Source organism: Amycolatopsis sp. NPDC051372, assembly GCF_040682095.1.
Taxonomy (GTDB): domain Bacteria; phylum Actinomycetota; class Actinomycetes; order Mycobacteriales; family Pseudonocardiaceae; genus Amycolatopsis.
Window position 1 is genome coordinate 281,871 of the sequence record NZ_JBFBAF010000003.1, and the last position, 55,158, is coordinate 337,028.

General features: G+C 70.6%; 59 protein-coding genes and 1 pseudogene (2 of these 60 running past the window's edge). 34 read left to right on the forward strand and 26 right to left on the reverse strand.

Annotation, left to right across the window (positions count from 1 at the left end; all coding sequences use genetic code 11):
• The 4 genes in view from AB0M56_RS06995 to AB0M56_RS07010 are tightly spaced (each overlapping or abutting the next) and all read left to right on the forward strand, a layout consistent with a single transcriptional unit that may run on beyond the window.
• A protein-coding gene (locus tag AB0M56_RS06995) for a xanthine dehydrogenase family protein molybdopterin-binding subunit (protein ID WP_364171848.1) crosses the window boundary here: on the forward strand, positions 1-499 show its final stretch. 1,820 nt of this gene lie to the left of the window's left edge; 499 of the gene's 2,319 nt are visible here — the last part of the coding sequence; the start codon falls outside the window, past its left edge; it ends in the stop codon at positions 497-499.
• Positions 496-975, forward strand: coding sequence for a (2Fe-2S)-binding protein (locus AB0M56_RS07000; protein ID WP_364044427.1), 480 nt, complete (start codon positions 496-498; stop codon positions 973-975). The genes AB0M56_RS06995 and AB0M56_RS07000 overlap by 4 nt, the downstream gene beginning before the upstream one ends.
• Positions 972-1,757 (forward strand): alpha/beta fold hydrolase, encoded by a 786-nt coding sequence (locus AB0M56_RS07005; RefSeq protein ID WP_364171850.1) that lies wholly within the window; start codon positions 972-974, stop codon positions 1,755-1,757. Before AB0M56_RS07000 ends, AB0M56_RS07005 begins: the two co-directional genes overlap by 4 nt.
• Complete coding sequence (locus AB0M56_RS07010) at positions 1,754-3,217, forward strand: UbiD family decarboxylase (RefSeq protein ID WP_364171852.1); 1,464 nt, start codon at positions 1,754-1,756, stop codon at positions 3,215-3,217. The genes AB0M56_RS07005 and AB0M56_RS07010 overlap by 4 nt, the downstream gene beginning before the upstream one ends.
• Here AB0M56_RS07010 and AB0M56_RS07015 read toward each other — a convergent pair.
• From AB0M56_RS07015 to AB0M56_RS07030, 4 genes are all read right to left on the reverse strand, one after another.
• Positions 3,196-3,948: a maleylpyruvate isomerase N-terminal domain-containing protein gene (locus AB0M56_RS07015; protein ID WP_364171854.1), complete on the reverse strand. Its 753-nt coding sequence runs from the start codon at positions 3,946-3,948 to the stop codon at positions 3,196-3,198. The genes AB0M56_RS07010 and AB0M56_RS07015 overlap by 22 nt on opposite strands.
• Positions 3,949-4,044: 96 nt before the next feature.
• The gene (locus tag AB0M56_RS07020; RefSeq protein ID WP_364171856.1) at positions 4,045-4,797 is read right to left on the reverse strand and encodes an alpha/beta fold hydrolase; all 753 of its coding nucleotides are present in this window, start codon (positions 4,795-4,797) and stop codon (positions 4,045-4,047) included.
• Positions 4,798-4,903: 106 nt separating this feature from the next.
• Positions 4,904-5,620, reverse strand: coding sequence for a hypothetical protein (locus tag AB0M56_RS07025; protein WP_364171858.1), 717 nt, complete (start codon positions 5,618-5,620; stop codon positions 4,904-4,906).
• A 64-nt stretch (positions 5,621-5,684) separates the two neighbouring features.
• Positions 5,685-6,722: an acyl-CoA dehydrogenase family protein gene (locus tag AB0M56_RS07030; protein WP_364171860.1), complete on the reverse strand. Its 1,038-nt coding sequence runs from the start codon at positions 6,720-6,722 to the stop codon at positions 5,685-5,687.
• Between the two features lie 104 nt (positions 6,723-6,826).
• Here AB0M56_RS07030 and AB0M56_RS07035 point away from each other — a divergent pair, with 104 nt between their 5' ends.
• From AB0M56_RS07035 to AB0M56_RS07065, 7 genes are all read left to right on the forward strand, one after another.
• Positions 6,827-9,610: an AMP-binding protein gene (locus AB0M56_RS07035; protein WP_364171862.1), complete on the forward strand. Its 2,784-nt coding sequence runs from the start codon at positions 6,827-6,829 to the stop codon at positions 9,608-9,610.
• A gap of 345 nt (positions 9,611-9,955) precedes the next feature.
• Positions 9,956-10,102 (forward strand): hypothetical protein, encoded by a 147-nt coding sequence (locus tag AB0M56_RS07040; RefSeq protein ID WP_364171863.1) that lies wholly within the window; start codon positions 9,956-9,958, stop codon positions 10,100-10,102.
• Between the two features lie 218 nt (positions 10,103-10,320).
• Positions 10,321-11,148 (forward strand): SDR family NAD(P)-dependent oxidoreductase, encoded by an 828-nt coding sequence (locus AB0M56_RS07045; RefSeq protein ID WP_364171864.1) that lies wholly within the window; start codon positions 10,321-10,323, stop codon positions 11,146-11,148.
• Positions 11,141-11,704 (forward strand): TetR family transcriptional regulator, encoded by a 564-nt coding sequence (locus AB0M56_RS07050; RefSeq protein ID WP_364171865.1) that lies wholly within the window; start codon positions 11,141-11,143, stop codon positions 11,702-11,704. Before AB0M56_RS07045 ends, AB0M56_RS07050 begins: the two co-directional genes overlap by 8 nt.
• Positions 11,705-11,740: 36 nt before the next feature.
• A complete protein-coding gene (locus AB0M56_RS07055; RefSeq protein WP_364171867.1) occupies positions 11,741-12,277 on the forward strand; it encodes a DinB family protein in 537 nt (178 codons plus the stop codon).
• 63 nt (positions 12,278-12,340) lie between these two features.
• The gene (gene pcaB, locus AB0M56_RS07060; protein WP_364171869.1) at positions 12,341-13,714 is read left to right on the forward strand and encodes a 3-carboxy-cis,cis-muconate cycloisomerase; all 1,374 of its coding nucleotides are present in this window, start codon (positions 12,341-12,343) and stop codon (positions 13,712-13,714) included.
• Between the two features lie 127 nt (positions 13,715-13,841).
• Positions 13,842-14,804 (forward strand): SCO0930 family lipoprotein, encoded by a 963-nt coding sequence (locus AB0M56_RS07065; protein ID WP_364171871.1) that lies wholly within the window; start codon positions 13,842-13,844, stop codon positions 14,802-14,804.
• A gap of 129 nt (positions 14,805-14,933) precedes the next feature.
• Here AB0M56_RS07065 and AB0M56_RS07070 read toward each other — a convergent pair whose 3' ends face one another.
• Positions 14,934-15,521, reverse strand: coding sequence for a DUF4383 domain-containing protein (locus AB0M56_RS07070; protein WP_364171873.1), 588 nt, complete (start codon positions 15,519-15,521; stop codon positions 14,934-14,936).
• Positions 15,522-15,706: 185 nt separating this feature from the next.
• Between AB0M56_RS07070 and AB0M56_RS07075 the strand changes: the two genes are divergently transcribed.
• Positions 15,707-16,633: a hypothetical protein gene (locus AB0M56_RS07075; protein ID WP_364171874.1), complete on the forward strand. Its 927-nt coding sequence runs from the start codon at positions 15,707-15,709 to the stop codon at positions 16,631-16,633.
• Between the two features lie 3 nt (positions 16,634-16,636).
• Here AB0M56_RS07075 and AB0M56_RS07080 read toward each other — a convergent pair whose 3' ends face one another.
• The gene (locus AB0M56_RS07080) at positions 16,637-17,848 is read right to left on the reverse strand and encodes an alpha/beta hydrolase-fold protein (protein WP_364171876.1); all 1,212 of its coding nucleotides are present in this window, start codon (positions 17,846-17,848) and stop codon (positions 16,637-16,639) included.
• Positions 17,849-17,999: 151 nt separating this feature from the next.
• Positions 18,000-18,965 carry an alpha/beta hydrolase gene (locus AB0M56_RS07085; protein ID WP_364171878.1) on the reverse strand — a complete coding sequence of 322 codons (966 nt, stop codon included), beginning with the start codon at positions 18,963-18,965 and terminating at the stop codon, positions 18,000-18,002.
• A 165-nt stretch (positions 18,966-19,130) separates the two neighbouring features.
• Here AB0M56_RS07085 and AB0M56_RS07090 point away from each other — a divergent pair, with 165 nt between their 5' ends.
• From AB0M56_RS07090 to AB0M56_RS07100, 3 genes are all read left to right on the forward strand, one after another.
• A complete protein-coding gene (locus tag AB0M56_RS07090; RefSeq protein ID WP_364171880.1) occupies positions 19,131-19,604 on the forward strand; it encodes a MarR family transcriptional regulator in 474 nt (157 codons plus the stop codon).
• A 56-nt stretch (positions 19,605-19,660) separates the two neighbouring features.
• On the forward strand, positions 19,661-20,509 hold the full coding sequence (locus AB0M56_RS07095; protein WP_364171882.1) for an SAM-dependent methyltransferase: 849 nt from the start codon (positions 19,661-19,663) through the stop codon (positions 20,507-20,509).
• Between the two features lie 123 nt (positions 20,510-20,632).
• Complete coding sequence (locus AB0M56_RS07100) at positions 20,633-21,103, forward strand: hypothetical protein (RefSeq protein ID WP_364171884.1); 471 nt, start codon at positions 20,633-20,635, stop codon at positions 21,101-21,103.
• Between the two features lie 144 nt (positions 21,104-21,247).
• Here the strand turns inward: AB0M56_RS07100 and AB0M56_RS07105 are convergent, their stop codons facing one another.
• On the reverse strand, positions 21,248-22,186 hold the full coding sequence (locus tag AB0M56_RS07105; RefSeq protein WP_364171885.1) for a patatin family protein: 939 nt from the start codon (positions 22,184-22,186) through the stop codon (positions 21,248-21,250).
• A gap of 105 nt (positions 22,187-22,291) precedes the next feature.
• On the opposite strand from AB0M56_RS07105, the gene AB0M56_RS07110 reads away from it, so the two are divergent.
• The 4 genes from AB0M56_RS07110 (at position 22,292) to AB0M56_RS07125 (ending at position 26,146) form a co-directional block, all read left to right on the forward strand.
• Entirely contained in the window at positions 22,292-22,834 is a 543-nt protein-coding gene (locus AB0M56_RS07110; protein ID WP_364171887.1) for a PadR family transcriptional regulator, read from the forward strand.
• On the forward strand, positions 22,831-24,828 hold the full coding sequence (locus AB0M56_RS07115; RefSeq protein WP_364171889.1) for an NADPH-dependent 2,4-dienoyl-CoA reductase: 1,998 nt from the start codon (positions 22,831-22,833) through the stop codon (positions 24,826-24,828). The genes AB0M56_RS07110 and AB0M56_RS07115 overlap by 4 nt, the downstream gene beginning before the upstream one ends.
• A 22-nt stretch (positions 24,829-24,850) precedes the next feature.
• Positions 24,851-25,828, forward strand: a complete 978-nt coding sequence (locus AB0M56_RS07120; RefSeq protein WP_364171891.1) for a prephenate dehydrogenase — start codon at positions 24,851-24,853, stop codon at positions 25,826-25,828.
• 84 nt (positions 25,829-25,912) lie between these two features.
• On the forward strand, positions 25,913-26,146 hold the full coding sequence (locus AB0M56_RS07125) for an antitoxin (protein ID WP_364171893.1): 234 nt from the start codon (positions 25,913-25,915) through the stop codon (positions 26,144-26,146).
• A 7-nt stretch (positions 26,147-26,153) separates the two neighbouring features.
• On the opposite strand, the gene AB0M56_RS07130 is transcribed toward AB0M56_RS07125, so the two are convergent.
• A complete protein-coding gene (locus tag AB0M56_RS07130) occupies positions 26,154-28,115 on the reverse strand; it encodes an FUSC family protein (protein ID WP_364171895.1) in 1,962 nt (653 codons plus the stop codon).
• Positions 28,116-28,187: 72 nt separating this feature from the next.
• Between AB0M56_RS07130 and AB0M56_RS07135 the strand changes: the two genes are divergently transcribed.
• The gene (locus AB0M56_RS07135; RefSeq protein WP_220245755.1) at positions 28,188-28,640 is read left to right on the forward strand and encodes an SRPBCC family protein; all 453 of its coding nucleotides are present in this window, start codon (positions 28,188-28,190) and stop codon (positions 28,638-28,640) included.
• A 98-nt stretch (positions 28,641-28,738) separates the two neighbouring features.
• The gene (locus tag AB0M56_RS07140; protein WP_364172015.1) at positions 28,739-29,464 is read left to right on the forward strand and encodes a polysaccharide deacetylase family protein; all 726 of its coding nucleotides are present in this window, start codon (positions 28,739-28,741) and stop codon (positions 29,462-29,464) included.
• 4 nt (positions 29,465-29,468) lie between these two features.
• On the opposite strand, the gene AB0M56_RS07145 is transcribed toward AB0M56_RS07140, so the two are convergent.
• The 6 genes and pseudogenes from AB0M56_RS07145 to AB0M56_RS07170 form a co-directional block, all read right to left on the reverse strand.
• Positions 29,469-32,009, reverse strand: coding sequence for a CHAT domain-containing protein (locus AB0M56_RS07145; RefSeq protein WP_364171897.1), 2,541 nt, complete (start codon positions 32,007-32,009; stop codon positions 29,469-29,471).
• A gap of 102 nt (positions 32,010-32,111) precedes the next feature.
• Complete coding sequence (locus AB0M56_RS07150; RefSeq protein ID WP_364171899.1) at positions 32,112-32,594, reverse strand: carboxypeptidase regulatory-like domain-containing protein; 483 nt, start codon at positions 32,592-32,594, stop codon at positions 32,112-32,114.
• Entirely contained in the window at positions 32,591-33,196 is a 606-nt protein-coding gene (locus AB0M56_RS07155) for a sigma-70 family RNA polymerase sigma factor (protein WP_364171901.1), read from the reverse strand. The genes AB0M56_RS07150 and AB0M56_RS07155 overlap by 4 nt, the downstream gene beginning before the upstream one ends.
• A 961-nt stretch (positions 33,197-34,157) precedes the next feature.
• Positions 34,158-34,295 (reverse strand): hypothetical protein, encoded by a 138-nt coding sequence (locus tag AB0M56_RS07160; protein ID WP_364171903.1) that lies wholly within the window; start codon positions 34,293-34,295, stop codon positions 34,158-34,160.
• A gap of 101 nt (positions 34,296-34,396) precedes the next feature.
• Positions 34,397-35,165 (reverse strand): annotated as a pseudogene (locus AB0M56_RS07165) (SGNH/GDSL hydrolase family protein).
• Between the two features lie 87 nt (positions 35,166-35,252).
• The gene (locus AB0M56_RS07170; RefSeq protein ID WP_364171905.1) at positions 35,253-35,876 is read right to left on the reverse strand and encodes an NAD(P)H-binding protein; all 624 of its coding nucleotides are present in this window, start codon (positions 35,874-35,876) and stop codon (positions 35,253-35,255) included.
• 93 nt (positions 35,877-35,969) lie between these two features.
• Here AB0M56_RS07170 and AB0M56_RS07175 point away from each other — a divergent pair, with 93 nt between their 5' ends.
• Positions 35,970-36,542: a helix-turn-helix domain-containing protein gene (locus tag AB0M56_RS07175; RefSeq protein ID WP_364171907.1), complete on the forward strand. Its 573-nt coding sequence runs from the start codon at positions 35,970-35,972 to the stop codon at positions 36,540-36,542.
• 4 nt (positions 36,543-36,546) lie between these two features.
• Here the strand turns inward: AB0M56_RS07175 and AB0M56_RS07180 are convergent, their stop codons facing one another.
• Positions 36,547-37,035 carry a MarR family transcriptional regulator gene (locus AB0M56_RS07180; protein ID WP_364171909.1) on the reverse strand — a complete coding sequence of 163 codons (489 nt, stop codon included), beginning with the start codon at positions 37,033-37,035 and terminating at the stop codon, positions 36,547-36,549.
• Positions 37,036-37,129: 94 nt separating this feature from the next.
• Here AB0M56_RS07180 and AB0M56_RS07185 point away from each other — a divergent pair, with 94 nt between their 5' ends.
• Positions 37,130-38,023, forward strand: coding sequence for an ABC transporter ATP-binding protein (locus AB0M56_RS07185; protein WP_364171911.1), 894 nt, complete (start codon positions 37,130-37,132; stop codon positions 38,021-38,023).
• Positions 38,020-39,648, forward strand: coding sequence for an ABC transporter permease (locus AB0M56_RS07190; RefSeq protein WP_364171913.1), 1,629 nt, complete (start codon positions 38,020-38,022; stop codon positions 39,646-39,648). The genes AB0M56_RS07185 and AB0M56_RS07190 overlap by 4 nt, the downstream gene beginning before the upstream one ends.
• Here the strand turns inward: AB0M56_RS07190 and AB0M56_RS07195 are convergent.
• The 3 genes from AB0M56_RS07195 to AB0M56_RS07205 all read right to left on the reverse strand — a co-directional run bounded on the left by AB0M56_RS07195 (position 39,645) and on the right by AB0M56_RS07205 (position 42,345).
• Positions 39,645-40,082, reverse strand: a complete 438-nt coding sequence (locus tag AB0M56_RS07195) for a hypothetical protein (protein WP_364171914.1) — start codon at positions 40,080-40,082, stop codon at positions 39,645-39,647. The genes AB0M56_RS07190 and AB0M56_RS07195 overlap by 4 nt on opposite strands.
• Positions 40,083-40,118: 36 nt before the next feature.
• Positions 40,119-40,502, reverse strand: a complete 384-nt coding sequence (locus AB0M56_RS07200; RefSeq protein ID WP_364171916.1) for a hypothetical protein — start codon at positions 40,500-40,502, stop codon at positions 40,119-40,121.
• A 1,282-nt stretch (positions 40,503-41,784) separates the two neighbouring features.
• A complete protein-coding gene (locus AB0M56_RS07205) occupies positions 41,785-42,345 on the reverse strand; it encodes a TetR/AcrR family transcriptional regulator (RefSeq protein ID WP_364171918.1) in 561 nt (186 codons plus the stop codon).
• Between the two features lie 104 nt (positions 42,346-42,449).
• Here AB0M56_RS07205 and AB0M56_RS07210 point away from each other — a divergent pair, with 104 nt between their 5' ends.
• The gene (locus AB0M56_RS07210; RefSeq protein ID WP_364171920.1) at positions 42,450-43,229 is read left to right on the forward strand and encodes a nuclear transport factor 2 family protein; all 780 of its coding nucleotides are present in this window, start codon (positions 42,450-42,452) and stop codon (positions 43,227-43,229) included.
• A gap of 319 nt (positions 43,230-43,548) precedes the next feature.
• Here the strand turns inward: AB0M56_RS07210 and AB0M56_RS07215 are convergent, their stop codons facing one another.
• From AB0M56_RS07215 to AB0M56_RS07225, 3 genes are all read right to left on the reverse strand, one after another.
• Positions 43,549-44,334 (reverse strand): metal-dependent hydrolase, encoded by a 786-nt coding sequence (locus AB0M56_RS07215; RefSeq protein ID WP_364172017.1) that lies wholly within the window; start codon positions 44,332-44,334, stop codon positions 43,549-43,551.
• A gap of 59 nt (positions 44,335-44,393) precedes the next feature.
• The gene (locus AB0M56_RS07220; RefSeq protein WP_220245742.1) at positions 44,394-44,747 is read right to left on the reverse strand and encodes an STAS domain-containing protein; all 354 of its coding nucleotides are present in this window, start codon (positions 44,745-44,747) and stop codon (positions 44,394-44,396) included.
• A gap of 257 nt (positions 44,748-45,004) precedes the next feature.
• Positions 45,005-45,313, reverse strand: a complete 309-nt coding sequence (locus AB0M56_RS07225) for a WhiB family transcriptional regulator (protein WP_220245741.1) — start codon at positions 45,311-45,313, stop codon at positions 45,005-45,007.
• A 151-nt stretch (positions 45,314-45,464) separates the two neighbouring features.
• Here AB0M56_RS07225 and AB0M56_RS07230 point away from each other — a divergent pair, with 151 nt between their 5' ends.
• The 4 genes from AB0M56_RS07230 (at position 45,465) to AB0M56_RS07245 (ending at position 48,161) form a co-directional block, all read left to right on the forward strand.
• A complete protein-coding gene (locus AB0M56_RS07230) occupies positions 45,465-45,881 on the forward strand; it encodes an anti-sigma factor (protein ID WP_360602158.1) in 417 nt (138 codons plus the stop codon).
• A complete protein-coding gene (locus AB0M56_RS07235) occupies positions 45,878-46,651 on the forward strand; it encodes a SigB/SigF/SigG family RNA polymerase sigma factor (RefSeq protein WP_364171923.1) in 774 nt (257 codons plus the stop codon). The genes AB0M56_RS07230 and AB0M56_RS07235 overlap by 4 nt, the downstream gene beginning before the upstream one ends.
• A gap of 67 nt (positions 46,652-46,718) precedes the next feature.
• Positions 46,719-47,141: an ATP-binding protein gene (locus AB0M56_RS07240; RefSeq protein ID WP_364171924.1), complete on the forward strand. Its 423-nt coding sequence runs from the start codon at positions 46,719-46,721 to the stop codon at positions 47,139-47,141.
• 39 nt (positions 47,142-47,180) lie between these two features.
• On the forward strand, positions 47,181-48,161 hold the full coding sequence (locus tag AB0M56_RS07245; protein WP_364171926.1) for an aldo/keto reductase: 981 nt from the start codon (positions 47,181-47,183) through the stop codon (positions 48,159-48,161).
• Positions 48,162-48,703: 542 nt separating this feature from the next.
• Here AB0M56_RS07245 and AB0M56_RS07250 read toward each other — a convergent pair.
• The 4 genes from AB0M56_RS07250 to AB0M56_RS07265 all read right to left on the reverse strand — a co-directional run bounded on the left by AB0M56_RS07250 (position 48,704) and on the right by AB0M56_RS07265 (position 51,566).
• Positions 48,704-49,450 (reverse strand): 3D domain-containing protein, encoded by a 747-nt coding sequence (locus AB0M56_RS07250; protein ID WP_364171927.1) that lies wholly within the window; start codon positions 49,448-49,450, stop codon positions 48,704-48,706.
• 114 nt (positions 49,451-49,564) lie between these two features.
• Positions 49,565-50,227 carry an alpha/beta hydrolase gene (locus AB0M56_RS07255; protein WP_364171929.1) on the reverse strand — a complete coding sequence of 221 codons (663 nt, stop codon included), beginning with the start codon at positions 50,225-50,227 and terminating at the stop codon, positions 49,565-49,567.
• Between the two features lie 38 nt (positions 50,228-50,265).
• Positions 50,266-50,715 (reverse strand): hypothetical protein, encoded by a 450-nt coding sequence (locus AB0M56_RS07260; protein WP_364171931.1) that lies wholly within the window; start codon positions 50,713-50,715, stop codon positions 50,266-50,268.
• Between the two features lie 194 nt (positions 50,716-50,909).
• Entirely contained in the window at positions 50,910-51,566 is a 657-nt protein-coding gene (locus tag AB0M56_RS07265; RefSeq protein WP_364171933.1) for an HNH endonuclease family protein, read from the reverse strand.
• Positions 51,567-51,737: 171 nt separating this feature from the next.
• Between AB0M56_RS07265 and AB0M56_RS07270 the strand changes: the two genes are divergently transcribed.
• The 5 genes from AB0M56_RS07270 to AB0M56_RS07290 all read left to right on the forward strand — a co-directional run.
• On the forward strand, positions 51,738-52,790 hold the full coding sequence (locus tag AB0M56_RS07270) for a tetratricopeptide repeat protein (protein WP_364171935.1): 1,053 nt from the start codon (positions 51,738-51,740) through the stop codon (positions 52,788-52,790).
• Between the two features lie 354 nt (positions 52,791-53,144).
• On the forward strand, positions 53,145-53,759 hold the full coding sequence (locus tag AB0M56_RS07275) for an SIS domain-containing protein (RefSeq protein WP_364171937.1): 615 nt from the start codon (positions 53,145-53,147) through the stop codon (positions 53,757-53,759).
• A 47-nt stretch (positions 53,760-53,806) separates the two neighbouring features.
• Complete coding sequence (locus AB0M56_RS07280; RefSeq protein WP_220247300.1) at positions 53,807-53,995, forward strand: HypC/HybG/HupF family hydrogenase formation chaperone; 189 nt, start codon at positions 53,807-53,809, stop codon at positions 53,993-53,995.
• A gap of 19 nt (positions 53,996-54,014) precedes the next feature.
• Complete coding sequence (locus tag AB0M56_RS07285) at positions 54,015-54,707, forward strand: SIS domain-containing protein (RefSeq protein ID WP_364171939.1); 693 nt, start codon at positions 54,015-54,017, stop codon at positions 54,705-54,707.
• Positions 54,704-55,158: the beginning of a hydrogenase expression protein HypE gene (locus AB0M56_RS07290; RefSeq protein WP_364171941.1), read on the forward strand. It continues 595 nt past the right edge of the window; only the first 455 of its 1,050 coding nucleotides appear in the window; its start codon is at positions 54,704-54,706; the stop codon falls past the right edge of the window. Before AB0M56_RS07285 ends, AB0M56_RS07290 begins: the two co-directional genes overlap by 4 nt.

Below are 55,158 nucleotides of genomic sequence, written 5' to 3' on the forward strand. Positions count from 1 at the left end.
GTCGTGGCAGCCGTACGACCACGAGAACGGCCTGTCGCCGCAGGTCACCGAGCACTGGTTCGCCGGTGCGGCCGCGGTACAGCTCACCGTGGACACGGCGACCGGGCGGATCCACATCGAGCACCTGGCCGTGGCCGGTGACGTGGGCCGTGCGATCAACCCCACGATGGTGGAGCAGCAGCTTTCCGGCGCGGCGATCATGGGCATCGGGCACGCGCTGTTCGACCAGATGGTGTTCGACGAAGGCCAGATCGTGAACGGCACGCTGCTGGACTACCAGCTGCCGTCCATCAAGGACATGCCGGACAAGCTCACGCCGATCATCATCGAGAGTCCACACCGGACGGGTCCGTTCGGCGCCAAGGGCGTCGGCGAGACCACCATCATCCCGCTCGCGCCGGCCATCGCCAACGCCGTGCGCGACGCCACCGGCGTGCGCATCACCACACTTCCCCTGACGCCCGAACGCGTCCTGACCGCGCTGGAGGAGCAGGCATGAGGGAGATCGAACTGAAGGTCAACGGCTTGCGCCGCAAGCTGGGCGTGGCCGACGACGAGCTGCTGCTCGACGTGCTGCGCCGCGAGTTCGGCACCACGAGCGTGCGCGAAGGCTGCGGTGTCGGTGCGTGTGGTGCGTGCACGGCGCTGGTCGGCGGCAAGAGCGTCTCGACGTGCCTCTCGCGGGCCGCGCGCTTCGACGGCGCCGAGATCACCACCGCCGACGGCCTGCCGGCCGACGACGAGGTGGTGGACGAGTTCGTCGCCAACCGCGCGATGCAGTGCGGCTACTGCATTCCCGGGTTCGTGATGATGGCCCACGAGCTGCTGGGCGAGAACCCGCAGCCGACCGACGAAGAGGTCGTGGAGCACCTGGAGGGCAACATCTGCCGCTGCGGCACGTACTCCGAGATCCACGCCGCGATCAAGGCCGCGGCCACGCGCCGGGCCGCCAGGAACGAAAGGGCCACCGCGTGAACGTCGAAACCCCGCAGGGCACGCTGCACGTCCACCGGACGGGAACGTCCGGCCGGCCGCTGCTGCTCCTGCACCCGCTCGCGCTGTCCGGAGCGGTCTGGGACCCGGTGGCGCGGTTCTTCTCGGCTGAGGCGCAGGTGCTGGCCCTGGACGCGCGCGGCCACGGCGAATCCACTTGGGACGGTGCCGACTTCACGGTCGACGACATGGCGGCGGACGCGGCGGCAGTGATCGCCGCCGCGGACGCCGGTCCCGCCGACGTCGTCGGCCTGTCCATGGGCGCCAGCACCGCGCTGGCCCTCGCGGCGACGCGGCCCGAGCTCGTGCACCGGCTGGTCCTGGCCGACGGCACGGCGTACTACGGCGACGACGCCGTGCCGGTCTGGGCGGAGCGAGCCGAGCGGGCGACGACGGTGCCCCGGGACAAGCAGCTCGACTTCCAGCGCGACCGGTGGTTCGCCGAGCCGTTCCTCACCGGCCACCCGGACGAGGTCGAGCGCGTCTGCGAGATCTTCCTCAAGACCGACTCCGCAGCTCACGGCGCTGCCTGTCGCGCACTCGGCGGCCTGGACGCGCGGGCCCGCCTCGGCGACGTGAAGGCCCCGACGCTCGTGGTCGTCGGCGAGGAGGACTACGCGACGCCGCCCGCGATGTCCGAGGCAGTGGCCGCGGGCATCGCCAACGCCGAGCTGCGCATCCTGGAGAAGACCCGCCACCTCAGCCTCCTGGAGCGACCGGACCTGTGGCCCTCGCTGGCCTCGTTCTTCGGCGGCACGCAGTGACGGACGAACCCCTGCTCAGCCTCCGCACGCACCTCGACGCGATCGCGGGCTACGGCGAACTGCGCGACGTGAAGGGCGCCGACTGGGACCTCGAACTGGGCGGCATCGCCGAGCTGAGCTACCGGATGGACCCACCGCCCGCGTTGCTGTTCGACGACATCAAGGGCTACGCGAGCGGCCTGCGCGTCTTGACGGGCAGCACGGGGTCACCACGCCGGCTGGGCCGCACGCTGCGCCTCGGCGAGGACCTCGACTCCGTCGGCGTGGTGGACGCCCTGCGCGGCAAGCCTTCCCAGTGGTCGGCCGCCGCGCGGGACTTCCCCGTGCTGCCGGTGTCGGACGCGCCCCTGCTGGCCAACTCCGTTGCCGGCTCCGAGGTCAACCTCCTCGACTTCCCGGTGCCGCGCTGGCACGCCGACGACGGTGGGCGGTTCATCGGCACCGGCTGCTTCGTGGTCACGTCCAACCCGGAAACCGGCGTCCACAACGGCGGCTGCTACCGCATGGAGGTCCAGGACGACGGCCGCGGCGTCACCGTCGCGATGGTGCCGGGCAAGCACGGCGACCAGAACGTGCGGGCCTGGTTCGAGAAGGAGGGCCGGGCGCCGGTCACGGTGTCGTTCGGCCACGACCCGCTGCTGCTCGTGCTCGGCGGCACCGAGGTGCCGGGCGGGGTCTCGGAGCTGGAGTACGCGGGCGCGGTGCTGGGTTCGCGGGTGCCGGTCGTGCTGGGCCCCGACACCGGCCTCCCCATCCCCGCCGGCAGCGAGATCGCCATCGAGGGCTGGCTGCGGCCGGACCACCAGCGGGACGAGGGCCCGTTCGGCGAGTGGACCGGGTACTACTCCGGCAAGCGCCGGCCGAACCTGGCCATCGACATCACGCGCATGTACTACCGCGACAACCCGATCCTGCTCGGCGCACCGCCCGGGAAACCGCCGCACGATTACTCGTACATGCGGACCGTGATGAAGTCGGCGATGATCCACGACGAGCTCGCCGCCACCGGCGTGCCGGGTGTGGTGAAGGCGTGGGCGCACGAATCGGGTGGCGGGCGGCTGTTCATCGCCGTTTCGCTGCAGCAGCGCTACCCCGGCCACGCGCGGCAGGTCGCGTACCTCGCCGCCCAGTGCCCCGCCGCGGCGTACATGAACCGCTACGTGGTCGTCGTGGACGACGACGTCGACCCCGCCGACCCCGATGAGGTCATCTGGGCCATGTCCACCCGCAGCGACCCGTCCCGCGACATCGAGGTCATGCAGCAGACGTGGGGCAGCAAGCTGGACCCGCTGTACGTGGACGGTTCTCCCGCCTACAACAGCCGCGCCATCATCGACGCCTGCCGGCCCTTCGAACGCCTGGCCACCTTCCCCAAGGTGGCCTCCAGCGACCCGGCGTTCCTGACCTCGCTGGCCGACAAGTGGCGTGACGTGCTCAGTCAGAAGCCAGAAAACAACTGACGGAGGTCATCGAGAGTCGTGTCGCCGGCGGTCTGGAGGTCGTCCTCCGGGCGGTTGCGTCCGTAGAAAAGCCGGAGGACGGCTTCTCGGCCGCCGGTGAGCTGCGCTTCACCGCGGTTTTCGGCCTTGGTTCCGGTGAAGTGCAGTTCGCTCTCGGTGATCTCCAGGCGGCCGTCCGCCACGGTGACCGTGCGCGGTGCGAGCCGCTTTCGGGCGTCGGCGTCGTGGAACCGGCTGACGATGAGGTCGATCCGCTGCCACAGCAGCTCGCTCTCGCGCACCGTCGCCTCTCGGTCGAGGACCACCTCGATGTCCCAGCCGTGAAGCGCCTGCTCCGACAACCGGTATCCCGCGTACTCGCTCAGGCTCAGCGGACCGGCGAAGTACGGGATGGTGATGCTCTCGCCGACCGTGGCCAGCAGGTCGCGGTGGGTCCGGTCGGCTTCGAACCACGATTCCCGCTGCTCAGGACCCGCCATCGCGTCCCACTTCGCCCACACCGGCTTCGCGTCGTCCCCGGTCGGCGGCGTCAGATCCCCCTCCGCACCTCGGCGAACGAGCGTCGTGCAGATCTCCGCTGCGCTCCCCAGGTGCGACAGCACCTGCCCGACGCTCCACCCGCCAGGCCTGCCGAACGCGGGCAGCGCGAGCTTCTCCTCAGGCAGTTCCTGAACGATCTTCCCCAACCCCACGGACGTCGAATCGAGGGCGGCAAGCCAGTTGTTGGTCATACCCGTAGCCAACCGCCGCGGGGCCGCCGATGGTCCGACCGCACCCCACGCGTCGCTGATAGCGGATATAAGCCGAGCTTGGGCCCTTCACCGCGGTCAGGCCAGGTAGCGCTTGGCCCAGGTGGCGAGGATGTCCGCGGCAAAGGCGGCATCCGCGCGGCCGGTGAGCAGGTGGTCGGCACCGTCGAGCGCGACGAACGACTTCGGGTGCCGCGCGGTGTCGAAGATGACGCGGGCGTTCTCCACGCCCACCTCGGCATCCACCGGCGAATGCAGCACCAGCAACGCCGCCTTCAACCCCCGGATCCGCTCCGCTTGCGGCTGCGCGGCGATGTCGTCCAGGAACTGCTTGCGGATGCGGAACGGCCGCCCCGCCAGCACCACTTCGGCCTCGCCCTGCCGCTCGATCTGCTCGCGACAGTCACCCAGCAGCTTCGCCACGTGCTGCGGGTCGGCGGGCGCGGCGATCGTCGCCACGGCCCGCACCTCCGGCACGGCGTGCCGCGCGGCCAGCACGGCAGCGCCACCGAGCGAGTGCCCGATCAGCAGCTTCGGCGCGGCGTACTCCTCTCGCAGGTGGTTCGCGGCCGCGACGAGGTCGGCGACGTTCGAGCTGAAGTCCGTGTTGGCGAATTCGCCCTCCGACCCGCCGAGCCCGGTGAAGTCGAACCGCAGCACGGCCACGCCGAACGCCGTGAGCCCCCGCGCGACCCGCGTCGCCGCGACCACGTCCTTGTTGCACGTGAAGCAGTGAGCGAAGAGCGCGTACGCCTTGGGCTCGCCCTCCGGCAGCTCCAGCCGCGCTGCCAGCGGCGTGCCCTGAGACCCGGGAAACTCAAACCTCGTCACGCGCACTCCTTCGGCAAGACTCCTGAAGCCGATCAGACCACGCACGGCGCCACCGGGTCGACGGCGGCCGGCCGGGAGTGTCCCCTCGTACCGGGAGAATTGACCGTCAGCCGCACTTCACGGAGGCGTCCAGCAACGCGACGTACGTGACCTTCGGGCCTTCGGCCGTGAAGTCGTACGTCCACGTCGGGTGTCCCGGCACGGCCACCGCGAAGTGCCCGGCCGGCGTCGGCTTGAGGCCCTTGGCGTCGTAGAGCCGGTGCAGATCGGCCAGCGGCGTGCCCGCGCCAGCCCCCTCCGGCGTCTTGACCTGCGGCGGAGCGACGACCGAGCGCAGCTTCTCACCGGAGAAGACGGCGCCGCCGCTCGCCGCGAGCTCGGCCGCGCGCTCCTCACGCAGCTCGGTGACGGCGACGGTGGCCGCCGCGGCTTGCGCGCTCAGCTTGGCCGCCGCGGCCGACTGAGCGGCTGACTTCGCGTAGTCAGCCGCCGAACCGCGCAGCCCCGGATCCAGCACGTGCGCGTCGGCGTCCTGGGCCTTGTGGTTCAGGTCGTCGGCCTTGGCGACGGCCCGCTGCTCGGCCTCGAGCGCACCCGGCTCGGGCGCCGGCCCGCCCGCGAACGAGTACGACTCGCAGCCGTCGAAACCCGACATCGGCTGGGCCGCGAGCGTGGTGCCCGTGGCCGCCTTGGTGACACCCGGCGCGAGGCCGCGCAAGCCGTCGGGTCCCAGCGCCTCAGGCCCGGGCGCGCTCGCCTGCGGCCCGGAGCTGCAGGCCGCCAGCGCCACGAGCAACGCAGCACCGATCATGACAATCCGCATGAATATTTCCCCCTCTTTCCGGATCGGAAAACTACCCGAACCGGATCAAGGAGGCACGCGTGTTTCAGGCGAACACGTGCTCCGCCACCGCGTCGAGCTGGCGCGCCGCCGAGCCGAGCAGCTGGCGGCGAGCGCGGGCGTGCTTGAGGTGGACGTGCGCCGGGTGTTCCCAGGTGAAGCCGATGCCACCGTGGGCCTGCAGCGCATCACGGGTCGCGGCATCGGCGGCGTCGCTCGCGGCGACCACGGCGGTGCGCGCCGCCGGCAGGGCCTCGACACCGGCGTCCACGGTGGAAGCGGCCCACTCGACCAGCAACCGCGCCGCGTCGAGCTGCACGAACCGGTCGGCGAGCAGGTGCTTGAGCGCCTGGAACGACCCGATCGCCCGCCCGAACTGCCGCCGTTGCTTCGCGTACTCCACCGCTCCGTCGAGCGCCCGCTGCCCCGTTCCGACCAGCTCCGCCGCGAGCACCGTCAGTACCCGAGCCGACACCTCAGCCGAAGGCAGCTCGACAACCGGTACCGAAGAAAACGAAACCACCGCGGCCGGCTCGATCACGTCGAACGCTCCCACCGACTCCCGCCGCACCCCGGCCGCCGTCAGGTCGATCCGCACGAACCGACCCTCGACCGCCGCCACGAGCACGTCCGCGTCGAGCCCGAACGGCACCACGCGCAGCACGCCGTCCACAGTGGACCCGATCAGCCGCAACGGCGAACGATGCCCGGGAAACACCGGGAACGTCTCCCAGGCCGCCACCGCCACGGCCGAACCATCCACAAGGTTGTCCACATTGTGCACAGAGCTCAGCGCGGCCACCGCGGAAACCGCCGCGGCGAACGGGATCCGTGGCAACGCGGCCCCGACTTCTTCGGCCACCACACACAGTTCCCGCAAATCACCACCGGACCCGCCGCGTTCCTCGGGCACGCCCAACCCGAGCAGCCCGGCGTCGGCGAAGGTCTTCCACAGGGCTCCGTCGAGGCCCGCGCCCGCGGCTTCCCACGCGGGCGGCAGCGGCGCCGTGCGCGCGGCGTCGGCCAGCATCCGCCGCACCGACCCGGCGAGCTCGCGGTGTTCGTCCGTCGTCGCGTAACCCATCACGCCTCCTCGAAGATCCAGGCCCGCACCGAAGCATTGACTACCGGGTCTATCTACGCAACTGTTGAGGTCAGGACAGAGTTGTCACCCAGGCAGGAGGGCGCGTGGGAAGTTTCCGCGAGCAGGTCCGCGAGTTCGTCGCCGCCCTCGTGCCGCCCGGCTGGCGCGGCATCGGCGGCCTCGAAGGCGACGCCTACGCCGAGTTCCGCACCCGGGCCCGCGCGGCGCTGGCGGAGCGGGGCTGGGTCGCGCCCGCGTGGCCCGTCGAGTACGGCGGCGCCGGCCTCAGCCCGGCCGAACTCGTGGTGCTGGTGGAAGAACTGTCCACAGCCGGGATCCCGTTCGGCTCCGACAACGACGCGTTCGGCATTGGCATGCTCGGCAACACCATGCTCCGCCGGGCCAAACCCGAGCTGCGCATGAGATTCCTGCCGCGCATCGTCTCCGGTGAGTACGTGTTCGCCCAGGGCTTCTCCGAGCCGGGCGCCGGGTCCGACCTCGCGTCGCTCGCCGTGCGCGCCGATCCCGACGGCGACCGGTGGCGGCTCAACGGCCAGAAACTCTGGTCCTCGGGCGCGCACCTGGCCAACTGGATGTTCGTGCTCGCCCGCACCAACCGCGAAGCCGCGCCGCACAAGGGGATCAGCATGCTGCTGGTCCCGCTTGATCAGCCCGGCGTGGAAATCCGGCCGATCCGCAACATCACCGGCGGCACCGACTTCAACGAGGTCTTTTTCACCGACGCCACCACCGACCGCGAACTCGTGGTGGGTGACGTCGACGGCGGCTGGGCCGTCGCGATGACCTTGCTCGGCTTCGAGCGCGGCGAAACCGCGCTGCACGCCCCGATCCGCTTCCGCGCCGAGCTCGACCGGCTGGTCGGCCTGGTCCGCGAGCGTGGCCTGGACACCGATCCGGACATCCGCCGCCGCGTCGCGTGGTGCCACGTGCAGGTGGAGCAGCTGCGCTGCCACGGCCTCCGCACGGCCGCGCAACTGATCGACGGCGAGGAGCCCGGGCCGCGCGCAGCGGCCTTCAAGCTGCTGTGGAGCGAGTACCATCGGGTCGCCACGGAGCTCGCGCTCGACGTGCTGGGTTTCGACGCGCTCACGCCGTCGGGGCGGCCGTCGCCGAACTGGTACCACACCGACGATCCCGGCGCGCCGAACTCGACCGCGTCGTGGACCAGCGTCTACCTCAACTCTCGCGCCGGCACGATCTACGCCGGCTCGTCGCAGATCCAGCGGGCATCGTCGGCGACCTGCTGCTCGGGCTGCCCAAGGAACCCAAGCCCGCGCGCTGAACCCGCGGTCTGCCCAGGAGGAGCGATGGCCATTCGCAGCACCTACCCCGACGTCGTCATCCCCGACGGATCTCTGCCCGGCCTGCTGCTGGGCTCGCTCACTGCCGAGGAGGCCGCGCACCTCGCGGTCATCGACGCCGGCTCGGGCAGGCGCCTGACCTACGGCGAGCTCGCCACGGCCGTCGAGCGCCTGGCCGCCGCGCTGGCCGTACGCGGCATCGGCCGGGGCGACGTCGCTGTGCTCGCCGCGCCGAACTGCGCCGAGTACCCAGTCGTGTTCCACGGCGTGCTGCGCTCGGGCGCTGCGGTGTCGCCCGCCAACCCGCTCAACACCCCCGCCGAGCTGGCGCACCAGCTGCGTGACGCGGGCGCGCGGATCCTGTTCACCACCTCCGCAGGGCTCGGCACCGCGCGCGCCGCCGTGAAAGAGGAAGGCGTACGCGGCGAAGAGATCGTGGTGCTCGACGCGGCCGACGGCGTGACGTCGCTCGACGACCTGCTCGCCGGCACCGCCGCCGCGCCGCCGGAACCCAAGGCCGAGGACCTCGCCGTGCTGCCGTACTCCTCGGGCACCACCGGCTTGCCGAAGGGCGTGCTGCTGACACACCGGAACGTCGTCGCGAACCTCAGCCAGATGCGACCGCTGACGGAGCTGCGCCGGGGCAAGCGTGCGATCGCCGTGCTGCCGCTGTTCCACATCTACGGCATGAACGGGATCATGAACATCAGCCTGCTCAACCGGGCGACCGTGGTGACCATGCCGAGGTTCGACCTCAAGGGCTTCCTCGCCGCCGTGGCCGAGCACCGCGTGGACCACCTGTTCATCGCGCCGCCGATCGCGCTGGCGCTGGCGAAGGTCCCGTTCGTCACCGACTACGACCTCGGCTGCGTCGACGTGGTGATGAGCGCCGCCGCGCCGCTCGACGCCGGCATCGCCCAGGAGCTCGCCGCGCGGCTGAACGTCACGGTCCTGCAGGGCTACGGCCTCACCGAGACCAGCCCGTGCACGCACGGCATCCCGGCCGACCGGCCCGACGTCGACCGCGGGTCGATCGGGGTGCTGATGCCGAGCGTCGAGGCTCGCGTGGTCGACCCCGTGACCGGCGAAGACGCCGAGCGCGGCGAGCTGTGGGTGCGCGGCCCGAACGTGATGCGCGGCTACCTCAACAACGCCGCCGCCACCGCCGCGACCATCGACAGCGACGGCTACCTGCACACCGGCGACATCGTGACCGTCGACGACCGCGGCGTGTTCCACGTGGTCGACCGGCTCAAGGAACTGATCAAGTACAAGGGTTTCCAGGTCCCGCCGGCCGAGCTGGAGGCGCTGCTGCTGACGCACCCGGGCATCGCCGACGCGGCCGTGATCGGCGTGCCCGACGACGAGGCGGGCGAGGTGCCCAAGGCGTTCGTCGTGCGCCGGTCACCCGAGCTGGACGAGGCCGCGGTGCAGGCGTTCGTGGCCGAGCGGGTGACGCCGTACAAAAAGGTGCGGCAGGTGGAGTTCGTGGACGCGATCCCGAAGTCCGCCGCGGGCAAGATCCTTCGGAAGGTGCTGCGGCAGCGGGGGCTCGCTCACGGCTGAGCCGCAGTCGGTCGCCGAACTCCACGATCTCGACGGCGGAGTCGTGGAACAGCCGCGCCCGCGCGTGCCACGCGTCGGTGGACTCGGCCCAGGCCCGGCGCGTGTCGTGGAGCTGTTCCATGAACCCCTGGTCGAGGCGCGTGAATCCCCTGCGGTTGCGGCGTAAGGCCCGCATGGCCTCGAGTTCGTAGCGGTACACGTCGGTGTACAGATCGTCGATGCCCTGCATGGTTCCCTTGATCCGCACGAGGTCGTCGAACGCGAAAACGGGCACGGGCACGCCCCACAGCTCGTTGGCCCCGCGAAGCAGCGGTGGCCAGCGGCGCGCGCTGCGAGACCGCGCCGATGCCGACGGTGCAGAGGACGAGCACGACGATCGGCACCCACAGCGGGAACGGTGTCTTCGGGCTGCCGATGCCGAAGACCAGCGTGATCATCGCGACGGTGGCGATGGGCCACAGTGGACGATCTCGGTGGCGGATCCGGCGGTAGCGGAGGTCTTGTTCGATCGCGAGGCGCTGCCTCGCGTCATCGTCGGGGAAGTCGAGCTCGATCGCGGTCTTCGGCGAACGGGAAGAACCGTCCTTCGCGGGGCGCGCCGTCGCTCACGGTTCGCAGCCTAGGTCGATCCTGCCGGGACCGGCCCCCTAGCGATGTGGAGGATCCTCCGCTATCGTAGTAAGTATTCAGTTACTTACTTGAGGCTGGCCATGTCACGCACACTGCTCATCACTGGAACCTCCCGTGGCCTCGGTCGCGCGCTCGCGGTCGCGGCGCTCGAGGCCGGCCACCGGGTCGTGGCCACGGCACGCCGCTGCGACGCGGTCGCGGACCTCGTGTCGGCGTACCCCGAATCGGCGCGGGCCATGGCCCTGGACGTGCGGGATCCGGAGGCCGCCGCGGACGCCGTGCAGGCCGCGGTGGACGAGTTCGGCCGGCTCGACGGCGTGATCAACAACGCCGGCTACGCCAACGTCTCCAGCCTCGAGGACACCCCGCTCGCCGACTTCCGCGACCAGGTCGAGACGAACCTCTGGGGCGCGGTCCACGTCAGCCGCGCGGCGCTGCCGGTGTTCCGGAAACAGGGCGCGGGGCACGTCGTGCAGATCTCGTCGGTGAGCGGGCGGCTGGCACCGGCGGCGGGGCTCGGGCCCTACGTCACGGCGAAGTTCGCTCTGGAGGGGTTCTCCGAGGCGCTGGCCCTGGAGACGGCCGGGTTCGGCGTGCGCGTGACGGTGGTCGAGGCGGGGTCGATGGCGACGTCGCTGTACTCGTCGATGGACGCGCCCGAGCCGAGCCCCGCGTACGCGTCCGTGCTGGCGCCGATGCGCACGGCCCACGCCACCGGGCAGGCCCCGGGCGTCGACCCGGTGCGGGCGGCGGCGATGATCCTGAGCGTGTTCGAGCTGACCGACCCGCCGTTGTGGCTGCCGCTTTCAGGCGAGGCCGTGGACTTCATCCGGCCCGCGGAGCAGCGCAAACTCGCGGAGCTGGACCGTTGGGAGGAGCTGAGCCGCTCGGTGGACGCCCATGACTGAGGTTCCGGCCCGAGACGCCGCCGCCACTCGCCGCCGCATCCTCGACGCGGCCATCGAGGAGTTCTCCGACGCCGGGCTCGCGGGCGGGCGCGTCGGCCGCATCGCCGAACGGGCGCGCGCGAACCAGCGCATGATCTACGCGTACTTCGGCAGCAAGGACGGGCTGTTCGAGGCCGTGCTGACGGAGAAGGTGCTGCAGGCGCAGGCCGCGGTGACGTTCGACGCCGAGGACCTGCCGGGGTACGCGTGCCAGGTGTTCGACTTCTACCGCGCCCACCCGCGGATGGTGCGGCTGAACCTGTGGCAGGCGCTCGAACGGCCGGACCTGCTGCCGTCGCTGGCCCCCGTCTCGCGCGCGATGGCCGACAAGGTGGCGGGCATCGCGGCGGCGCAGGCCTCGGGGGCGGTGTCGTCGGCGTTGCCGGCCGCTGCGCTGCTCGATCTGATCCTCGCGTTGACATACGGCAACATCGCGCAGGCCGGGAACGCCGCGTTGTGGACGGATTCGCAGCGGACGGCCTTGGCCACGGCGGTTTCGCGGCTGGTTGCGCGGTGAGCCGGAATTGTCGGTGCCGGGTGAGACCGTGGGCGGATGGAGATTCCTCAGCACTTCTCGCCCGTGGCCGAAAGCACGCGAGAGGCCATCCCCAGGCTCGCCAGTGAGCGCGACACGCTGGTCGCGTTCCTCGACTGGCACCGCGAGACGTTCGCGGTGAAGTGCGCGGGCCTCGGGCAGGACGCCCTATCGACCAAGGCCGTGTCCCCGTCGGGCCTTTCCCTGCACGGCATCCTGCGCCACCTCGCGGGTGTCGAACGCTGGTGGTTCCAACAACAATTCGCCGGCGCCGACGTGCCCCTCCTCCACTACTCCGACGACGACCCCAACCAAGACTTCGACTCTCTCGACGGCGACGTCACCGAGGCAATGGCCTTGTGGCGCACGGAGTGCGCGCGCTCGCGGGAGATCGTCGCGGCGGCTTCCTCGCTGGAGGACCGGGGAACGTCGCTGGTGACCGGTGAGCCGTTCACGTTGCGGTGGTTGCTGGTGCACCAGATCGCGGAGTACGCGCGGCACAACGGCCACGCCGATCTGCTGCGCGAATCCCTCGACGGCACGGTGGGCCACTGACCCGATGCGAGGCTCCGCACAGAAGCGCGGTGGCGGCGAGTCCTGCGTGCGATGCTGGGCGGCATGAGCGTCGATCCTGATTCCGGGTTGTTGTCGCCTGTGCGGGCGGGGACGCCGGTCGAGGCGGTGACCGGGGACAACGCGGTGGTGGGGGCGATGCTGGCGGCCGAGGCGGCGCTGGCGAGGGCGCAGGCGCGGCTGGGGACCGTGCCGGCCGGGGCCGCGGAGGCGATCACCGCGAAGGCCGCCGAGGTGGCGCGGGAGATCGACGTGGTGGCGCTGGCGAAGACGGCGCGTGCGACGGCGAACCCCGTTGTCGGGCTGGTCAAGGAGCTGACGACAGCGGTGGGCGCCGAGCACGCCGACTACGTGCACCGCGGGTCGACGAGTCAGGACATCGTCGACACGGCGTTGATGATCGTCGCGAGGAACACGCTGGAGCTGCTGCGAGACGACCTGGCGACAACCGCGTCGGCGCTTGCGGACCTGGCTCGCGCGCACCGCGACACCGTGATGCCCGGCCGGACGCTGACGGCCCACGCCGTACCGACGACGTTCGGGCTCAAGGCCGCGGGCTGGCGGCAGTACGTGCTCGACGCGGCCGAGCGGGTGCGCCGCCTCGAGCTGCCCGTGTCGCTGGGCGGCGCGGCCGGGACGCTGGCGGCGTACGTCGAGTACGGCGACGGCACCGAGGACTACGCGGAGCGGCTCGTCGAGGCGTTCGCCGAGGAAACCGGCCTGGCCACCACGCCGTTGCCCTGGCACGCGAACCGCACGCCCGTCGCGGATCTCGTGGCCGCGCTGGCCCAAACGGCCACGGCGCTGGGCAAGTTCGCGGTCGACGTCCAGGTGCTCACGCGCACCGAGATCGGCGAGGTCGCGGAGCCCACGGGCGGTGGCTCGTCGGCGATGCCGCACAAGCGCAACCCCGTGCTGTCGGCCCTGATCCGCTCGGCGGCGCTGCAGGTGCCAGTGCTGGCAGCGGGCGTGACGCAGTCCGGGCTAGCCGAGGACGAGCGGTCCGCCGGCGGGTGGCAGGCCGAGTGGCAGCTGCTGCGCGAGTGCCTGCGTCTCACGGGCGGGGCGGCGCACACGGCCGTCGAGCTGGCGCGCGGCCTGGCCGTGGACGCGGAGCGGATGCGGGAGAACGTCGGTCTCACGCACGGGCTGATCGTGTCGGAACGGCTGTCGGCCGCGCTGGCGCCGTTGCTCGGCAAGGCGCGGGCGAAGGACGTGCTCGGCGAAGCGTCGAAGCGGGCGGTAAGCGAGAATCGGCCGCTGCGGGACGTCCTCGCCGAGATCTCCCAGGTCACCGACGTCCTGGACCCGGCGAAGCTCGACGACCTCCTCGACCCCGCCCAGTACACCGGCGCGGCCGGGAAGCTGGTCGACCGCGCCCTCGACGGTGACGGTGACGGTGACGGTGACGGAAAGTAGTCGCGACTTCTGCTGAACCGCTCCGCCCGCCCGCCCGTGTAGGAGGGTGGGAAGCGTTCCTCACGGAACGTGGGGGGTACCGGCAGCTGCGCCTGGCGCGGCGACCACGTACCCAAGGAGAAGTTTCATGCTTCGCAGGTTCCGCACGGGCGTCATCGTCGTCTCGGCGGCCGCAGGGCTCACGCTGCTGAGCGCCTGCTCGGGCACGACCGCTCTACCCACGCCGGTGCCTGGCGGCGGGACCGGGGGCGGTCAAGTCGGCAACGCCGCGGCCGCGACCGAGACGGCCGTCAAACTCGCGGCCACCGACGTCGGTGAGCTGGGCAAAGTCCTCACCGACGGCGACGGCCAGACCCTCTACCGCTTTGACAAGGACACCGCCAAACCGCCGAAGTCCGCGTGCGTCGACGACTGCGCCAAGGCGTGGCCGCCGCTGCTGTCGAAGGGCGACGTGCAGGTCGACGGCGTGGACAAGAGCCTCGTCGGCAGCGTGACCCGCGACGACGGCACCGAGCAGGTGACCGTGAACGGCTGGCCGCTCTACACCTACGCCAAGGACACCACGCCCGGCGACGCCACCGGCCAGGGCGTGAACGGCACCTGGTTCGCGGCCACCCCGCAGGGCGGCAAGGCCGGAAAGTCCACTTCGGACGGTGTGAAACTCAGCGCCGGTGAGGTCAAGGGCGTCGGCGCGGCCGTGGTCGACCAGGACGGCTTCACGCTCTACCTGTTCACCAAGGACAGCAAGAAACCCTCGAAGTCCACTTGCGACGGTGACTGCGCCAAGCTGTGGCCGCCCATGCTGACCAGCGGCGACGTCGCACTCGACGGCATCGACGCCAAGTTGCTCGGCAGCGTCAAGCGCGCCGACGGCACCACACAGGCCACGCTCGGCGGCTGGCCGCTGTACCGGTATTCGAAGGACACCGCGCCCGGCCAGGCCAACGGCATGGGCGTGAAGGGCACGTGGTTCGTGATCGAGCCCAACGGCTGCAAGTCCGGCACCACCAGAAGCACCGGCACCGCCCCGGCCAAGCCGACCACGAGCGCCCCGGCCGCCGGCGCTTCGAGCGACCCGTACAGCTACTGACTCCAGACCCGGCGCCGCGCCCCGACAGCGCGTCGTCAGGACAACCGGCCGCGGGCGACGGAAGGAGCGGCAGTTCCCGAACACACCGAAGGCCCGGCAACTGCGGGAGTTGCCGGGCCTTCGGGTGTTCTAGTGCGCCAGGCCGGGACCGCGCTTGTCGCGGGGCTGGATCTCCCGGGTGGACCCGGCGTGGTCGTCGTCCTCGACCCGCTCGATCACGCTCGTCTGGGCCCCATCCGCCGTGATCGGCTCCACGTCCTCGTCCGGCAGCCGCACCTTGCGGCGCGCCGGCGCCATCGCGATCACCAGACCCAGCACGGCGATGCCGAGGTGCAGCCAGTTGTCCGGCGTCGTGAGGTCCAGCGGGTTGCCGGCGACGGCGAACGGGTTGGCCGCGACCATGCCGGTGATCATCAGGCCCCACACGAACAGCACGCCGTAGCCGAAGAAGAGCAGCCAGCCGAAGGTCCGCGCGCGGCCGGAGCCGAACGCGAGCAGCAGGCCGAGCGCGCCGGTCACCACGTGCACCAGGTTGTTCATCGGGTTGCCGGAGAACCGCCAAAAGCCGGCTTCGTGGTGCCCGGTGAAGCCCCCGACGCCGGTCCTCGCGAAGCCGATGACGCCGTAGACCAGGAACGCGACGCCCACCAGGGCGGCCAGGACCTGCGCGGGCTGCAGGCCCTCCACCCGGATCCGGGCTCCGTGCGCATGAACCATGACTCCAGTCCTTCCCGTGGTGAGCTGACTCACGCGAAGGAGGTACCCCGTCTTCGCCCGGAGTGAAACGCCGGTGCTTGCCCGCAGGCCCTCGGAGCGTCACCGGATTCGGGCTTGTTCGAGATCAATGCCACAAAAGGCCCCCGATTCGGCAACACCGAACGGGTGATCGGACAAGTCCGGTCATGCGCAAAGTGAACGTCCTCTTCCTCGTGGGGCTGTGCCTGGGGGCACTCGTCGCGCTGGTGCTCGTGGCGGCGGAGCCGGCGCGGCACGTCGTCACCGCGCTCGGTCCGACGCCGATCGCCGCGGCCGGCTCGGAGAGCTCGACCGTTTCCGCGCCTCCGGACACCCCGTCGCCCACGTCGTCCGCCAAAATCCCGCCGGCGCGCAACTCGTCGACGCCCGGTGGCGCCAAGGCCGGCAAGCCGAGCACCCAGGCGCTGTCGGCGCTCGTCCCGCGCGGGCACGTGAGCGCCGTGGTCTACGACCGGACAACGGGGACCACCGCGCTGTCGGTGAACGCGGACCGCACTTACACGTCGGCGTCGCTGGTGAAGCTCATGATCGCCCTGTCCGCCCTGGAGAACGGCACGCCCGCCGGCACCGTGAAGGAAATGCTGTCCCGCAGCGACGACACGACCGCCAGCACGCTCTGGGTCGCCAACGGGGAGACGAAGATCGTCGAAAACGCTATCCGGCGAATAGGCCTCACGAAAACCCACCCGCCCACCAGCCCCGGCCGTTGGGGCGACACGGAGATCACGGCCGGCGACATCACGAAGATCTACCATTTCCTGCTCACCAAAGCTCCCGCCGGCGAACGCACGGCGATCCTCGCCGCCCTGCACGGCGCCACCGAGTTCGGCGCCGACGGTTTCCGCCAGTACTTCGGCATCCCCGATGCCCTTGGCCCCGGCAACTTCGCCGTGAAGCAAGGCTGGTCCTGCTGCCGCCCGACCCGCATGCTCCACACCTCCGGCCTCGTCGGCGACGGCGACCGCTTCATCGTCACCGTCCTCACGGAACAGCCACAGTCCGTCAGCTACGCCACCGCGTCGGCGCAGATCACGTCCGTCGTGAAGAACCTCTTGCCACTGCTGAAATCGTGACCCTCACTCGCCCGTCGCCGACAACGCACCGCGCGCCCCCGACTTCGGCAACGGCCACGGCCGCACGCCTCCGCTGACGTCGACCTGCCGGCCGGCCGCACAAGGCGCGGGAATGCGCGCGCCGATCCACGCCAGGACGTCGGGCAGTTGCGACTTGAACGTGTTCATGTTGTGGCCCGCGTCCGGCATCCGCCACGAGGAGAAGCGGACCGGGGTTTGGGCGGCGGCGCGGATCTGGTCGATGGCGAAGCTCTCGTAGCTCTCCTTGTCCCCGGAGATCGCCAGGATGTCCACAGGGGACGGATGCAGGCGCACGTTCACGCGGACGTTGTTGGCGTCGTCGATGTCGTGGCGGCCGTGGAAGAGGTCTTCGGTTTCGGAGTCCACCTGGGCGCGGTCGTAGCCGCTGACGCTGACGGCTTGGGCGAACCATTGCGGGTGGCGCGTCACGAGGTTCATGGCGCAGTAGCCGCCCGAGGACCAGCCCGCGATGGTCCACGCGCCGCGCGCCGGGTTGAGGCCGAGGCGCTGGATGGCCCACTCGCGGACGTCGGCGGAGAGGTAGGTGTCGTTGGGGGTGCCGCCGACCTCGTCGACGCACTCGGTGTCGTGGCCGACCTTCGGCACGCCCGTCGGGTCGGGGATCACGACGACGGTGGGCGGCAGCACGTGCTTGGCGATCGCCGCGTCGAGCTGTTCGGGCAGGTGGTAGCCGCTGGTGGCCACTTCGGGGCCCGACGGGTAGTTCGGGATCCACTCGATCGCCGGGAACTTCAGAGAGCGGTAGGCCAGCTGGAAGTACTGCGGCGGCAGGTACACGGCGACGTCGCGCACAAGTCCGGTGCGCCGGCCGATGACCTTCATGTGCAGCACGGTCCCTTTGCCCTCGCGCGCGTGCACCACGCCGAGGTCGCGCAGCTTGTCGAGGTCCGCGCCGTTGTCGCCGGCCTCGGCGTCGGCGCTTTCGGCCGCGTATACGCCGGTGCCGAGCAGCGAGCCGAGCGTCGGGAAGAAGCCGCCGATGAGGTTGCCGACCAGGGAAACGCTCACCACGATCAGCACCACGGCCGTGAGCACGGTGGCGCTGCGCCCGAGCTGCTTGCGCTTGCGCCACCGGTCCCAGAACCACGGGACGGCCACGACCGCGAGCACGGCCAGCACACCGATCACGATCACTTCGACCGGTGAGTCCAGCCGGATGCTGCTCAGGTGCACGGGAACCCCCTCCTCCGGCGCGCGTCCGGAAGATCGAACCCGCTGTACAAACCCCTGTACAAGAAACGTTCGGCAGGCCACCCCCGTTGTGATCAGGTGAGCGCCGTCACAAGATCAAGAGGGTAGCCCGCCAGGCGTCTCAGCTGCGGTTTCAGGCCTCGAACGCGCCACGGAGAACGCTGATCGCCTGCTTGATCGCGGCGTCGGCGGCCCCGGTCTCGCGCAGCGCGTTGACCATCACGAAGTCGTGGATGGCGCCGGCGTAGCGCGCGGCTGTCACGGCGACGCCCGCGCGGCGCAGCTTCGCCGCGTACGCCTCACCCTCGTCGCGAAGCACGTCGGCCTCGCCGGTGATCACGAGCGCCGGCGGCAGGCCCGCCAGGTCTTCGAGCGACGCACGCAGCGGCGACGCGGTGATCTCGGCCCGCTGGGCCTCGTCGGTCGTGTACTGGTCCCAGAACCACTTCATGGCGTCGCGCTGCAGGAAGTAGCCCGTGGCGAACAGGTGGTAGGACTCAGTGTCGAAGTTCGCGTCGGTGACCGGGTAGAAGAGCACCTGCTGCAGGAAGCGCACGTCGCCGCGCTGCTTGGCCATGATCGTGAGGGCGGCGGTCATGTTCCCGCCGACGGAGTCACCGGCGATGGCGACGCGCGAGGTGTCGAGCCCCTTCTCGGCGCCGTGCTCGACGGCCCACTTCGCGACCGCGTAGTTCTCCTCGATCGCGACGGGGTAGCGCGCCTCGGGCGAAAGGCTGTACTCGGAGAAGACCACGGCCGCGCCGGTGCCGGCGGCGAGCTCGCGGACCAGGCGCTCGTGGGTGTGGAAGCCGCCGAAGACCCAGCCGGCGCCGTGGACGTACACGAGGATCGGCAGCGGACCGGTCACGCCCTGGGGCTTGACGATGCGGACCTCGACGTCGCCGTTCGGGCCACCCGGAACCTGGACGACCTCGATGTCGGCGGGCGGCATCTCGACGGGGCCGTCCTGCACGCCGTCCACGGCCTTGCGACCTTCGGCCGGCGGAAGCTCGAACAGGAACGGGTGCGCGGCCGTGGCCTCGGAAAACGCTTGCGCAGCGGGTTCGAGGGCGAGGTTCTGCGGATTCGGGGTGGTCATCTCGGGTCTCCTCCAGGCGGTGTCCGTTGCCGACCCTCATGAAGTTAGTACACAACTAAATTGCGCACAACTAAACTGAGTCCAATGAGATATAAGGCACTTGAGTTGCTCGTTCGGGCACAACTCGGGGATCATTGAGAGTTACACCTTGCCGAGGAGGTACCCATGACCAGCCAGGATCCCGGTGAGACGGGCTCGCTCCTGCTAGACGACCAGCTCTGCTTCGGGCTGTACTCGGCGTCGCGCGCCGTCACGTCGCTCTACCGGACGCTGCTCGAGCCGCTCGACCTCACGTACCCGCAGTACCTCGTGATGCTGGCGCTGTGGGAGCACGACGCCCAGCAGGTCAAGGAGCTCGGCGCCGCGCTGAACCTCGATTCGGGCACGTTGTCGCCGCTGTTGAAGCGCCTGGAAAAGGCCGGCCTCGTCACGCGCGAGCGCCAGGCCGACGACGAGCGTTCCGTGCGGATCACGCTCACCGACAAGGGCGAGGCGCTGCGCGCGCAGGCCGAGCGGATCCCGCCGCACATCGGCCGCGCGCTGGGCTTCGACCTCGAGACGATCGTCCAGCTGCGCGTCTCGATGGACCAGTTGACGGAATCCGTGAACGCCTATCGGGAGGCCATCACCACGGCTTGATCCGCTTGTCGCGCACCGTGGTTAGCATGGGTGCGACCCGAGCGGTGAGGACGGCGATGATCGAACGAGACGAAGCGCTGCGCGCAGTCGAAGGCAGTCTGGACCGGCCGTCCGCGGCCCGGATCTACGACTACTTCATCGGCGGCAACACGAACTACGCGATCGACCGCGAGTTCGCCGAGAAGGTGCGCGCGCGGCTGCCGCTCATGGGTGACTACTGCCTGACCAGCCGGCAGTTCCTCGGCCGCGCGGTGCGCCAGAGCGTGCGCGCCGGGATTCGGCAGTTCGTGGACATCGGCTCGGGCCTGCCGACGGCGGGCAACGTGCACGAGGTCGCCGACGCCGAGCGCCCGGAGCACGACGTGCACGTGCTCTACATCGACAACGAGCCCGTCGCCCTCGCGCACTCGCAGATCCTGCTCGCCGACACCGCCGACGAGGAACGCCACCAGGCCATCGCCGCGGACCTGCTGCAGCCGGAAGAGCTGTGGGAGCGCGTGATGGACTCGGACGTGATCGACGTGCGCGAGCCCGTCGCGCTGATCGTGAACGCGGTGCTGCACTTCATCAAGGACGACCAGGACCCGGACGGCATCCTGTCCTTCTACCGCGACCGCGTGGCTCCCGGCTCACTGCTGGTGCTCTCGCAGATGACCAACGAGAACCCCGTGGACGACGACGAACGCCAGGCACTGGCCGATCTGCTGGAGTACTACGAGTCCACGACGAACCCCGGCGTTCTGCGCAACCTGGCGGAATTCTCGCGCTTCTTCGGCGGGTGGCCGCTGCTGGAGCCGGGCCTGGTCTACGCGCCGGCGTGGCACCCCGACCGCGACACCGTGTTCGCGAAGGCGCCTTCGGAGTCGCGCGTGATCGGTGGAGTGGCGCGGAAACCATCGCTATGACCGGTTTGTGGGCTGGCCGTGGTGGAGTGAAACCGACCTGGGATCAACCCTGGGTTTGACGCTTCCCGGCTCGCCGCCCGCCAAGCTGGTGCTCACCTTGAGTTCTGCCTGGAGGGGACCACCGTGAGCAACACCGTCAACATCCTCATCGGACTCGTCGTGCTGGCGTGGCTGTGTTGGCGACAGACGCAGAAACGCCTCGTGCGCGAAGACCGCAAACCGACCGTCCTGCTGATCCTCGCCGTGCTCGGCGTGGTGTCTCTCGCGTCGTTCTTCAAGGGCGGCACCCCGGGTACGCCCGCCGTGTTGCTGCTCATCGGCAGCCTGGTCATCGCGGCCCTCTTCGGCCTCGTCCGCGCGTACACCGTCCGCCTCTGGCGCGCCGACGGCCAGCTCTGGCGCCAGGGCACGTGGCTCACCGTCGCCCTGTGGGTGGTCGCCATCGCCATCCACATCGGACTGGACTTCGTGATCGACGCGAACAGCCCGGCGAAGGGCCTCGGGAGCGCTTCGATCCTGCTGTACCTCGCGGTGTCGCTGGGCGCGCAGAGGCTGGTGGTCCAGTCGAGGGCCAACCACGTCGTGGCGGCCTGACGCGATGGCGCGCAAGAGCCCGCAGGAGAAGAAGGCCCTGAGCTACGAGAAGGACCGGCGCAACCACGGAAGGGGATGACCACACCCGAAGCCGCCGCAGAGCGCACCGAGCGGGTGCGGCGGAAGTCGCGTGAGGGCTGACCGTCAGGAAGCCTCCCGCAGCACTTCCAACGCGCTGTACACCGCTTCCCGGCCCAGCTCCACCGCCCGCCGCAACACCGCGGGGTCGCGTTCCAGCGCCCCCACGGCCGGAGAGCCGGCGGGCGGCCGGATGCTCGCCAGGCGCGAATCCTCGCGCAGCAGGCGTTCGTCGTCGAGATCGTGGGTGTACTGCTCCCGCCACGCGTTGACCGTGCCCGGGGCGTGGCGGCGCAAAAACCGCGGCACGACGACGTCCTGCACCCGCGGCGGCGGGGCCGGCAGCTCGTCCGACCGGCGGGTGCGCAAGACCAGCACGTCTGTCGCGCCCTGAGCCAAAGCGGTCCGAAAGGGCAGCGGCTCCGCCACACCCGCGTCGACAAAACGACGGCCGCCCATCGCGATCGGCGGGCCGGCGAGCACGGGCATGCACGACGAGGCCGCCAAGGCGGTCTTGATGTCGGCGACCTCGGAAATGAACGGGTGCAGGTCGGTGGACTCGCCGGTGTCCGCGTCGGTCGCCAAGGGGTGGAACGTGACGGGGTTGGCCAGGATCGCCGGGAAGTCCATGGGCTCCAGCACCGAATACACCTGGTGCACGAGGTAGTCCAGGTCGATCACGGACTTGCCGCGCAGGGCTTGGAGCGGGTTTATGATCCGGCGCATCACCGTGGGGTTCCACCAGGTGCGCACGCCCGTCTGGGAGCGTCCGCAGAGCAGCCACGCGGCATTCAAGGCTCCGGCCGACGAGCCGTAGACCGCGTCGAACGCGGGTGTCGCGCCAATCTCGTCCAGGGCCAGGACCATGCCGCTCGAGTACGTGCCGCGGCTGCTGCCCCCTTCGATCGCGAGCACCAGGCGGCGGTCGTCACTCCGCTCCCCCGGCACGCTGCCCGACGCCAGCCGTTCGTTGATCAGTTCCAGAACCGGGTGCACGATGTCCATCCTGGCCGGTTCACGCCATTCGTCGACCCGATTTGCCCCACCCTGCCGGGTGACCTGCGTTGCAACAGGTTGCACTGCACCTAGTTGCATAGCAACCTGAAGGCCATGGCACTGGAGCACGCGATCCTCGTCTCGCTGTCCGAACGCTCGGGTTCGGGCTACGAGCTCGCGCGCCGCTTCGAGAAGTCGATCGGCCTGTTCTGGAGCGCCACCCACCAGCAGATCTACCGCGTGCTCAAGCGGATGGAAGAGGCCGGCTGGGTGGCGGTCGAGACCGTCGCGCAGGACGGGCGGCCGGACAAAAAGGTGCACACCGTCAGCGCGGCCGGGCAGGCCGAGCTGCGTCGGTGGCTCGCGGAGCCCAACGCATCAGCCGGACCGCAGGAGCTGGCGGTGAAGCTCCGTGGGGCTTCCTTCGGAGACGAAAACGCCGTCGCCGAAGAACTGGCGCGGCACCGCGCGGCCCACGCCGAGCGGCTCGACGCGTACCGCCGGATCGAGAAACGCGACTTCCCCGCACCCACCAGCGGCCGCGCCCTGCACCAATACCTCGTGCTGCGCGGCGGAATCCGGGTCGAAGAAGGCCAGATCGAGTGGCTCGACGAAGTCCTGAACGCGCTCCAATCCGACGAGAAGGACGCCCGATGACGCCCTACCCCCACCTCCTGAAACCGCTCGACCTCGGCTTCACGACCCTGCGCAACCGCGTGCTCATGGGCTCGATGCACACCGGCCTCGAAGACCGCGCGGCCCACTTCCCGCAGCTCGCCGAGTACTACGCCGAGCGGGCCCGCGGTGGCGCCGGCCTGATCGTCACGGGCGGGTTCGCGCCGAACCGCACGGGCTGGCTGCTGCCGTTCGCCTCGAAGCTTTCGACGACGGCGGAAGCGAAAGAGCACCGGCAGCTCACCGCGCCCGTGCACGAGGCCGGCGGCAAGATCGCCCTGCAGATCCTGCACGCGGGCCGCTACTCGTACAACCCGTTGAGCGTCTCCGCGTCGAGCCTCAAGGCGCCGATCAACCCGTTCCGCCCGCGCGCGCTGACCGGCTACGGCGTCCAGCGGACGATCCGCGCGTTCGCCGACTGCGCCGCGCTCGCCCGCGAGGCGGGGTACGACGGCGTCGAGATCATGGGCTCCGAGGGCTACCTGATCAATCAGTTCCTGGCCGAGCGCACCAACAAGCGTACCGACGGCTGGGGCGGCTCCGCCCGGAAGCGCCGCCGGTTCGCGGTGGAGATCGTGCGGCGCACGCGCGAAAAGGTGGGCCCGGACTTCATCATCATCTACCGGCTCTCGATGCTCGACCTCGTCGAAGGCGGGCAGAGCTGGGACGACGTCGTGGCGCTGGCGAAGGAAGTGGAAGCCGCCGGCGCCACCATCATCAACACCGGCATCGGCTGGCACGAGGCGCGCGTGCCGACGATCGTGACGTCGGTGCCGCGCGCCGCGTTCACGTGGGTGACCGGGAAGCTCAAGCCGCACGTGTCGATCCCGGTCGTGACGTCGAACCGCATCAACATGCCGCAGGTTGCCGAAGAGGTGCTGGCGAGCGGCGACGCGGACCTCGTGTCGCTGGCGCGGCCGTTCCTCGCCGACCCGTCGTGGGTCCGCAAGGCGGAGGAAGGCCGCGAGGACGAGATCAACACGTGCATCGCGTGCAACCAGGCCTGCCTCGACCACGCGTTCAGCCGCAAACCCGTGTCGTGCCTGGTCAACCCGCGCGCCGGCCACGAGACGACGCTGGTGCTGTCGCCGACGCGGCGCGCGAAGCACGTGGCCGTGGTCGACGCCGGGCCGGCCGGGCTCGCGGCGGCGACGGCGCTGGGCGAGCGCGGCCACCGCGTCGAGCTGTTCGAGGCGGCCGACGAGATCGGCGGCCAGTTCGGCATCGCGCGCCGGATCCCGGGCAAGGAGGAGTTCGCCGAGACCATCCGCTACTACGCGCGGCGGCTGGAGGTCACGGGTGTGAAGGTGCACCTCGGACGGCGTGCGTCGGCCGAGGATCTCACCGGGTTCGACGAGGTCGTGCTGGCCACTGGCGTCGTGCCGCGGGTGCCGGCGCTCGAGGGGATCGACCATCCCCGGGTGGTGTCCTACGTGGACGTCGTGCGAGGTGGCGCCTCGGTCGGGTCGCGGGTCGCCGTGATCGGGGCCGGCGGGATCGGGGTGGACGTGAGCGAGTTCCTCACGTCCGCGACCTTGACCCGCGACGAGTGGCTGACGGAGTGGGGGGTCACGGATCCCGCGCTCGCTGCCGGCGGCCTCGGAGTGGCGCGGCCTTCACCGTCGCCGCGGACCGTCTACCTGCTGCAACGCAAGAAGACGCCGATCGGGGCGTCGCTGGGCAAGACGTCGGGCTGGGTGCACCGGGCGGCGCTGAAGGCGAAGGGCGTGGAGCGGATCTCCGGCGTCACCTACGAGCGGGTGGACGACGCCGGGCTGCACGTGACCGTCGACGGGAAGCCGCGGCTGCTGGAGGTGGACACGGTGGTGGTCTGTGCCGGTCAGGAGCCCGTGCGCGATCTGGCGGACGCGCTGGGTTCGGCGCCGGTGCACCTCATCGGCGGCGCCGACGTGGCGGCTGAGCTGGACGCGAAACGCGCCATCGACCAGGGCACGCGCCTGGCGGCCACGCTGTAGCCGGGTTGCGGCCACTGGCAGGATGAGCCCCGTGCGAGATGTGTGCGTGATCGGACTCGGGCTCATCGGCGGGTCGCTGCTGCGCGCGAGCGTGGCCGGCGGCAGGACCACGTGGGGCGCCGCGGTGTCCGAAGTGGACGCCGACGCCGCCAGCCGCGCCGGCTACGACGTGACCACCGACGTGGAAGCCGCGCTGCACCGGGCGGAGTCGGCCGAGGCGCTGATCGTGCTCGCCGTGCCGCTGCCGGCCGTCGAGAACCTGTTGCGGCTGGTCGCGCAGCACGCGCCGCACTGTGTGCTCACCGACGTGGTGAGTGTCAAGGGCCCGATGCTAGACGCAGTGCGGCGGCGCGCGCCGTACACGCGCTACGTGGGCGGGCACCCGATGGCGGGCACGGCCGAGTCGGGCTGGCTCGCGGGCAACGCTTCGCTGTTCGAGGGCGCGGCGTGGGTCGTCGGCGTCGAGGAGGACACCGATCTCGAAGCGTGGGCCGAGGTGACCCGGCTGGTGCTCGACGTCGGCGCGTTCGCGGTGCCGCTGCCCGCCGACTCGCACGACGAGACCGTCGCGCGGATCTCGCACCTGCCCCACCTGTTCGCCGCGATCCTGGCCACCATCGGCGCCCAGGGCGGGCCACTCGCGATGTCCCTGGCCGCCGGCTCGTACCGCGACGGCACCCGCGTGGCCGGCTCCAGCCCCGAACTGGTCCGCGCCATGACCGAAGGCAACCGCGACGCGCTGCTGCCCATCGTCGACGAGGCCCTCGGCCGCCTCGGCGCCGCCCGCGGCTCGCTGGCCTCCACCGGCGGCCTGGCCGCCACCATCAAGGCCGGCCACGACGGCGCCCTGGCCTACTCCACCGCCCACGATGCCGCCCGCTCCGGCGTCCGCGTCACCCTCTCCGCCCCGGACGCCCGCGAAGCGCTGATCGGCCTGGGCGAGCGGGGTGGCCGGATCACCGCGTTGGAAGACGGCGTGGCGAGCGGCGAAGTCAACTAACCCAGGGAATTCGCCCGGAGTTGCCGGGGGCGTCCGTTGTGTGACGATGGGGGCGTCAACTCCGGGATTGGGGAGCGAACGAACATGGGCATCAATTTCGACGAGCTCAAGAACAAAGCCACCGAGGCCCTGCGGGACAACAGCGACAAGATCGAGCAGGGCCTCGACAAGGCGGCCGGGTTCGCCAAGTCCAAGACGAGCGGCCACGACTCGCAGATCGACGGCGGCGTCGAGAAGGCCAAGGACTTCCTCGGCAAGCTCGTCGGCACCGACAAGCCCGACGAGGGTCAGCAGCCCCCGCAGCCGCCGCAGCAGTAAGCGGTGGTCAGGTGCGCCGGTGATAGGGCAGGAACCGGCGCACCAGCCGCAGCGGGGCGGTTTCCACGAGGTCCGGACCGCGCACCGCGTCGAACGTCGAGCCGAGCTGGTCGACGACGCCGGAGAGTTGCGCGCTGTCGGGCAGGGGCACCGAGCCCGGCTCACGTTGCTCGCGCACGGCCGCCGCGAGCTCGGCCAAGGCGTCGGTGACCAGTGCGATCTCCGCGGGTGACGGGGCCGGCACGCCGCGGCCGAGCGTCACGGAGACCTCAGTGACGGCGTCCGCCACGCGCTCGAGCCCCGCGATCACCGGCCACCACGCCACGGCGTGCCGGCCCGCGGGTGAGGGCTCCACGATCACCTGCTGGAACGCCGTGCGCAGGTCCGCGAGCGCACGGTAGGCCGCGCGGCGGGAGCGTGAACGGGCCAGGCGGGCCTCTGGGGTCGAGTTGAGGACGAGGGCGGCTTGGACGTAAGCCGCGACCGTGTCGAAGCTGTTCGCCAGCCGGCCGCCGACCCGCGGGCGGCGGGAGCCGGGCCAGAGCAGGTAGCCGATCAGCAGCACGATCACGCAGCCGGTGACGGTGTCCAGCAACCGCGCGAGGACGACCGACCAGCTGCCCGTCTGGGCGAGGTCCATCTGCAGGATGATCAGTGGCGTCACGAAGGTGCCGAGCATGCCGTAGTTGCGCACCTTCCCGATCGCGGCACCGCCCGCGAACAGGGCGATCAGCACCACCAGGACCCAGCCGCGCGCGCCGATGGCGAGCACGATCGCGCCGATGCCGACACCCGCGATCGTGCCCATACCGCGCAGCAGCGCGCGGCCGAAGACCGAGCCGAAGTCGGGTTTCAGCACCACGCCGACCGTCAGCGTGATCCAGTACGAGCGCTCGAACGGCACCATCAGCGCCACGACCTCGGCCACCGCCACGCACACCGTGAGCCGCAGGGCCACCAGCCACGTCAGCGGGCCGGACGCGAGCGAGCCGAACCACTCGCGAAGACGCTGGTACGGCGAGGCGGGAGCACGTCGTTGCCGGTTGTCGCCCTTCTCGATGCGGGCGAGGCCGGCGTAGAGCGCGGACTCGACCGGGTCGAGGTCGTCCTCGGGCATCGGCGGCGGCGCGGGCAGCGGCTGGGTCGCGAGCACGGACGCGGCCGCGCCGGTGAGGTAGTCGATGACCTCGGGCGGCGGCCGGTGCCCGGCGTTGACCATCGCGACGGACGCCTCGACGGCCGGCGTGGTCGCGGACAGCAGGTTCAGCAACTGGCGGTACGCGGCGTCGCGGCCCGAGAGCCACGAGCGCGCGGTGAGCAGCCGGTCGTACGCGGTGCTCATGGCCGTGGTGAGCTGGTTGCGGGCGACGCGCGACGTCGGCTCGTCGGTGGCCGACAGCATCGCGGCGAGCTCGATGTAGACCTGCGCGACGGCGGTGCGTTCAGGGCTTGTGCCGTGGACCGTCCACGTCACCAGCGCCACGAACAGGCTCCAGGCCGCGCCGAGGCAGAAGTAGCCGAACAGCTCTTCGATCTTCAGGCCCGTCGCGTGCTGCGCGGTGCCGAGCACGCAGAAGACGAACATCTGCAGCGCCGCCACCGACGCGTTGCTGCCGGCCGCGCTGATCAGCGCCGACACCGCCGCGATCACCACGATCGCCGGGATCGACCACGCCGGAACCGCGCCCGTAAGCAGGCCGACGAGGTAGCCGCCGGCCGCCGCGAGCGTCGCGCCGCCCAGCCGGCGGGCGCGGTAGCGGTACGGCCCCGCGGCCTCGGACAACACGGCGGGCAACGCGCCGGTGGAGACCAGGGCGCCCACGCCGATGTCGCCGGCCGCGTACGCGACGGCCAGTGGCGTGGCGAGCGCGACGACCGCGCGGGCGACCATGTTCCACGGGACCGGGACCGGTTTCGAGCGGAGGAGCTGGACCAGCCAGTGCGGCGCGGCGAAGTCGGGGCGGCTCACGCACCCATCTTGACCTACGCTGAGCGCCTCGGGTTAATTATCAACCCGTCAACAAGACGGAAGGGGCCGACGATGCCGGGCCGTACGTACTCGTTCGAGGTCAACCGCGTCAGTACGGCGCCGCCGGAAGTCCTGTTCCGCCTGGAAACCGAGGGTCCGCTGTGGTCGAAGTGGGGCCGTCCGCTGATCGTGCAGGCGCGCTGGGCGCGGCGGGGTGACGACGATCCCAACGGCGTCGGCGCCGTCCGCGAAGTGGGACTGTGGCCGGTGCTGCTGCGGGAGAAGACGGTGGAGTACGAGCCCGACCGGCGCCACGTCTACACCTTCGACGGCTCCGGGCCCGTGCGCGACTACCGCGCGGAAGTGTTCTTCACCCCGAACACCGCGGGCGGCACGGACCTGCGCTGGACGGGCTCGTTCACCGAGTCCGTGCCCGGAACCGGAGCTTTCGCCGCCGCCGCACTGCGCGGTGCGATCCGGATCCTTTCGGCGCAACTGGTCAAAGCGGCCGACTCCGGGCGCTGACCGGGTGCGCTGGGCCACAGCGGTTCAACTCCAGCCGCGGTCGCGACGTCTCCCCTCGTGTGAAACGCGTGACGAAGCTGGGTTCTGTGGTGGCCGGGTTGTTCGTGGTGGCGGCTTGCTCCGCGCCGGCGCCGGTTGTCGCGCCGCCCCCTAGCCAGCCGAACCCCGCGCCCGGCGCTGTGCACCCGGCTACGTCGGGGCCGTACCCGTTCGGCACGGTGCAACAGAAGGCACCCGCCATCGCCGACGGCAAGGTCGGCGTGGTCCGCCGCATCACCACCACCAAGCCGTACGTGTTCATCACCATGGACGACGGCGCCGTCAAGGATCCCTCGGCTCCGGGCCTGATCCAGCAGTCGGGCGGGCACCCGGTGCTGTTCCTGAACCAGCGGTACGTGAAGGGCCACGAGGCCTACTTCAAGTCCATTTTGGACTCGACGGGCGCGACGCTGGGCGACCACACCGTCGACCACCCGGACCTCAAGGGCAAACCGCTGGCCTACCAGCAAAAGCAGATCTGCGACGACGCCGACGACTTCCAGCACGAGCTCGGCGTGCGCCCGGTGTTGTTCCGCCCGCCGTTCGGCAACTACGACCAGAACACCCTGCACGCCGCCCAGCTCTGCGGCATGCGCGTCGCCGTGCTGTGGTCCGCCGCGGTGAACGACGGACACGTCCAGTTCCAGGTCGGCGACAAGCTCCGCCCGGGCGACATCGTGCTGATGCACTTCCGCAAGACGTTCAAGGAAGACTACGAAGCTTTTCTCGCGCAGGCCAAGAAGGACGGACTGACGCCGGTGCCGCTGGCGGACTTCCTGGCCTAGTTCCTCAGCCCGCGCCCAGGCACACGAACGGCCGCCGCAGCGGGTCCACGGCGATCGCCTCCGCCAACGCGAGCGCCGGCGGCGTGCCGTCGGCCAGCCGCCGGTGCAGGTCCGCCATCGTGTCTGCCGCCGCGCGGTCGCCGACGCGGGCGACGGCGCCGATGACGGTGCGGGAGCCGCTGGCCAGGAGCGTGCCGGCGAAACCGAGGGCTTCTTCGCCCGGACGGATGTGGCTCATGGCCAGTTCGCAGGCCGCGAGGACGACGCGTTCGGGCGGTTTCGCGAGGCGCGAGGTCTCGTGGGCGAACAGCGGGCCGTCGACGAGCTCGAGGCGGGAGAACAACGCGTTGGCCGGCTCGTGGGCACCGTGGGCGACGAGGTGGGCCAGGCGGGTGCCGTCGAGGGCGGCGAGGACGGCGGAGCTGGTGGCGCCGGAGCCGTCGACGAGGCGGGCGTCCGGGTAGACCGAGCGGAGTTTGCTCACCTCACCGACCGCGCCGGGCACGCCGGGGCCGCCTGCGAGCAGCACGGCGTCGGCGTCGGTGGCGCGTTTGGCGGTGATCCACGCGGTGGCCGACGGCGCGATCGACACCGCGTGGCCACGCAGCGATGGCAACGCACCCCACGGCATCGCGTACAGCTGCCCGATGGGGACGATCACCAGCTCGCGGTCGTCGAGCGTCTTGACCAGCGACGCGGAAATAAGCGCGTCGAGCTTGTCCGCGCGCCGTACGGCGGACGCCGCCACCGTCTCGGCCAGCATCGGGGGCAGGTGGTCGGGCGCCAAAGCGTCGAGGTCGGCGTGCAGCTGCTTCGCCGTCTCCACGATGTCCTGGTACGGCCCGAGCTTCAGCAGCCGGAACGACCCGCGGTCGACGACCACCGAGTACAGCTGCCCGTTGTAGGGCACCAGGCTCACGAGCACGCGGTCGCCAAGCTGCTCCACGACCTCGTCCGGCGTGGCGACCGGCCGCGGCCGGCCCCACGGGCTCGTGTACCAGCCGAGCCGGCTCGCTTCGTGCTGCAGCGCGGAATAGCGCTGCTCCAGCGCCTTCACGGGCTCGCCCTCGGCCCGGGCGCGCTGGATCGTGCGCTGCAGGTGCCGCATCGCCGTGATGTGCTTCGACAGCACCGGATCCTCGATCACGGGCAGCGGCTCGTAGCGGTAGACCTGCGCGCGCGTGCGTTCCAGCCACGCGAACATGCGGCGCGCACCTGCGGCGTTGTTGCGAGCGCGGCGCAGCACGAGCTGCATCGCGAGCCGGCCCAGCTCTTCACCGTGCACGGCCGTGCCGCACACCAGATCGAGCCCGCCCATGCGGTCGCGGATCATGCCCAGCTCGCGAAGGCCGGCGCGCGCCTGCGCGAGCGCCGACCGCGGCCGGCCCGTGGCCACGGCCAGCTCCGCGCGGCACAGCCGGAACAGCATCCGGTGGTCGATCGGCGCCGTCTCGCGCGGCTTCGGCACGCCGGCCAGCACTTTCGCGGCCTCGTCGAACTCCTCGCGCCGCAACAGGAGCCGCACGGCGAGCAACCGCGCCACGGCCGCCTCGTCCCGCACCCCCAGCGCGGACAGGCGTTCGGCCAGCGCCACGAGCTCGGCGGGCAGCCGCGGGGTCGACCGGGCGTCGCGGGTGCTGAGGATCTTGTGGGCGTCGGCGCGGAACCGGGCGAGGCCGGCGATCTCGGCCCACGTCGTGTTGCCGCGGCGCAGGAACCGGCGCCTCGCATCGGACGCGAACTTGCGCGCCAGCGCGAAGTCGCCTTCCAGCAGCGCGGCGGCGGCGCGAGCGACTTCGGCCTCGGCGATGTGCTGGCCCGACCCGTTCGCGCGCAGCTGCGGCAGCGCCTCGTCGAGGTGGCGCGCCGCTTCCTCGCCGAGACCCGCGGTGAGCAGCGCCCGAGCCTGGTCGAGCCGCACCACCGCCAGCGAACCGGGTGACTCTTCCTCGAAGAAGTCGACGAAGATCCGGGCCGCCTCTTCGTAGTGGAACAGCGCTTGCGGGACGTCCCCCAGCAACTGCGCGTGATCACCGAGGTTCTGCCGGATCTTGCCCTCGAGCCGCGGCTGGCCGAGCGCGAGCGACAACTCGAGCGCGCGCACCAGATCCGCCTGCGCCGCGGCCGGCTGGTTCAGCGCCATGTGCACCAGCGCGCGGTTGTTGAGCGTGCGCAGGAACAGCAGCTGATCACCGACTTCGAGCTGCGGCATCACGGTGTCGTAGAGCACGAGCGCTTCCGCGAACCGGCCCGCGCGCATCACCACGACCGCCCGCTGGAGATTGACGATCAAGCCGAGCTCGGCGCGCGTCTCGCCCGCGGGCAGGCGTTGCCGCGCCGTCTCCGCCGCCGCCAGGCGTGCGAGACCGGCCTCGGTCGAGGTCACCTCGGCGTCCGCCGCGCCCAGGCTGATGAGAACCCGGACCTGGATCTCCAGCGAAGCCGGAGCTTCACCACGCGAGACGCGGTTCAGTGCTCGCCGGAACAAACGCACGGCGACCGCGGGCCGCTGGTCGAACGAGGCCGCTCGGCCCCGCGCGTACAAGTCGGACGCCTCCGCGATCACTCGATCGGAAAGAGACGACGGCGCAGACACGCGCTCTATCTGAGCACACTCACGTGACACGCCGTAACGCCCGTCCGGGTTCTAGAGCACGACCGTGGGAGTCACGACAGTTCGGCGGCGCGGTCCCTCACCGAGGTGCACCAGGATCTGCGTGGTCCCGCACGGCACGTTCTCGAGCACGAACCGGCCGCCCTCGTCGGCGACGGTGGAGAACGTGCCCTCGTCGGCCACGCGCATCTCCACCTCGTACTCGCCGGCGGGCGCGAGCCAGCCGTCGATCCGGTGCAGCTTCCCGATGCGAGTGAGGTTGATCATCACCGTCAGGTCGCTGACCGTGAACGTGATCGTGCCAGTGGCCGTGCTGCGGACACCGGCGAGCTCGCCGGCACGCTCCCAGCGCGCGATCTCGACGTCGAGGTTCTCCAGTTCGAGCGCGAACTGGACCCGCTGCACCAGATCTTCCGGTGGCGGGTCCAGTTCGTCGAGGAAACGGCCTAGGTCGGCGAGCAGCGTCTCGTCGTCAGGCAGAGCGCTGCCACTTCCCGGCACGCCGATGTCGTTCATCGGCCACCCCCTTCTCCTGCGAGGAGATCGCGCATCGTGTCGAGGCAACGACCCCTGGTGGGTCCGATGCTGCCGCGCGGCATCCGCATCGCTTCGGCCACCGCCTGGTATTCGGCGCGGCCGGCGAGAACAGTGAGGCGAAGCAGTTCCTGGCAGCGATTGGGCAGCCGGAGGAAGGCGCGCCAGACCCGTCGGTCGTTGTCGGCGCGCACGGCTTCGTCCTCGGGCGCGGGATGGGTGCTTTCGAGGTTCTCGGCGACCTCGTCGCTCAACGGCACCGGCTGGACGCGGCGCCCGTACGGGTGGGCTGCTTCGCGTCTCGCCGTGGTGATCAGCCACGCGGCCAGCGCGCGCGGATCGCGCAGCTTCTCCAGCTGGCTGAACAGAGCGAGCCACACCGTCTGCACGACGTCCTCGGCGACCTGGCGGTTCAGCCCGTTCGCGCGCGCGACGTGCCAGACGAGCGGCGTCAGCTCGTCGACGAGTTTCGCCATCGCCCGCCGGTCACCGCCCCGCGCCGCCTCCATGCAGGCAGCGTGCAGGTCGACGCCGGTCAGGCCTTCCCATGGCGGGTCTACCTCGGTGGTTTGCACGTCGGTCACCGTATCTGCCTCGCTCGTGAGGCGCGTTGGGTTCGGCGGCGGTGTCGTGGGTCTGTCTCGCGGGCCTTCTCGGGGAAGGAGCAGACAGGAAGGGCTGGGATACATCGGGTCACTTACTCGGGTGGTGGGCCGGCGTGGTGGGTCGTTGTGGATCGGTGTGTCGCGGTGCTGCGGGTCGGTGCTGTCGGTGCGGTGGATCAGTGGGTCACCGTCGGGTTCTCGGTGGCCCGCTCGTGTGCGGGCCGGCCTGGTGGGCCGGTCCTCGGTCGTCCGGTCTCGGTGAGCCGGCGTGGTGCACCGGTCCCCGGTCTGGGTGAGCCGGCGTGGGTACCGGCCCTCGTACGTCGTGGTCCGGATATCCGTGACCCGGCCTGGTGGGCTAGTCCACAGTCACCCGGTCTCAGTGGGCCGGCCTGGTGCACCGGTCCCCGGTCGGGTGAGCCGGCGTGGTGCACCGGCCCCCGGTCTGGGTGATCCGGCGTGGGTACCGCTCTCACGTCGTGGTCCGGTTGTCCGCGGCCCGGCCTGGTGGGCCGGTCCACAGTCACCCGGTCTCGGTGAGCCGGCCTGGTGCACCGGTCCCCGTCCTCGTGGTCCGCGGTGGCGGACCGGCTCGTCGTGGACCGGTCTGGTTCTCCGGCCCGGTCAGTCGTCGAGCCCGGCCGATCGTCCAGTCCGGTGTGTGCACCGGGCCGACAACCACACCGGCCAGTCCGTCCCGATCCAGTGAACCGGCCCTGGTCGTCATGGTCGGCGTTCGTGGTGGGTCGGCTCCCCCGTGGCCCAGCCAAAGCGACTTCGTGCACCGACCGGCGCGGGCGTGCACCCGCACCGGCCGGCGCGCCCCTCCCTCTTCTACGGGTCCGCTCCCCATCGGACCCGGCCGGACGGCTCCTCCCCTGAACCCGCCCGGCAGACGGCGTCCGGCAGCCCCCTCGGCCCCCGGGCGCCGCCCGTCCCGCTACTTCGCGGTGGTCGGCTCGTCGTAGGGCTCGTGGGCACCGTCGGGCTGCGTGGTGCCGCCGCCGTGGGGCGGCTCGCCGATCGTGACCGGCGGGACGGTGGTCGGCGTGTTCTCTTCGGTGGATTCGGCAGGCATCTGGATCTCCCTTTTTCCCTCGGCTGCCCCATAGGACGCAACAAGGGTGCACCCAGATACACGGAGAGCAAAGATTTCTGGGAACGTTTCGTCTCCGCTGGTCAGATGGGCTGGCGCGGCTCCCTCGGATGCGGAACCACCGTGACCCCCGGTAGGGCGGCGGCCACCGCCTCGGCCACCTCGGGCGCCAGCACCGCGGCCCAGTCGCGGTACCCGACCGGCCCCGGGCGGAAGCGGTCCTCGGCGAACGTGCCCTCGTGCAGGAGGTCGGGAGTCATCGCCGAGTACGTGACGCCCGGCAGCCGTGCGAGCTCGGCCGCCGCCGTGTCCAACGCTGTCGAGCGCGCGGACAGCGCGTCCCGCAGCGGCCGTGGCAACGACGGGAAGCTCGCCATCGGCGGCACCCCGGCCAGGACCACCGGCACCGGCCCCAGCCGTTGCCGCACGTCGACGATCACCCCGAGCAGGTCGCGCCGGAACCTCGCGGCCGAGTGCAGCTCGAGGGTGTCGTTGACCCCGAGCGCGATCACCACGACGTCAGCCGGCGCCAGCCGCGCGACCAGCGAGCCCCGGACCACGGCGGCGGTCGCCCCCGTCAGGCCGACCGCCTGCCAGCGCACCCGCAGACCTCGGCACGCGAGCTCGTTCGCGAGCTGCCCGGTGAGGCCCTCGGCGTGCGCGGCCACTCCGACACCGTCCACGGTGGACTCCCCCGAGCACGGCGAGCCGCACCACCGGACCGTCGCCGGTGACGCCCTCGGCTGGGCCGCCGGCGCCGGGCAGGCGTGGGGTGCCGCGGCGGACGCGCAGCGCTTGCACCGCGAGGACCGGGGCCAGCGCGGTGAACAGGAAGAACCGGAGGAGAGCCATGCCACCGACCTTAAACACGATCACCGACGGTTCCGGCACACGAAGCCGAGTTGTCCACAGCCAGAGTGAGTTGTGGACAACTGCCCCTCAACCGCGCGCGATCCCGACGGTTTCCCCGATCAACGCCGTATCCTCCGCCGCGTCGAGCAGGAAAGTCGCGACGTCGGCGCGCGAAATGACGAAGCCGCCACGCAACGCGCCGTGCGTGCTGAAGCGCACGCGGCCCGCGGCCGGACCGTCGGTGAGCCGAGGCGGACGCACGATCGTCCACCGCAGGTCGCTGGCCCGGATCGCCGACTCCATCCCGCGCAGATCGTCGAAGCTGTTGCGCAGCAACGCACCCAGGATCGGCTTGACCACGAACCGCGTGAACGGGTCGTCGCCCTCGGTCGTCAGGCCGATCGCGCTCTCGGCGACGAACCGCGTGGCCCCCGCCGCCGCGATCACGGCTCGCGCGCCGTCGGCGTTCACCGTGGTCGGACGGCGGTCGCGCGCCCCGAACGCCAGCACGATCGCGTCGCGCCCCTGCAACGCCTCGGCCAGCGAAGGGTCGCCCAGTGCGTGCACCGCGACGTCCAGCCGCGGATGGCTCGCGACGTGCAGCCGCTCGGGCGACCGGACCACGGCCGTCACGTGCCAGCCCCGGGCCAGCGCCTCCCGCACGGCCAGCGTGCCGATCCGCCCACTCGCGCCGAGAACGGTGATCTTCATGGCAGCTCCTCCTCGAACCCAGGGGTGAGTGTTCACTCACCAAGTAGGGTGAGTGAACACTCACCACGCTGAGAACGTCCTCAGGGAGCACCGTTGGGAAGCCGTCAGGACCTCGTCGCCGCAGCCGCCAAAGTCATGCGCGAGCAGGGCTACGCACACGCGACAACCAAGGCCATCGCGCAGGCCGCAGGGTATTCGGAAGCCTTGCTGTACAAGCACTTCCGCGACAAGACGGCACTATTCCTCGCCGTGCTGAGCGAGGAACTGCCGGCTCTCGGTGCCACGGCCGAGCGCCTCACGCGCCACGCCGCCGACGCGTCGCTGGAACAGAACCTGACCGAGCTCGCCGGCACCGCGCTCGAGTTCTACCGGGCGAGCTTCCCGATTTCCGTCTCGATCTTCTCGTCGCGCGACCTCCTGCGCACCCACCGCGCCGCGCTCGGCACCGGACACGGCCCCGGCCAGCCGATCCTCCTGGTGGAGACGTACCTGCGGGCCGAAGCCGCCCTCGGCCGCATCCCCGCCCGCACCGACCTCGCCGCGGCCGCGCGCCTGCTGCTCGGCGCGTGTTTCCAGCAGGCCTTCCTGGACTCCTTCGAAGACACCGACAGCGGCAACGCCGTCGCGGCCCGCTTGGCGAAGACTCTGATCGCCGGCCTCCGGTGAACCGTCAGGCTTCGGCGGCCCGCCGCTTCGCCCGCTCCTCGTGCCACCGGTCGTAGAGGTTCGTGATCTCTTTCAGCGCGAACGACAGGAAGTCCTGCATCTCCGCCAGCCGCTTGCCGGCCGGCGTGTCCGCGCCCAGCGCGTCGATACCTTCCTCCGCCGCGTCGCGCCACATGATCAGGAACCGGTCGCGTTTGAGGAACGTGGCGTACCAAAGGTCGTCGTAGAGCCGGTAGTGGTCACGTCGCTCGCCCGGCTCGCGGACCTTCGTCACGAGCCCCACCTGCTCCAGGTACCGCACGGCACCGGAAACGGCCGCAGGGCTCACCGACAGCTGCGACGCCAGATCGGCGGCCCTGAGCTGACCTTCGTCGGTCGTCATCAGGGCCGCGAAGACGCGGGCGGCCATGCGCTGCATGCCGATCTGCGCCAGCACGAGGCCCAGGCTCTCGACGTACCGGCGGACGGCGTCCTCGTCTCGCTGCGTCGTCATCCGTCCATCCTCTCGCACGCCCCAGGCCATGATCACTATATCCAGACATTTTCTTAACTTCACAACTTCGTGAAACGAGTGTAGCTTCCGAAACATGGGAAACGCCATCTCGATCTCCGGCCTTCACAAGTCGTTCGGCCGGACAAAGGCCCTCGACGGCCTCGATCTCCAGGTTCCCGTGGGGGAAGTCCACGGCTTTCTCGGCCCGAACGGCGCCGGGAAGTCCACCACTGTCCGGGTTCTGCTCGGACTGCTGCACGCCGACGCGGGCGAAGTGAGCCTGCTCGACGGCGATCCGTGGCGCGACGCGGCGAGCCTGCACCACCGCCTCGCCTACGTGCCCGGCGATGTCAACCTCTGGCCCAATCTGTCGGGCGGCGAGGTGATCGACCTGCTCGGGCGCCTGCGCGGCGGGCTCGACCAGAGCCGGCGCAAGGACCTCATCGAGCGGTTCGACCTCGACCCGCGCAAGAAGGGCCGCACTTACTCGAAGGGCAACCGGCAGAAGGTCGCCATCGTGGCCGCGCTCGCGTCCACTGTGGACCTGCTGATCCTCGACGAGCCGACCTCGGGCCTCGACCCGCTCATGGAATCCGTGTTCCAGGAGTGCATCCAGGAGGAACGCGCGCAGGGCCGCACCGTGCTGCTGTCGAGCCACATCCTCGCGGAGGTGGAAGCGTTGTGCGACAAGGTGAGCATCATCCGCAACGGCCGCACCGTCGAATCCGGCACGCTCGCCGAGCTGCGCCACCTCACCCGCACGTCGATCACCGCGGAGTTGGCCGGCCCACCCAACGGCCTGGCCAAGCTCGCCGACATCCACGACCTCGAGGTCACCGGCAACCGCGTGCGCTTCGACGTCGAGACGCGCTCGCTCGACGACGCGTTGCGCCAGCTCACGCAGGTCGGCGTGCGCAGCCTGGTGAGCCAGCCGCCGACCCTGGAGGAGCTCTTCCTCCGCCACTACACCGAGGGGACCGCGAAATGACCGCGACCCTCACGCGGGCGCCGGCCACGAACACGGCGCTCGTCGGCACCTGGCACCTCACGCGGCTGGCGCTGCGGCGCGACCGCGTGATCCTGCCGATCTGGATCGTGCTGCTCAGCATCGTCCCGGCCGCCACGGTGTCGAGCTACGACCAGTTCTACCCCGACGCCGCCAGCCGCGCGGCGCTCACCGCGGGCGCGCTGGCCAATCCGTCGTTCTCCCTGCTCTACGGCCCGGCCTTCGACCTCACGACGGCGGGCGGCTTCATCGCGTGGCGTATGGGCGGGTTCCTCGCGCTGCTCATCGGGCTGATGGCCGTCTTCACGGTCACGCGCCACACGCGCGCCGAGGAGGACTCGGGCCGTGCGGAGCTGCTGGCGTCCACTGTGGTCGGTCGCTACGCGGCACTGACGGCAGCCGTCCTCGTGTCCGGCGCGGCGAGCGTGCTGATCGGCGTGATCCAGGTCGGCACCATGATCAGCGCGAAGCTGCCGGCGGAAGGCGCGCTGGCCTTCGGCGCGGGCACGGCGTCGGCGGGCCTGGTGTTCACGGGCGTCGCGGCGGTGGCCGTGCAGCTCGCCGAGTACTCGCGCACGGCCAACGGCATCGGCACCGCCGTGATCGGCGTCGCCTTCCTGCTGCGCGGCGCGGGCGACTCGACGTCCGACGCCCACTGGCTCTCGTGGCTCTCGCCGATCGGCTGGTCGCAGCAGGTGCGCCCCTTCGCGGGTGAACGCTGGTGGGTGCTGTTGCTGCCCGTCGCGTTCAGCTTGGTGCTCGGCGCCGCCGGTTACGCCCTCCTGCCTCGACGCGACGTCGGCACCGGCTTGGTGCCGCCCCGTCCGGGGCCGGCGGGTGGCGCGCCTTCACTGCGCACGCCGTTCGCGCTGGCATGGCGACTGCAACGCGGCCCCCTGCTGGGCTGGGTCATCGGCTTCGCCGTCGGCGGCGCGCTGTTCGGCTCCATCGCGAGCGGCATCTCCGGCCTCGTCGGCGACACCGAGCAGACGCGCCAGATCTTCGAGCGCCTTGGTGGTTCCGACGCGATCGTCGATGCGTTCCTCGCGACGATGGTGAGCCTGTTCGCCATGCTCAGCGCGCTGTACGGCGTGCAGGCGACACTGCGGATGCGCACCGAGGAGACGGGCGTGCGCTTCGAACCGCTCCTCGCCACCCGCGTCGGCCGCCTCCGGCTGGCCGCGAGCCACCTCGTGTTCGCGTACGTCGGGACGGCGCTGCTGGTACTCGTCGGCGGGGTGCTGCTGGGCATTTCGCACGGCCTGCGATCCGGCGATGTCGGCGGTTCCGTGGCCGACATGCTGACGGCCGTGCTGGTGCAGGTACCGGCGACGTGGGTGATCGTTTCGGTGTGCACGCTGCTTTTCGGGCTGCTGCCGCGGTTCACCGGCCTCGCCTGGGCCGCGGGCGCGCTGGGGCTGCTGATCAGCCTGTTCGGGCCAGTGGTGAACGCGCCGCAGGCAGTGCTGGACGTTTCGCCGTTCCAGCACCCGCCGAAGCTCCCGGGCGCGGCTTTCACGGCGACGCCGATCGTGTGGCTGCTAGGGGTCGCGGTGGTGTGCCTGGTGGTCGGCCTGTTCGGCTGGCGCCGGCGGGACGTGGGTTAGCGAACGGTCCCGTCGGGCCCCACGACCAGGCGAGCTTGGACTCCCGGTTCGCCGCACTGGCTCGCTCGGGAGGCCTGGGGGCGGACGGTGGTTCGCTGGGGATCGCCACCGTCGAACACGACCTTGACGTCAACGGGCGCGGCGGGCAGTCCGGGGATCTCGACGAACCCGTACCGCCCGCCGGTCGGCACGGCCGACGCCGCGCAGGCGGTCGGGGTGCAGGTGGTGGGGCCGGGGGTGGTTGCTGTTAGAAGCTCCACCTGGCGCGGGGTGCACTGGGCGGCCCAGCACGCGGTCACTTCGGCTCGGCTGAACTGCCCTGCCGGCACGTCCTTGGCCAATCCGGCGGGCGCGGCGATCGCGGGGCACGTCGGCGTTGGTGGGCTGCAGGCGGCGATGCTGAGCAGGAAGACAGCGGCTAGGTGTCTTCGCACGTCAGCCAGACGTGCGTTGCCGGCCCGCTGGTTGCATCACCACTGCGCCGAGTCGACGTTGGGCGCGATGACCGACGTCGGACGCAACGACGTCGGCGACCCCGACCCCGATCTCGACACCGGCGCGGGCGGCTCGCGGGTCACGGAGACTGTCGCGGTCGTCGTGCTCGGCGGCGGCGCGGGTTCCGACATCGACTGCGACTGCGACTGCGATTGCGTGACCGTCACCGGGGGTGGTGGCTGGCCAGTCACCGTCACCGTGACCGGCTGCGCGGGTGGCGGCGACGACGGAACAGACGAATCGGCCGGACGGGTCGGTGAGTTCCCGGCCACGAGGAGTGCCGCCACGAGCAGACCGACGGCAAAGCCGGCCAGCCCGGTTACGACGACAGAACCCCAGGTCGGAGCCGTGTTGGACAAACCGGCACCTCCCTCGCCGAGCCGACGCGCGGGTACGAGGAGTAGTCGCGTTGATCTTATGCCCCGTTACAGACTGTGCAAGTTGAGCTGGTTGGAATCAGGTTTGTGATCAGGTGGCATCGCGCCGCAGATCCGAGGTACTCGGTGACGCGTCCCGGCTGCTCTGCCCAGGAGCAAACGTTGTTCAGCACCACCGGGTTCTGCCGATTCATCTCGCCACCAGCGTCACCCCTTGCGGCCCTGACCGCTCTGGCGGCACTCGCACCGGCACCGCAGCTCTTCACCGCCACGGCAGCGCCCCGCTCGGCGCTCGCCGATTGCCCTTTGCGAGGCGCTCACCAGGCAAAACCCCCGCCCTCCCAAGGGGGGCGTCCCATCTCCATTCTACCGGCCGGTGCCGACAGGACCGTTGAAAAGCTGCGCAGAGGCCCGAGTTGTCCACAACTCGGTGTCGCTGTGGATAACTCGGGCGAACGCGCGGGGCGGACCTCGGCGGGTTGCGGGGAAAGGTCACAGAGAGTCGAGGGTGGCAGGGCTCGAGGTTGGATGCGGCGCAGCGATCACAGGCATTGGGTAGCTGAGGAAACGATGGCCGGGGTCCGGTTCCGCCTGACGGGAGGGGCCGCAGGCGGATCTCGCCTTGCCGGAATCGCGAGGGCTCGGGTTCACCTGGTCGGGCGCTGGCCCGGGTTCACCTCGCCAGCCGGAGACCCGCGTTCACCCAGCCGGGATGTGGCCCGGGCTCACCTGGCCAGGCGGAGATCCGGGTGAACCCAGCCGAGGCGTGGCCTGTGTTCGCCTGCCGGGATGCCGCCAAGCAGGAACCCGCTGGAAGACCCTCCGGGCTCGTAATGGCACGCCGCCGGCGCATGCCTCCTGATCCGCACGGCGCAGCCAAGGCGCGCACTCTCGTCACTCCGCGCTCCGAAAGTCGCCAAAAGCTGTAATCCGCAACAAGATCGCCCGAGCTGCGCGGCACGGGGTCGCTAGGCTGTTCCACTCGATGCCCATGATCCCTCAGCCATGACCTCGGGCGCGCCGGTCGCGATTCCGGCGCTGAGCCTCACCGGCGCGATGCGGCCTGACTTCACCGCCGCGAAAACTCAAGAGAACCTCAACCAACCGCACGAAGGCCGTCGAGCAGGACTCGGATCCGGTCATGACACCCGGGCGAAAAGCGCTCCACCGCAAGAGCGCCGGCCATGAGCGCGGGCACGTGGCCCCGCGCCGAAGTCGGTCCGGACGGCGCCCGCGACCCGCGAGACTTCACCGCTGCGGAGCCTCAGGAACCTGCCGAACCAACCGCGCGCAGCCCGTCAAGCAGGACACGAACCAGATGATGACTACCCGGCGAATACCGCTCCACCGCCAAAGCCCCGACGATCAGCGCACGCAGGTCATCCCCATCGAGATCGGTGCGAACCGCTCCCGCCGCCTGCGCGCGTTCGAGCAGGGCGGCCAGGTTTGTGCGGAACTCGGTGCCGATCTCCGCCTTGTACGCGGAGCCCGTGGTGGCGCCCAGTGCTTCGCAGATCGCGCGGTTGAGGGAGGCCTGCTTGATGACGCGCGCGAAGTAGTCGTAGAACGCCGCGCCCGGGTCTTCGGCGTCGACGAGTTCGCGGGCTTCCAAAGCGAACTGCTCCAGGCGCTCCAGCACCACGGCCTGAAAAAGCGCCTCCTTGCTGGGGAAATGCCGATACACCGTGCCCGCGCCGACGCCCGCGAGCCGCGCGATGTCGTCGAGGGGCACGGCCAGCCCGTCGGCCGCGAAGGCCTCCTCGGCGGCAGCCAGCACCCGGGCCCGGTTGCGGCGCGCGTCGGCGCGCAGCACTGGCTTGTCCACGGGCGTCCTCCTCGATCTCGTTGACAAACGGACTGCTCACTCCGTATCGTGGGAACCGGGTGCACCGTTCCGATTCAACCTCATTCTTCCTCGGAGAAGTCCTGATGAGCAGAACCGTGTCCGAAATCTCGCAGCTCTTCGTCCACAGCATGCAGACGCTCGACCCCGCGCCGCTCGCCGACGTCTTCGCCACCGAAGCCGTGTACGAGCTCCCCTTCCACGGCCACCGCGTCGAAGGCCGCGAAGCGATCCTGGCGACGCTCGGCGACGGCGCCGTCCGCGCCCGTGCGCTCGGGCTGGACGCTGTGCGGGTCGGCATCCGCGAACTGGCCGACGGGTTCGTCGCCGAGCTCACCGTCGAGGGCCGCAACCCGCACACCGGTGAGAGCTACGGGTTTCCGTCGTCGGTCGGTCTGGTGACCGTCCACAATGGAGAGATCACGGCGTACCGCGACTTTCCCAACACCGCGGCGGCGCACGCCATGACCGGTGCTGCGACAGTGTTCCGGCGGTTCCTGGACGCGTCCGTGGAGAACCGCTGGGACGACCTCGCCGACCTCTATGCCGAGGACGTCGTGCTGGAAATGCCCTTCACGCCGACCGGAGTGCCGCGCCTGACGCACGGGCGCGAAGAGCTGCGCCGCCGGTTCCGCGCCGCGGGCGCAGTGCGCCGGATGACCAAAGCGGACAACGTCGTCGTGCACGAAACAACCGACCCGGCTGTGCTCGTCACGGAGTTCGACCTCCACGGCGAGTTCGGTGGCGAAGCGTTCATCTCGTCGTACGTGATGGTGCTGACCATCCGCGACGGCAAGATCGTCCACACCCGCGACTACACCGACACCGCCGCGGCAGCGAAGCGGATCAACGCCGCTGCACGGTGACCAGCAGCGGCGTGGCGAGCCCGGCCAGCCAACCGGTCGCGTCGAGGGACCACTCGGCGAAAGTCCCGTAGACGGTGACCGCGTGCTGGAGGCGGGCCATTCCAGAAGCTGTCGTCGAACACGGGCGTGATCCCGATGGCAGCGTCGTCGTGCGACTCGTACGTGAACGTGGGCTGCTCGATCGACGCCAGACCGGCGCCGGCGGGCAGGACCGCCGGCGACCGGCCGCTGTCGAGGGTCAGCCGATCCGGCGTCCGCAGGGCCGAATCGCTGTCGCCGAACCAGTGCGCCGTGCGCGGGGACGGCAGCGGGAAGCGAATCACTGCGTCGCAGTCTGTGCCGCCGGTGGGCTGAAAAGCCGTTCGGCCGTCGAGGTCGTCCAGCCCCACACGCCGGGCACCAGGAGCACTCCCACGACCACGAAAATGGGGAACACCAACCGCGTCTCCACCTTTTTGCCGGTCCGTAGCCGGAAAATCTTCGGTGGCCGGATTTCGTACCAGGTCTCGCCCGCGATGGGCAGTGGGAAGAGGAACGGGCAGCCCGACTCCGTCAGCGAGTCGCCGAGGCAGTGCACGAAACATCCGGCCGCCACGGCGATCCCGAGCCAGCCCGAGATCTGCTGCAGCTGCGCGGCGTGGTCGGGCGGCGCGGTCAGATACCACCACAGGATGGCGCCGATGATGACCGGCAACAGCCAGTCACCCAGGGCGCCTTCCGCGAGCAGCAGACCGAAGAGCATCACACCGAACACGGCCCACGGTCCACCGGCGGAAGCGCCCCACGAAGCGAGCGCACCCAGCCCGGCCGCGAAGAGCACGGTGTGCGACAGGTGGCGGTGCTTGCCGGTCACCTTCTCGTCGCGGGGGCCCTTCGTCAGGGCGTACACGGCCGACGAGACGCGGCGCAGGAGCCACGACAACGCTCCCGTCAGCCAGCCGAGGAGACGGGACGCGCTGGCGCCGGGGTGATCGAGGTCGGGGAGCAATGCGAAGCCGGCCGTGGTGGCGGCGAAGACCGCCGCCTGGTGCAACGAACCGGCGCCGACCGCGGGCGCGAGGGCGAGGCCCGCGCACCAGCCGGTCAGGGCGTGGGTGCGCCCCATCATCGTGGATCTCCCCCAGGTCGCGAGCGGAATTCAGGTCCGCGCGACCGTATCGGGGATCAGGCGGGCGGTTCCTCCGACACGCTCAGGTGTTCGGCCACTCCCGTGAGCTCGATGACGCGGCTCACGGCCGAGCTGGGGACCACCGCGAGCTCGACGTCCTGCTCACGGGCCTGTCGCTGGGCGTGCAGGACCACGTTCAACGCCGAGGAGTCGAAGAAGGTCACCCCGGTCAGGTCGGCCACCACGCGCTGCGAGCTCTTGTCCGCGATCAACCCGGCAAGGGCTTCCTGCAGCTGCGGGCTGGTGAGCAGGTCGAGCTCACCGTTGACCACCACCCGCGGCTCGGCGGCCTCGGTGTCCAGCGTGATGCCGAACCCGGGAGGGGTGGCGTTCTGGTCGGCTGCGGGCATGCAGTTTCTCCTCGTCAGGCGCTGCTGCTGCTGCGCCGGTACGCGCCTGTATCTCAAGCGGCAACCGTTCACGGTTCCAGGCATCTGGAAAGTCCAACCCTAACCCAGTGGGTGACTGCCGCCGCGTCGGCCGCCACTGTCCCGGACAACGGCACGGGCGGGCAAGAGCCGGATGGCGGCACGGTCATTCCGGCGAACGGCCGCGCGCACAGCGACCCGCGTGCCGACGGGGCACGCGGGGCGGGTTCGGGGCTGGGTCAGGCGGACAGCGGGTCGCGCTTGGCGGCGCGGCGTTCACGCATGAACAGCTCACGGCGCTCGATCTCGCCGAGGCCGCCCCAGATGCCGTACGGCTCCTGTACGGTCAGAGCGTGCTTACGGCACTGCGCCAGCACGGGGCAGGTCTGGCAGATCGCCTTGGCGCGCGACTCACGACGCTCGCGCGCGGACCCGCGCTCGTTGTCGGTGTGGAAGAACAGACTGCTGTCCGCGCCACGGCAGGAACCTTGCAGCTGCCACTCCCATTCCTCGGCGACCACGTTGGGCAGCCGGCTCACGTCAGCCATCTCGTCCCCACCTTTCCCGGGATCAGCACTTCGACCGCTACATGCCCGCCGGTCGCGCGAATCAAACCCGGGTTTGGTTTGCTCACACCCCGGGCATGAGCAGACCGGGCAGCACAGGACACGGCCGAGTGAGCCGGAGAGAGGACCGCACGTGGAGGACAACGCCCCGCTCGATCGGGAGGACGCCCAGCTCATCGAGGTGCGGACGGCGGCCATCCCGCACGTGGTGCCCACGCTGCGCACGATCGTCGCGGACATCGCGATGCGCCAGGACTTCGACCTCGACGCCGTGGAAGACCTGCGGATGGCGGTGGACGAGGCGTGCTCGATGCTCCTGCCGTCCGCGGCCGACGGCAAGCTGACCTGCGTCTTCTCCTGGATCGAGGGGCGCATCGAGGTCACCGTGTCGGTGATCGCCGACACCCCGGACCACGGTGACGACACCGGTCTGTCCTGGCAGCTGCTCACGGCGCTGGCCACGTCGGCGCGACGCACGGTGACCCCGGCCGACGGCCGGTACCTCTCCCGGGTTCAGCTCGTCCGGGAGAGTGAGGTGGCGCGCCCGTGACCACCCCCGCCGAAGGCGACGAGACCGATGTGGCGTCGCTGTTCGACGAGCTGGCCCAGCTGCCCGAAGGCTCCCCGCGCCGTGAGGAGATCCGGGACAGACTGGTGCGCGAGCACCTGGAGCTCGCCCGCAACCTCGCGCGGAAGTTCCGCAACCGCGACGAGGCCATGGACGACCTGGTGCAGATCGCGACGGTCGGCCTGATCCACGCCGTCGACCGCTACGACCCGACGCAGGGCACCGACTTCCTGGCGTTCGCCGTCCCCACCATTTCGGGTGAACTGCGTCACCACTTCCGGGACAACAGCTGGTCGGTGCGGGTGCCGCGGCGGCTGAAGGAGCTCAACGCGTCCATCTCCGCCACGCGCGAGGAGCTCACCGTGCGGCTCTCGCGCGCGCCGCGCCCGAGCGAGATCGCGCAGCACCTCGGCGTGCCGATCGAGGACGTCTACGAAGGCCTGCGCGCCGGCCAGGGCCGCTACGGCGCTTCGCTGGACAACCTGCTGGAGAACTCCGCGCACACGCGCTTCGGCGCGCCCGACGCGAACCTCAGCCAGGCGGAGCTGCGCGAGGCGCTGCGGCCCATGTTGGAGAGCCTGCCGGAGCGGGAGCGCAAGATCGTCGCGCTGCGGTTCGGGTCGGGGATGAGCCAGTCGGACATCGCGCGCCGTGTGGGCGTTTCGCAGATGCAGGTGTCGCGTCTGCTCGCGTCGACGCTGAAGAAACTGCGCACGGGACTGGTCGAGACCGACATCACCGAGGGCACCTGATTCGGGGTCCCCCCGCTTGGGTAGTAAGCCGGTGCGAGTAACGGACAGGTCGGGAGGTGTGGAAGCCATGACGACGTCGAAGATGCCGACGCGAGGCACCACGACACCCGCCACCGTGCGCCTGGCGCTCCCGGACGACGTCACCGCGCCCACGATCGCCCGCCACGCGGTCCGCGCCAAGCTCGATGAGCTGGCGGTGGGCTGCGAATGGCGGGACGACATTCTGCTGGCGACGTCAGAGCTGGTGACCAACGCGTTCGAGCACGGTGAGCGGCCGGATCGGCTGGAGCTGCGGCTGTCGGAGGGACGGCTGGTGGTCTGCGTCTTCGACGCCGGCCAGGAGGTGCCGCGCCTCAAGGAGCCCTCACCGGAGTCGGCGCGCAGCCGAGGGCTGCAGCTCGTCCACGTGCTGTCGCAGGAGTGGGGCTACGAGCCGTGCGCGGGCGGGAAGTACGTCTGGGCAGCGTTCGCGGTGGGACCGGTCGCGTGAGTGCCCGCGGTTGATCCGGGTCCGCTTAGGATCGCTCGTATGGAGACTCGCAAGATCACCCGGCTGGGGCGTGAGGTGTCCGCCGTCGGCCTCGGGTGCTGGCAGCTCGGCGCCGACTGGGGCACCGTCGACGAATCCGAGGCCATGGGCGTGCTGCACGCGGCGGCCGACGAGGGAGTCACGTTCTTCGACACCGCCGACGTCTACGGCGACGGCCGCAGCGAGACGCTGGTCGGCCGCTTCCGCCAGGAGCGTGGTGACGGCGTGTTCGTGGCCACGAAGATGGGCCGCCGCGCCGAGCAGGTGCCCGAGAACTACGTCGAGAAGAACTTCCGCGACTGGAACGACCGGTCCCGCCGGAACCTCGGGATGGACACGCTGGACCTCGTCCAGCTCCACTGCCCGCCGACCGCCGTGTACTCGTCGGACGCCGTTTATGACGCGTTGGACCGAATGGTCGACGAGGGCCGGATCAAGGCTTACGGCGTCAGCGTCGAGACGTGCGACGAGGCATTGACGGCGCTTTCGCGGCCGAATGTCGCTTCGGTGCAGATCATCCTGAACTGCCTGCGGCTCAAGCCGCTGGAGCGCGTGCTGCCGACGGCGGTGGAGACGGGCGCGGGGATCATCGCGCGGGTGCCGCTGGCGTCGGGTCTGCTGTCCGGGCGCTACACGGCCGCGACGACCTTCGGGACCGACGACCACCGCAACTTCAACCGGCACGGCGAGGCGTTCGACGTCGGCGAGACCTTTTCGGGGGTGCCGTTCGAGGTCGGGCTGGAGGCTGTGGAGCGCCTGCGGGGGCTGGTACCGGAGGGGCAGACGCTGGCGCAATTCGCGTTGCGGTGGATTCTTGATCAGCTGGGCGTTTCCGTGGTGATCCCGGGCGCGCGCAACGCGGAGCAGGCGCGGGGGAACACGGTTGCGGCCGGGCTGACTCCACTGCCGGAAGAAGCGGCGGCCGGGGTGCGGGCCACGTATGACGAGCTGATCCGGCCGTTGGTGCACGACAAGTGGTGATGAGGTTCGGCTGCGTCTGGGCGTCGGGTGACGATCTGCTGTGACGCGGGATTGTCTGCGCGGGTCCGTCGTGGTGCGGGACTGCCCACGCGGATCCGCCGTAGTGCGGGATCGTCTGCGCGGATCCGCTGTGGTGCGGGATCGTCTGCGCGGGTCCGTCGTGGGTGCGTGAAAGCCGGCGGCCTGTGCTGTCTTGCGCTGCACGCCGATGGCCAGGCGTCGGACTCGGGAGTGGCCGTTCGCGGATGAACCTCCGCGAACGGCCCTCGTCGGCGACCCAGGCCGGTTGTCCACAACTCGTGTCGACTGTGGACAACTCTTGTCGGCAGCGGGTTTTGTCGGTGTGCGCCGGTAGAATGGATCATGGGCGGCCCCCGGGAGGGTGGGTCTCTGGCGTGGCACGGGGTGAGCTCGACCGCAAGAGTTCCTTCGGCTGACAGCAACCGGCGGACGTTCCTCTGAGCTGACAGATACCTGAGTCCCTGAAGGTGCCCTTCTACCCGAGTCCTGAAGGTGCCCATCACCGCTCTACTTGACCGGTGTTATTCGACAGTGAGCGTCAGCCGCTGCACTCCCCAGTCGTTGGCCTGGTTGCCGGGCAGCCAGACGTCCAGGATGTCGCCGGAGATCCAGCTGCCGATGTCGGCCGCGTAGCAGTGGCCGTAGCCCGGGACGGAAATCCGGGTGCCCCAAGGGATGTTGCGGGCGTCGACGGCGCAGAAGCCCGGGCCGGCCTGGTAGCCGAGGGCGGTTTGGGCGACGTCGTTGTAGGCGGTGACGCGGTAGTTGAGCGTGGTGCCCTTTGCGAGGGCGTACGGGGCCAGCGCGCCGGACGAAGAAACGCGGTACGCCGTGGAGATCTGGCCGAGCGAGCCGGGTGAGTTGTCTTCGGCGGTCATGGCGTAGAGCTGGTAGTTGGCGTTCTGACAGGGGCTCGCGTCGGTGACCTGGAGCGTCGGCTGGCCCCAGTCGCTGATCCACTGCAGGGCCTGGCCGTTGCGGAACGCGCGGTAGGCCTTGGCGCCCGGCACGCGGGAGAACGTGAAGGTGACCTTGCCGTCGCCGCCGAGGCCGCCGGAGACGCCGGTGGGCGCGGGCAGGCGGTTGCTCACGTTGACCGCGCCGACGAGGGAGCCCGGGCCGTGCCCGCCGGAGACGGGGCGATCGGGGATCGGGCCGGTGTAGAAGTGCTGGCATGCGGGCAAAGTCGCGGCGCTGGCCGTCGCGACGGGGACGGTGACGAGCGCGCCGAGCGCGAGCACGGCGGCGCTGAGGGCTCTGAGTTTCACTTTTCGGAACCTCCAGTGGGGACCGGGGTGGAGGAACCGTGCACGGGAGACCGACGTTAGGGATCGCCGGGCCACGCCGTCAATAGGTCTGGACCATTTGGCGGCGCCGCGGTGTCAGAGCGTGGCGAAATACCGCTCGAGCCGCTCGGCCAGCTCAACCGGACGGCTCAGCGCGACGCCGTGGGACCCGTCGATCTCGTCGATCGCGTCGGCCTCGAAGCCGAGCCGCTCACGTGCGACGCGCCGCTGCAGCTCGGGCGAGAAGAACTTGTCGTCGCGGCAGAGGAGCACGCGTGTGGGGATGTCGGGCAGCCGCGCGTCGGGCCACGGGTCGTCCCACTCCGCGCTGAGCTGGTCGCGGCTGCGGCTCAAGGCTTCGGCCGCCAGCTCGGGTGGGACGTCGCCGAGGTACGTCTCCGTCTCGGTGAGCCCTGAGCCAGGGCCTTCGAACCCGACGTTGCCCCACCACTGCCCCGGCGCTTCCCCGGGCGCTGGAACCATGCCGGCGAGGAAGACGAGCAACCGCGCGTTTTCCAGCCTCGCAGCAGCCAAGGGAGCGGTGAATCCGCCGTAGGAATGCCCGACCACGACGATGTCCGGCTTCCCCTCCACCGCCGCGGTCGCCGTGGCCGCGAAGTCCGCCAGCTTCGCCTCGGGGTTCCCGATCGGCAGGTCCGGGGCCACCGCTTCGTGGCCGCGCCGCAGCAGCTCTTCGACGACGAGGTGCCAATCCCAGCCGCTGCCGCCACCGCCGTGGATGAGGAGGAAGGTCGCCATGCCGGGGACAGTAACCGAGGGGCCTGACAATTCCGCCGCTACAGCTCAGAATCCGTCCGCAGCGCCCGCAACGTGCCACCACACACCGGGCGCGTCGGTGCGACTCCGCTCGCACCGTTGCCGAGCACACAACTCACGCACAACACCGTCGGACAGCTCAGACACTCCATGCCCACCCGCGGTCCGTGCAACCGGAGGTCGGCGTCCGAGGGCTCCTCGCGTTCGACCGGGTCACCGCACCGGCGGCAGTAGCCCAGCCCCATCCCGCGCAGGGTTTCCGGCGCCTGCGGGTGTTTGAGGTACGCGGCGTGCGCGAGGTGGACCTCGGCTTCGCCAGTCCGGCCGAGCCGGCCGAGCGCCATGGCGAGCGTGTTGTGCCCGTCGGAGTGGTCAGGCGCCAGCTCGACGCACCTCGTCAACGGCGCGATCGACGCCTTGACGTCACCGGACTCCAGCAGCGACGCGCCGAGGAGGAACTGCGCGTCCACCGACCCGCCGGTCGGCGCGCACAGCGTCCTTGAAGGCCTTCGCGGCTTCCTCGCCGCGGCCTTGGCGCCACAGGCTCATCGCCAGCTCGAACGCGTCCCCGCGGTTCGAACGACGTGAAAAGATCCCCATCCCCAGCTCCATTCGGTTGCTTACCGATGCCGGGTTCGAGCCGGGAGGGGTCCCGCGACGGAGATCAGCTCGCAGCCGGGCAGCGGCGCAGCATGTCCTGCAGCGCCGTCTTCTCCCCCGTCGTGATGGTGAGGCCGTAGAAGTGCTTCACGGTCACCCAGTCCGTCGCGTAGGTGCACCAGAACGACACCAGCGGCGGCTTCCACTCGTCGGGTGCCTTGTCACTCTTCTGCTGGTTGAGGTTGTCCGTCACGGCGAACAGCTGAGGGCGCGTGAGGTCGTTGGCGAACTGCTCGCGTTTGTCCTGGGGCCAGTCGCGCGCGCCGCTGGCCCAGGCCTGGCCCAAGGGCACCATGTGGTCGATGTCGACGTCGCCGGGTTTGGTCCAGGTCTCGGCGTCGTAGACGCTGAACCAGGTGCCGGACGTCGGGTTGCAGTCGGCGCCGGCCTTCACGTCCTTGCCGTCGCGCTTGAGCACGAGCTCGCGCGTGTTGCAGTTGTGCCCCTGGTTGTCCCAGTGCGGGAATTTGTCACGGGAGTAGCCGGACATCGACGTGCGCGGCGCGATTTTCAGCTCGGCCAGCTGCTGCGTGACATCGGCGGGTGCGGCTCCCGTGGGGTCGGCGCCGCTTTGCCGCCCGGCGTACCAGATCCCGGCGACGGCCACCACGAGAACCACGACGACCAGCAGGATCCGCTGGGTGGGAAACGTCCGGGCCATGCGCGCGCGATCCTCTCGACGGGTTCGGGAGGCGGCAGTATGCCCGGCGCGAGGCCCGTGACCGCGCCGACACTCTCAGCTGCGCGCGAACCGTGTCCGGGACCACGGTGTCACGTCCGCGGTGCGCGGAGCGACTACCGGGGTGGGGGTAGGCGGAAGGGAGCGTGGCCGATGAGCGGGCGGCTGCGGAAGTGGAACTCGCGCGTCGACGACTACCTGCAGCGCAAGGCCGCGGAAGGGGGCAACGTCGTCGCGATGACACGCCTCGGAGCGGCGCTGCGCGAACGCGGTGAGCAGGCGGAGGCCGAGACGTGGTTCCGCCGCGCCGCGGCCGGCGGCGACCGCATCGCGATGACCGCGCTGGCGAACCTCCTGGCCGAGCGCGGCGTGCTCGACGAAGCCGAACGCTGGTACCACGAGGCCGCCCACGCCGGCGAGCCGCGCGGGATGCTGGGGCTCGGGCGCGCGTACGAACGGCGCGGCCGCGTCGAGGACGCCGAGTACTGGTTCCACGAGGCCGCCGTGACCGGTGACGTCGACGCGATGGGCGCGCTCGGGCACCTGCTCGCCGAACGCGGCCGCTACGACGAGGCCGAGGACTGGTGCCGCCGCGCCGCGAGCGCGGGCAACACGTCCGCGATGATCGACGTCGGCATCGTCATGCGCGAACGCGGCCGCTACAGCGAGGCCACGCGCTGGTGGCGCGAGGCCCTCTCCGACGGGGACCTCTCGGCGACGTGCCTGCTCGGCCGCCAGTCCGAACGCTTCGGCAAGCTCCAGGACGCCGAATCCTGGTACCGCCAGGGCGCGACCTCCGGCAACGTCGAGGCCACCGTCCGCCTGGGCCTGCTCCTGCACCGCCGCGGCGACGTCGACGAGGCCGAAGCCTGGTACCTCGACGCGGCCGAAGCCGGTGACGCCGCCGCGATGACCAACCTCGGCGTCCTGGCCCGCAACCGCGGCGACGAGGGCGAAGCCGCGGCTTGGTACCGCAAGGCCGCGGAGCACGGCAGCGTTCCGGCCCTCACGAACCTCGGGCACCTCGCGGAGGCGCGCGACGAGCTGGCGAAGGCGGAACGGTTCTTCCGCGCGGCGGCGGAGACCCGGGATGTGCAGGGGATGTTGAGCTTGGCCCGGATGCTGCAGGCGCGCGGGGCGGTGGAGGAGGCGGATACGTGGTTGTCGCGGGCGGAGGAGTCTCAGGGGGAGCATGACCGCGCTTGACGACGGGTTCGGGGACCGGCTGGGCACGGGCCCCGTTCAGCCGCTTGACGGAGACGCTCAGCCGCCGAGCGGAGACGCTCAGCCGCCCGGGCAGAGACACACAGCCCCCGCCCTCCCTGGGGGGCGTCCCCGTCCCATTTTATCGGCCCCCACCGACCATTCCGGGAAAACAACGCCCGAGGGGGCAGTTGTCCACAGCTCCAAGCGGTTGTGGATAGGTCAAACAACCAAGATCAACGTCAGCCGCCACTCGGGTGAATTACTGCCCACCACCGCGATCTATTGTGTGATCCAACTCACAGCTCTAGTGTGAGACAGGACTGCTCCCACCACCGAGCGCAGGGAAGTGCGGCCATGGTCGGCTCTCCGAGTACTTCTCCCGGTGCGGTGGCGGCGCTTTTCGAGCGCCGCGTCGCGCCGGGTGGAGAGCTGGGCGGGCAGGCGGAGGCGGTAGCCCAGGCGTGTCACGGGATGGCGCTGCGGTTCCACCGCGGCGGGAAGCTCGTGGTGTTCGGAAACGGGGGCGCGGGCACCGACGCGCAGCACGTGGCCGTGGAGTTCGTGCACCCCGTGATCGTCGGGAAGCGGGCGTTGCCGGCGATTTCGCTGACGGCCGACGTCGCGACCCTCACCAGCGTCGCGAACCGACAAGGGCTCAACGAGATTTTCGCCTACCAGATCAAGTTCCTGGCCGAGCCGCAGGACATCGCGCTCGGCATCTCGTCCGACGGCGACTGCGCCAACGTCCAGCGAGGCCTCGAAGCCGCCCGTGAGCTGGGGATGCTCACCATCGCGCTCACGGGCGGGACCGGCCCGGGCACCATCACAGCCGACCACGTGCTACGAGCGCGCTCCGACGACCCCCGCGTGGTCAAGGAAATCCACGTCACGACCTACCACGTCTTGTGGGAACTCGTGCACGTGTTCTTCGAGCAGCCCGGTGTCCTCGCACCGGAGGTGGCGTCATGAACGCCCGTGACGCCGACAGAGCACCGGCCCCCGCCTGTCACGACGGGGTGTGCATCACCTGTTCCGATATCGCGGTCGAAGTGACCGTCGTCGAACTCCTGGACCTCGGGTTCGCAGTCGTGGATACCGGCCAGGGCAGGGAAGAAGTGAGCGTCGCACTGGTGCAAGCCGGTGTCGGCGATCGCATCCTCGTCCACGCCGGCGAAGCCATCGCACGTCTGGAGATTCCCGAATAGCCGAGGGAGTTGAGCGGCCATGGCAAGGGATTCCGTGGGCGCGAGTGGACTGGAGGAGCTGTACCCGTTCCTGTATTCGGGTACGAGCGATCTCGATGCCGTCCTGACCCAGGTCCGGCAGTCCACAGTGGAGAAAGCCCGCGAGATCGTCGCACTGCGCCGCCAGGTTCTCGAGACCGACGGCGAGCGCCTCGCCGCGTGCGCGCGCGACCTCGCGCAGGCGTTCGCCGGCGGTGGCCGGTTGCTGGCCTTCGGCAACGGCGGCAGCTCCACCGACGCGCAGGACCTCGCGAGCCTGTTCCTCAGCCCCGACAGCCCCGACTGCAACGCGAGGCCACTGCCCGCGTTCGGCCTCACCAACGACATCGCGGTGATCACCGCCCTGTCCAACGACATCGGGTTCGACGTCGTGTTCTCCCGGCAGGTCGCCGCGTTCGGCCGCCGCGGCGACATCGCCGTGGGCCTGTCGACCAGCGGGAACTCGGCGAACCTGCTGTCCGCGTTCGACGAGGCCGCGCGCCGAGGCCTCGTCACCGTCGGCATCGCCGGGTACGACGGCGGCAAGATGGCCGAACTGCGCTCGATCGACCACCTCTTCGTGGTGCCGTCGCCTTCCGTGCACCGCATCCAAGAAGCCCAGACGACCCTTTACCACGCACTGTGGGAACTCACCCTCGGTGCGCTCGACGACCTCGAGGGTGAACAGCCGTGACCCACGCCCAAGAAGAAGAGAAGCCCATCCACATCCTGTGGATCAACGCCGGACTGTCCTGCGACGGCGACTCGGTCGCGCTGACCGCCGCGACGCAGCCGAGCATCGAGGAGATCGTGCTCGGCGCGCTGCCCGGCCTGCCGAAGATCCAGGTGCACTGGCCGCTGATCGACTTCGAGTGCGGTCCGGACAAGGGCGCCGACACGTTCATCGAGTGGTTCTACAAGGCCGACCGCGGCGAGCTGGAACCGTTCGTGCTGGTCGTGGAGGGGTCGATTCCCAACGAGGCCATCAAGGCCGAGGGCTACTGGTGCGGCTTCGGCAACAATCCCGCCACCGGCCAGCCGATGACCACCAGCGAATGGCTCGATCGCCTGGCGCCCAAGGCACTCGCCGTGGTCGCGGCCGGCACCTGCGCCGCGTACGGCGGCATCCACGCCATGGAGGGCAA

Coding starts and splice junctions, on each gene's coding strand:
- AB0M56_RS07000 (WP_364044427.1), top strand. CDS start 496: ATGAGGGAGATCGAACTGAAGGTCAACGGCTTGCGCCGCAAGCTGGGC.
- AB0M56_RS07015 (WP_364171854.1), bottom strand. CDS start 3,948: ATGACCAACAACTGGCTTGCCGCCCTCGATTCGACGTCCGTGGGGTTG.
- AB0M56_RS07025 (WP_364171858.1), bottom strand. CDS start 5,620: ATGCGGATTGTCATGATCGGTGCTGCGTTGCTCGTGGCGCTGGCGGCC.
- AB0M56_RS07030 (WP_364171860.1), bottom strand. CDS start 6,722: ATGGGTTACGCGACGACGGACGAACACCGCGAGCTCGCCGGGTCGGTG.
- AB0M56_RS07040 (WP_364171863.1), top strand. CDS start 9,956: ATGCCGACGGTGCAGAGGACGAGCACGACGATCGGCACCCACAGCGGG.
- AB0M56_RS07045 (WP_364171864.1), top strand. CDS start 10,321: ATGTCACGCACACTGCTCATCACTGGAACCTCCCGTGGCCTCGGTCGC.
- AB0M56_RS07050 (WP_364171865.1), top strand. CDS start 11,141: ATGACTGAGGTTCCGGCCCGAGACGCCGCCGCCACTCGCCGCCGCATC.
- AB0M56_RS07055 (WP_364171867.1), top strand. CDS start 11,741: ATGGAGATTCCTCAGCACTTCTCGCCCGTGGCCGAAAGCACGCGAGAG.
- pcaB (WP_364171869.1), top strand. CDS start 12,341: ATGAGCGTCGATCCTGATTCCGGGTTGTTGTCGCCTGTGCGGGCGGGG.
- AB0M56_RS07065 (WP_364171871.1), top strand. CDS start 13,842: ATGCTTCGCAGGTTCCGCACGGGCGTCATCGTCGTCTCGGCGGCCGCA.
- AB0M56_RS07070 (WP_364171873.1), bottom strand. CDS start 15,521: ATGGTTCATGCGCACGGAGCCCGGATCCGGGTGGAGGGCCTGCAGCCC.
- AB0M56_RS07075 (WP_364171874.1), top strand. CDS start 15,707: ATGCGCAAAGTGAACGTCCTCTTCCTCGTGGGGCTGTGCCTGGGGGCA.
- AB0M56_RS07085 (WP_364171878.1), bottom strand. CDS start 18,965: ATGACCACCCCGAATCCGCAGAACCTCGCCCTCGAACCCGCTGCGCAA.
- AB0M56_RS07090 (WP_364171880.1), top strand. CDS start 19,131: ATGACCAGCCAGGATCCCGGTGAGACGGGCTCGCTCCTGCTAGACGAC.
- AB0M56_RS07095 (WP_364171882.1), top strand. CDS start 19,661: ATGATCGAACGAGACGAAGCGCTGCGCGCAGTCGAAGGCAGTCTGGAC.
- AB0M56_RS07105 (WP_364171885.1), bottom strand. CDS start 22,186: ATGGACATCGTGCACCCGGTTCTGGAACTGATCAACGAACGGCTGGCG.
- AB0M56_RS07110 (WP_364171887.1), top strand. CDS start 22,292: ATGGCACTGGAGCACGCGATCCTCGTCTCGCTGTCCGAACGCTCGGGT.
- AB0M56_RS07115 (WP_364171889.1), top strand. CDS start 22,831: ATGACGCCCTACCCCCACCTCCTGAAACCGCTCGACCTCGGCTTCACG.
- AB0M56_RS07120 (WP_364171891.1), top strand. CDS start 24,851: ATGAGCCCCGTGCGAGATGTGTGCGTGATCGGACTCGGGCTCATCGGC.
- AB0M56_RS07125 (WP_364171893.1), top strand. CDS start 25,913: ATGGGCATCAATTTCGACGAGCTCAAGAACAAAGCCACCGAGGCCCTG.
- AB0M56_RS07135 (WP_220245755.1), top strand. CDS start 28,188: ATGCCGGGCCGTACGTACTCGTTCGAGGTCAACCGCGTCAGTACGGCG.
- AB0M56_RS07150 (WP_364171899.1), bottom strand. CDS start 32,594: ATGAACGACATCGGCGTGCCGGGAAGTGGCAGCGCTCTGCCTGACGAC.
- AB0M56_RS07160 (WP_364171903.1), bottom strand. CDS start 34,295: ATGCCTGCCGAATCCACCGAAGAGAACACGCCGACCACCGTCCCGCCG.
- AB0M56_RS07170 (WP_364171905.1), bottom strand. CDS start 35,876: ATGAAGATCACCGTTCTCGGCGCGAGTGGGCGGATCGGCACGCTGGCC.
- AB0M56_RS07180 (WP_364171909.1), bottom strand. CDS start 37,035: ATGACGACGCAGCGAGACGAGGACGCCGTCCGCCGGTACGTCGAGAGC.
- AB0M56_RS07185 (WP_364171911.1), top strand. CDS start 37,130: ATGGGAAACGCCATCTCGATCTCCGGCCTTCACAAGTCGTTCGGCCGG.
- AB0M56_RS07190 (WP_364171913.1), top strand. CDS start 38,020: ATGACCGCGACCCTCACGCGGGCGCCGGCCACGAACACGGCGCTCGTC.
- AB0M56_RS07210 (WP_364171920.1), top strand. CDS start 42,450: ATGAGCAGAACCGTGTCCGAAATCTCGCAGCTCTTCGTCCACAGCATG.
- AB0M56_RS07215 (WP_364172017.1), bottom strand. CDS start 44,334: ATGGGGCGCACCCACGCCCTGACCGGCTGGTGCGCGGGCCTCGCCCTC.
- AB0M56_RS07220 (WP_220245742.1), bottom strand. CDS start 44,747: ATGCCCGCAGCCGACCAGAACGCCACCCCTCCCGGGTTCGGCATCACG.
- AB0M56_RS07225 (WP_220245741.1), bottom strand. CDS start 45,313: ATGGCTGACGTGAGCCGGCTGCCCAACGTGGTCGCCGAGGAATGGGAG.
- AB0M56_RS07240 (WP_364171924.1), top strand. CDS start 46,719: ATGACGACGTCGAAGATGCCGACGCGAGGCACCACGACACCCGCCACC.
- AB0M56_RS07245 (WP_364171926.1), top strand. CDS start 47,181: ATGGAGACTCGCAAGATCACCCGGCTGGGGCGTGAGGTGTCCGCCGTC.
- AB0M56_RS07255 (WP_364171929.1), bottom strand. CDS start 50,227: ATGGCGACCTTCCTCCTCATCCACGGCGGTGGCGGCAGCGGCTGGGAT.
- AB0M56_RS07265 (WP_364171933.1), bottom strand. CDS start 51,566: ATGGCCCGGACGTTTCCCACCCAGCGGATCCTGCTGGTCGTCGTGGTT.
- AB0M56_RS07270 (WP_364171935.1), top strand. CDS start 51,738: ATGAGCGGGCGGCTGCGGAAGTGGAACTCGCGCGTCGACGACTACCTG.
- AB0M56_RS07275 (WP_364171937.1), top strand. CDS start 53,145: ATGGTCGGCTCTCCGAGTACTTCTCCCGGTGCGGTGGCGGCGCTTTTC.
- AB0M56_RS07285 (WP_364171939.1), top strand. CDS start 54,015: ATGGCAAGGGATTCCGTGGGCGCGAGTGGACTGGAGGAGCTGTACCCG.